Below are 56,199 nucleotides of genomic sequence, written 5' to 3'. Positions count from 1 at the left end.
GTGAGTGCAACTGCGAGAAGAAAAGCGGATGAGATGATTCGAGACGCTGCAGAACAATATACTGAGGCACTCGAAGAATTAGAGAAAGTGGAAGAAAAGAGAGTCAATATTGCAGAGCATTTTATCGGAAATCTACCCGGTGGACGAGTCGAGGGAACACAGGTTGAGATAGTAACGGGAGTCACGGAAAGAGAAGGAAGGCTAGGACCAGCGGAACCGCGTCCTCTACATGGGAGTTTTGACTTATGGCTTGACGAAGCATGGCCCGCTTTTGAGGAGGCTAATAGTAAATCTGAACTGAGGAGGCATTTAGAATCTGAGGCAGAAAAAGCAGAAACATACCTTGATGTATCCGTATTTCAGTGCTGGGAGGATCAACTGTCGGAGGACAATTGGCATAATGATTTCTGGGAAGCCTATAATGAAGAGTATTTAGAAAGATACCGCCAGAACATTAACAGAATGCGAACAGCGAAGTCGGATGTCCAATCACATTCTTCAGAAGTTGACAAACTCATAGAAACAAAGATATAAACAAATGAAATACAGAACTGGATATCAAATCCGACAATTCTTTATCAGTCGATGCACTAGCACAGCCAGAACAAAGTAGCTAGATATATTGATACGACATTAACATGGATTCATGAAATACTCTGAGTCGGGGTGGGAAAACACTCGCCCCTCTAAACAAAATTTAGATAAAATAACTATTACCACCAGCCATTCATTTAGAAAAAGAGATAGATATGGTGTGTGGGGTTTTCTAGAGAATTCGCCTATCTATCAGATTGATCGTCGAAATGATCGACGCGGAGTAGCGCATGTAGATTCTAATGGGTCTTCCCTGACGGTTGAATTTCATATTGAGATGACTGCCGACGAGCATACGGATCGATTTAGGGAAAGGTCCCAGGAAGTTAACACGCTCCGGCTAAAGGTTACACATCGCAATTGTAGAGGGAATAGCTCAAAGGAATGTGCTAAAACTTGTCTCAATGCTCTTCACAAGGTTGAGCAGACGATAACAGGTATCTCCTCTGAAGAATCTCTAAGTATCACTTACCACTATGACGATAAAGTAAGAGAAGAATATCATCAGGAGAGAATAGATGGATTCCAAATCTCTTTATTTGACCATAAGCTGCAAGTGCAACATGTTCCTCGAGACGATCTCAAACAAGCGTTAGAAGCAGTCGCTGCATATCAGTCTAGAAGCCTAAAATAACCCTCTCTCTGTTCACACAAGGGGCTCAACTATATTATAGAAATAATTCACTTGTTCATCCCTACTCCGGTCTCCCCAGAATGCTATACTGGATTTGTTCGCTGAAACACCCACTTCTGAACCGTCGAAATGCTCAGACTCAAACTTTGCATATGTAGGTTGGCCATTCTGATTGAATCTTGCGGCTAGTGATGAATCATCAATATCACCATAGAGTGAAGCAGTGGTTGTGTGGTCTGTAGGATTATTCCAATAACCCTCTTCAATTGTATCTGAGTCCTCTTCTGTTACATCTATCACAAGTCCCGATGAGAATCGGACTTGGTTAAACTCGTCCGTGTCTAAGTCCAGTATTTTTCGGACCTCTCGCTCAACAAATGACCGTCTATTGTAATCCAAGAAGAAGACATAGTCTGATGTGAATCGAACTTGAGCCGTACTCAAGTTGCGAACAGGTTCGGTTCCTCCACGAACACGTACAGAGTCAGCAGTATCGTATCGGACCCGACATTCTACTCCTCTTGAAACATGAGCCAGACTGCTAATATCCGTTTTCAATGTGTCTAATTCCTGATGTGGTCGTTCGTGTTCATAGCTGCTATTTAATTTATTGTAAAGATCGGATGTATCGATACTGTCATCGGGCTCGTAAATCACTATAGATGATACCATGTTCGATTAGGTTAGAGTTTGAATACAAAAGGATTATCATATCTGTGTTAGTAACACTCAGTGCCTCCTGCTGTAAGAAGAGATCATTTCATTTGAGAGTATGGTAGAAGCACCTCTGCGATAAATTCAGAAAATTCCTCTGAGTCAATAGAATCTGGTTGATATACTTCAATATATCCGCTTTTAGTCAGGAATAGTTTGAGCAGTTCACCACCATATTCAAAATTGGCCCCAATTTGATTTTTATTGGAATCAGTTACTACTGCTCCAAACTCACTGTCGTTAAATACAGCGTCACCATGCAAGACACCATTCTCTGTACCGTCAGCACGGCCTTCGAAACCGACCTTCCAGTATTCAGCATCATCGTATTCCGCTGTGAAAGAGTCAACATTTATTTCTGCTGGGAAGGCGGTATGAGCGGTTTCTTCACTCAATAATGGGAACAAGAATTTACCGGCGGAATTGTCAACTATGACAAATTCGTCAGGAACAAGCAAGAAAGTCGTAGTGTAAACCCTCCTTTCTGCCGACTCAGTGTTTATGATCTCTCCTTTCTCAGTAATCTCTGGTGATTCAATGTATTCAACATCTTCCTTAGCAGCTTTACCGATGTAACAGTTCTTACCTTCATTAAGAGAGAGTTTTTCTTCGATCTCCAATGCTGTAGAAACTGCATCAAAGGGAGCATCGCCCGGTAATTCATGTTGGGAATGGGCCTCATTAATCGTGTCACTATCCGAACTTAACAGAGCCAGTTTGCCAGATTTCATGTTCTGAGGAACACATTCTAGATACTTTATTCCTCCTAGTTAGGGTATATGCTACCTATTGTTTCGGTATTCTGGGTAGTATAACATCTATTCCTACGTTTCTCCGTATCCTTGTGCGCTTGAGCAAGTAATAGAGGCCGTTTTGAGGAGTCACATGGAATATTTCTACCCCCTCATTTCGTGTGCTTCAACTGGAGATTTTCGCACGCAAGGGGGGCGGGGCGCTGTAGTTTTTTGTCCCTGTCCCCTTGGGGACACCCGCCAAGGGGGCTTTCGCGCTTCGCGCGAAACGACCCCGCAGGCGTCGTGGTGCGGTCGCGGCGATCGCCGGGGCTACCCCCGCCGGAATACAACCTCAGTTGTGAAAATCAGTTATCGATGAAAGTGTGATTGCGCAAACGAAACAGAGGGGTAGTGTTGCCACTACCCAAGCCGGTTCAGCGGTCGGCGACCGCGCCGACGAATCCGGTTTCAGTCCTGCCTCCCGGCGTCTTCCACGTCAGCTCGGCGCCGCGGAGGACCGTCGGATCGTTCCCCGACTTCGACCACTTCTCGAGGGCCTCTGCGGCGATCGTCTGGACGTTCTCGAAGCTATCGGCCTTCAACCGGGAGAGAATCGTGTCGATCCGCATTCGGCGGGGCTCACCCTGATCGTCGAACGAGAGTTCGGCTCCGTTCTGCGCGAGCCACTTCTGGAACGGCGACGACTCTGCAACATGATCGGCCAATCCCATCAAATGCTGCATCCGATCGCCGTAGCTCTCGATCGCGTACTCGGCCGACTCGACGAGTGACCGCAATTCCTCGCGGTACTTCCGGGCCCGGAACGATACGTCGCCCTGGTCGAGCTCGAGGACTTCGCCGAGATCGTTGATCGCCCGGTAGATCGTCGCGGGATGCTTCCCCAGCTGGTCGGCGAGTCCGTCGACCGTCGCACCGCCATCGGTCGCGACCGTCTCGGTCACGTCCCTCGCGGTCTCGCCCATGTCCCGCAGCGTCGTCATCAACAGGTGGTCTGTCTTCGCCTCGAGGCGCGGCGTCGGGTCTTCGTACAGTTCGACCCGCTCGTCTCGAGCGACGGCGTCGAAGTGATCGTCAGCGATGTAGACGCCGTTTCCGTCGGGTCCGAGCGGAATATCTTCCCAGTGGAGCGCGTTCAACACCGTCTCCTCGATCTGCTCAGTCACTTCGTGGCGATCGGCCCACGCCCACGCCTCGCCGTCGTTCATCGACTTGTTGACCAGCACCTCCACCTTCGGATGGTACGACGGGTGATCTTTCGACACCGCGTCCGGGTCCTTCAGCTGGTAGATCTCGAACTTCCGCCCGTAGGTGTGGCCAGGTAGCAACTCGCCGGCCGACGACGGATCGAGAAACAGCCGGTTCTGGTGATTGATGACCTCCCGGTTATCGATGTGTAGCTCGGCCTTGACGCCCTTGAGGTCGGAGAGGTAGTGTGCGACCTTCTGCAGTACTCCGGCCGACGAGAGCTTTTCTGCCCACTCCCGTCGAATCCGGACGTACCGCTCGTACGCCCACATCCGGCTCGCTTCGTGGGGCTCGGTCCGGAAGTATTCGGGATGCACGCGCTCGCCGGCGTGATCGAACACGGCCGCGAAGAACTCCGGCAACAACTCGAGGCCGCGCTCGGGTTCGATGTTACTCGTGTGGAACTCGACGTCGACGCCGTCGACCTCCCCGACCTGATTTTCCCACGGGAGCTGTAACCGCTCACCGCTCTCCCAGTGGCGCATGTTCGGGAACCGCGGGCCGATGTTGTACGACGCCTTCCGCTCGCCGCGCCCACGGCCCACGATATCCCACTCGTAGAGACGCTCGGCGTTGATCCCGTCCGACAGCCGCGGCGCGAAGCCCGACTTACTGTAGCTGACCTCCAGGTGCCAGGGCTCGCCGTCGATCTCGGTCGTGATCTCGAGGTAGCCCTCGAATGGTGGCCCGAGCATCACCGACGACAAGGCATCGTACGGACCGCGGCCCCAGTCAGGCCACTTCCAGCGGCCCTCAATCTCGTGCGGTGTCGTCTCGACTTGGGACACCGCTACTCACCTCGATCACGATCGCTCTCGAGCAAGCCAGTGAGCACGGCGACGGGATTCCACCACGTCGCGGTCTGACAGCCGTAGCAGACGTGCTTGAACGACGTACAGTCCGTCGCCTCGAGGGCGGTCGGATTGGCCTGCGGGTGTTGGTCCATCTCCTCGAGGCTCGCGCGTTTAACGCGCGTCCGCCCACAGCCCACGCAGACCGCGTCGACAGGGACACCGAACTGCCCGGCCGCCGGGCTCGCTAGTTCGGCCTCGAGGTCGCGGTCGTCCTGGTCGGCGTCGACGCTCACCGCGAATCACCCACGGTTACGGCTGGATCGACGCCCGCCGGGTCGATCACGTGCGACCACGTCAGCTTCGCGACTTCCTGTTCAGAACGCGAGCCACCGACCTCGTACCACCGCCCGGATAGCAACTCGTCAACGAGCGTCGCCGGCACGATCGCCCGCGCGACCTGGGGCAACCCCGGTCGCGGGAGATACACTACGAACAGGTACATACCGTCCGCCTCGAGCAGTTGCTCGTGAGCAGCGCGCTTGACGTAGAACCGGCCGCGAGTCGAACGATCGCCGTTGCTCGTCTCTATCTGGCAGCCCTTGATCTCAACGGGAACGCCGGACTCGACGAGGACGATCCCGTAGAACGGTAGTGACTGATCCGGCTCGAGGACGGCGGTGGTCCGAGCGTCGTGCCAGGTTGCAGTCCGATCACCGACGTACTCGAGCGTATCGACGGCCTGGACGATCTCGCCTTCAAGGGCGTCGCCGCTGGCCTTCGGACTCTCGAGTTCCGACGCTCGAGAACTCATAACGGACCCTCCCGCGCGTCACGAACCGCGCGCGTACAGTCTGGGCAGAGCCGGCGAAGCGCGTCGACGCGGTCACCGCATCGTTCGCACTCGGCGGACTTGACGAGTCGGCTCACGCCGATCCACCTCGCTTCTCAAGAGCACGCCGAACGTCCTCGTCGGTCGCTTGATGGGCCGGATGGGCGATGGGCGTCTGACTCTCGACATCGTACAACCGGTTAGCCAGAACGAACCCGCTACACATCGCCCTCACCCCCGTGGCGGCCAAGCGACGTTTCTGGATCGGGGACCGCCACGTCGACGCCAGCTGCAGAGCCGCGGCTCAGTCGCGCGTAGGTATCGCAGTCACCACAGCGATGGGCGCGATCCTCGTCATCACCAAAGACGCGCCGGAACCGGTCGGTGACATGAGTGCCACAATGCAGACAGGTAGACTGTGCTACTTGTCTCGAAAATGTAGTACTCATGCCGACCACCCCGGATTTCCTTCGTGAAAATCACCAGACTGCGCTGACCCGAATTCGACATCGTTAGTCCTTCGACTCTCGGAGGGGGTTTGTACGAATCCGTGATCAATGCATAATTCTGCATCAGCCGCGAGAGCGGCGACTAATCGGACAATTCGAAACGTGACAAGAGTCGAATGGACTCGTCGGGATTTGAACCCGAGGCCTCTTCCTTGCGAAGGAAGCGATCTACCACTGATCTACGAGCCCTCGCACGTTCTTATCCGTGGTTTCTATTTGAGGCTTGCGTTTCGGGACCGGATAGAGACACCACACCACGGACGACGCTCGAGCGGCTTGCCCAGATACGCTCCCAGATTTGCGGTCACGTCAGTCAGCAGGTCGATCGCCGGCCGATGACGGGGTGACGGCAAGGACACGGAGATGTCCTGCGAACAGTCCGGTGAGGAGGCCGGTGAAGTGGCCGACCAGTGCCACGCCCGGGGAGGCGGTCGCGAGGGTGAGCGCGACCGCGAGCCCAACGAACACGAGGATCGACAGCCAGCGCGGGACGGCGACGAACGAAGCGAGACCGACCGAGAGTCGGTTCGACGCGATGAGATATCCCAGGAGGGCGAAGACGGCACCGCTGGCACCAAGGACGCCCGGCGTCGGCGCAATGGACAGCAGTGGTATCGCCGCGAGAACTGCGGTGAGAACGATCTGGGAGACGCCGGCGAGCGCACCAGACACAGCGAAAAAGGCGTGAAACCGTCCGCGAGTCGTCGCCCGCGCAACTGGCCAACCGAAGACGACCAGCGCGAGAGCGTTCGAGAGAAGATGACCCAGTCCGCCGTGGGCGTAGACGCTCGTAATGATCGTCCAGGGATTCGTCACCAGCGGCGGCGCGAGGACGAAGAGTCCGCCCATCACGCCCACCAGCACGGTGAGCCACTGGACGAGCGCGACGAGAACGAAGACGACGAGCAACTCGAGAATTGGGCCGATCGAACCGGTCGCAGACTCCGCGTCCGTCTCGGAATCGGACCGCAAATACAGCTCCGACTGAGTTCGTGACCGCGAACGTCTCGCCATACGTACCGTTTGGTGCGGCAAGAGACAAAAACCTCGGTGCGGATCGACAAGCCGTAGAAGCGGACTAGTGTGTCCGTGTTGCCAGCGCGACCGCTATCGGATCAAATACCGGCCCGCAAAAACGGCAAAACTCGCACTCGAGTCGCGATCGACCGGTCCTCAGTCTTCGAGGACGATCTCGATCGAGACGTCGTTCGGCACCTGAATGCGCATGAGCTGTCGGAGTGCGCGTTCGTCGGCGTCCAGATCGATCAGGCGCTTGTGGACGCGCATCTCCCAGTGCTCCCACGTGGCGGTGCCTTCGCCATCAGGCGATTTCCGGGTCGGCACCTCGAGGGTCTTCGTCGGCAGCGGGATCGGACCGCTCAGGTTGACGCCGGTGTTGTTCGCGATCTCGCGGACGTCGTCGCAGATGTCGTCCAGGTCGTCTGGACTCGTGCCCGCGAGTCGAACGCGTGCCTGCTGCATTTATTTCTCGTTGACGTCGAGGACCTTGCCGGCGGCGATGGTCTGACCCATGTCGCGGATGGCGAAGCTCCCGAGTTCGGGAATCTCGCTGGACGGCTCGATGCTGAGGGGCTTTTGCGGTCGGATGGTGACCACAGCAGCGTCACCCGACTGGATGAAGTCGGGGTTCTCCTCGGCGACCTCGCCGCTCGAGGGGTCCATCTTCTTGTCGATGGACTCGATCGTACAGGCGACCTGGGCCGTGTGTGCGTGGAAGACCGGGGTGTAGCCGGCCGTGATCACGGACGGGTGCTGCATGACGACGACCTGTGCCTGGAACGTCTCGGCGACGCTCGGCGGGTCGTCGGCGGGGCCACAGACGTCACCGCGGCGGATGTCGTCCTTGCCGATGCCGCGGACGTTGAATCCGACGTTGTCACCGGGTTCGGCCTTGGGAACCTCTTCGTGGTGCATCTCGATGGTCTTGACCTCGCCACCCACGTCGCTGGGCTGGAAGGAGACATCGTCGCCGGTGTTCATGATACCGGTCTCGATCCGTCCGACGGGGACGGTACCGATACCCGAGATGGTGTAGACGTCCTGGATGGGGAGTCGGAGCGGCGCGTCCGTCGGCGGCTCCGGCTCGGGCAGGTCGTTCAGGGCCTCGAGCAGAATCTCGCCGTCGTACCACGACGTGTTGTCGGACTCCTCGGCGATGTTGTCGCCCTCGAAGGCCGAAATCGGGATGAACGAGGCATCGTCGGTGTCGAACTGGACCTGCTTGAGCAGCTGGGTCACTTCCTCGACGACCTCGTTGTACGTCGACTCCTCGTAGTCGACGATGTCCATCTTGTTGATGCCGACGATGAGCTCGTCGATACCGAGGGTACGGGCCAGGAAGACGTGCTCCTGGGTCTGAGGTGCGACGCCGTCGTCGGCGGCGACGACGAGGACGGCGTTGTCGGCCTGGGACGCGCCCGTGATCATGTTCTTCACGAAGTCGCGGTGGCCGGGACAGTCGACGATGGTAAAGTCGTAGACGTCCGTCGAGAACTCCTGGTGGGCGATGTCGATGGTGACACCGCGCTCTCGCTCCTCAGCGAGGTTGTCCATGACGTAGGCGAACTCGAAGCCGCCCTTGCCCTTCTCCTCGGCTTCCTCGCGGTGCTGTTCGATGACGTGCTCGGGTACGCTCCCCGTCTCGTAGAGGAGTCGTCCCACGAGCGTACTCTTCCCGTGGTCAACGTGACCGATGATGGCCAGGTTCTGGTGTTGGTCGCTCATTGTTGTAGCTCACGCGCAGAGGCGCTTATATCGGTCTCTTTGGCTCGTTGCGGTTAAAACCATTTCGAAAGCGTATTCAGCCGAACCCGCCGCCGTCGTGCGGTTTGGCTAGCAGTCACACGACGAAGAACGTTCGATCGGCGGTGAACGGGGAGCGAACGCAGTCGGTTGAAGTCGTTCGGTACCTCGAGTTCCGGCCCGATCCAACACGCCCGAAACTCACCGTCAGCGAACCGTCAGACGAGACGACGAACGGAACTAGCGATCCGAGAAAAACGGCTCGGCCTACAGTGGCGGGAGTCGACCCACGTCAGACAGCACCGCTGTGGCCGTCTCCGGGCCGCCGGCACCGCGGCCGCTCGAGTGCAGCGAGCCGGCGTTCCGGGTTTCGATCTGGACGATGTTTCGGGTGCCGGTCACCGCGAGCGCGCCGTTTTCGGGGACGAGCCGCGGGCCGACGCGGACCCCGTCGCGGGTCGCCTCGCCGATGAGGCGGATCGTCCGGCCGTCCTCGGCGGCGAGGTCGAGTGCGCTGCCGGGAACGTCTTGGATACCCTCGACCGTCGCGTCCTCGAGCGCGAAGCCGCCGTCGGCGAGGACGTTCGACAGGATGACGAACTTCAGGGCGGCGTCGGTGCCGTCGACGTCGAAGGTGGGGTCGGCCTCGGCGACGCCCAGATCCTGGGCCTCCGCGAGGACGTGTTCGTAGTCGAGCCCCTCGGCGGCCATCCGCGAGAGGATGAAATTCGCGGTGCCGTTTAGGACGCCCCGGACCGCGGTGACGGCCTGTGGCGTGCAGTCCTCGATCGTCGAGAGGATCGGAATCGCGCCGCCGACGGTCGCCTCGAACCGGATCGAGCCGGCGCTGTCGGCCTCGAGCGCGCGGAGTTCTCCGTAGCGTTCGGCGACCGGTCCCTTGTTCGCCAACACGGCGTGGCGGTCGGCCGCGAGTGCGCGCCGGACGTGTGAAAAGCCGGGCTCGGCGTCGCCGAGCGTCGTCGGCGTCGCTTCCACGAGCACGTCGTAGTCAGTCTCGAAGACGTCCTCGGGATCGCTCGTTCCGACGGCCTCGTCGCCGACCTTGCGCTCGAGGGCGGCGTCGACTGTGATGCCGTCCGAATCGACCGCGGCGCTGCTCGAGTCGGCGAGCGCGACGACCTCGTGGCCGTACTCGTCGGCGAGGTCAGCGACCGAGCGACCGACATCGCCCGCGCCGAGGATGGCGAGCTCCATCAGGCCTCACCTCCGAGCAGGGGTTCGACGACGGTCAGTTCCTTGTCGGTGCCAATCGAGCGGATGGCCGCGAGCGCCTCCTCGGAGCGCCCAGAGTCGATCGCGAGTCGGGCACGGGCGCTTGCGACGCCTTCTGTGCCGTCGGGCGCGGCGAGCGAGAGGTCCTGAACGACGGCCTCGGCCTCGTCCTCGATCCGCGAGAGTGTATTCGAGAGATCGGTCTCGACGAGGTGGCCGACCAAAACGACGTTTACCTCCTCGCCGTAGTGCTCCTCGCCGGCCTGGATGACGTTGACGCCGGCGTCGCGCAGCGCCTGAACGATATCGTCGAATCGGTCGGGAGGACACTCGAGGTCGACCTCGACGGGGATGTGCCCGCGAGGTGTGATGTTACCGCGTTCGTGGTGGATGCTCAACAGATTGCCGCCGCTGTCGGCGATGGGAGCGAGTGCACGGAGCAACTCGCCGGGTTCGTCGACGAGCTCGAGCCGGACGGTGTAGGCCCGGACGCCGCCGTCGGTCTCGGCGTCGGGCTCGTCCTCGTCGTCGGGCTCGGGTGCGTCACCCATCGCCGACACCTCCTGCCTGCGGGCAGCTACACGTCATGATGTACGATTCCGTAATGGGCGCGTAAAAGGATATAGGACTTGCCAAAGCGCTCTGCCCTTGGTAACGGTACGCACAGTCCTCGTCGCCGCCGAAGAGACGGTATCGATCGGCGCTCAGAGGTGGTCTTTACCCGGATTCGACGAGCCCCAGTCGCCGCGGCCGCCTTCGGTTCGATCGACGCCCATGATCGACTCGGGCTGGTCCGGCCCGCCGAGACTGTCGCGCGCGTCCGGGACGCGCACGGTGACCTCGTCGATTTCGGGCCAGGTAATGAGTTCGGCCTCGATGTTGCCCGTCGTCACGTCGCTGACCGAACAGCCCTTGCAGCCGCCGCCGAGTTCGATGACGACCTCGCCGGTCTCGGGGTCGGCCGACCGCACCGCGCTGGTCCCACCGTGCATCTGAATGATTGGCATCTCGCGGGCCAGCCACGTCTCGACGCGCTCTCGCAGCGACGGCTCCTCTTCGGATGCTGTCATTGCCTCACGTACACGCTCGAGCGGTGTATACCTTGGGTCGCACGGCCGATATCCGTCGAATTAATCCTGAACATTTCCGCCGCGTCGGCGCAGCCACTCGAGAGTGAGCGCGCCGCTTGCGAGCCCCGCAACGCCGGTGAAGCCGGGGATCGAATCGCCGCCCGTGTCGCCGCCGCCCGCGTCGCCGCCGCCCGTGTCGCCGCCCGTGTCGCCGCCGCCCGCGTCGCCGCCGCCCGTGTCGCCGCCGCCCGTGTCGCCGCCGCCCGTGGCGCTCCCATTCCCGGTCTCGCCGCTCTCGTTCGTCGTGTTCGTCTCGTTGTCGGCCGCGAGCCAGTCAGGATCTTGAAGCGACGGGGGATCGGCCTGTTCGCCGGCTTCGGCCGGGAAGGTGTAGAGCGCCCCCTCGAGCGTCGTGTTCGGAATCGCTTCCGTGCTCGAGGCAATGAAACTCTCGCCGGGCGCGACGACGCGGGCCGTCCAGAACCCCGTCTTCGCTGGGTCGCGCCACCACGCGAGCCGTGTTGGATCGGTCGGCTCCGACACGTCGTGGATCTGGACGCCCGCGCGGTACCACGACGAGTAGAGTCGGCCGTCGCGGAGTTCGAAGTTGTGCGAGGTCGTCCACAGCCCGCCGCGGTAGGTCTCGTCGACCGTCCGCGGGGCGTCGATCGATCCTCGATGGACGGGCGCGGCGGGGTCGCTCACGTCGTAGAGGTCGATCCCGCCCGGTCGGTCGGGTGTGGCCCCGCCGGTCGCCCAGGCCTCCCGGCCGACCGCCATGAGGTCGCCGGATTCGTCGACCGCCGCGTAGTGATCGTTGCCCGGGAGACCGTAGACAGCGTCCTGTCGGTCGGTGAGCGATCGCTGTTCCTCGAGCGAGGTCGCTCGGACGTGCGAGACGTACGTCGGGGCGGCCGGATCGCTGACGTCGATCAGATAGGTGCCGGCGTTCCAGTGAGGCAGGTAGGCGATGTCGTCCTGTACGTAGACGTCGTGGAGGTAGCGGGCGAGCATTCGTATCTCGCCCCAGCCCGGCTCGCGGTCGAGCAGCGACCAGTATCCCAGTTGCGTGATGTCGCCGCCACCGATGTCGAAGATCACGAGCGGGTTCGCTTGCTGTTCGTTCGCGACGACGAACAGCAGGTCGCCCTCGAGATAGCAGTTGTGAATGTGGTAGCTCGTTTCGAACTCGCCGGTCGGAACGGGAGTCGCGGGATCGCTCACGTCGTACACTCGAAATCCCTTGACGCTGAAACTCGGGTTGGCCGGTCCCGCGACGACCAGCCGGTCACCGTCGACGGTCACGTCGAGGAGCTGTGTCAAGGCGTCGCCGGCGTGCTCGAGGTCGCGTTCCTCGGCGAGGAGCGTCGGTTCGGCGGGGTCGCTCACGTCGACGGTCGCGAAGCCGGTCGTGGCGGCGACGTAGGCGGTCTCGCCGTCGTCGCCGGGGACGGCCTCCGCGGCACCGGTGACGGGGAGCCGACCGAGCGGTTCGTATCCGCCCTGCCGTCGGACGAACGCGGCGCGCGACCGGGACGTGACGACCGAGCCCGAAACGGACGCGCCGCCGGCAACGCCGGCGGCCCTGAGAAACGCTCTCCGCTTCATGGTTGAACCAACGGACACAGACACATAGGCGTAATTACTCGTCGCCGGACGCCGCGGAGTCGAGGCGGCCGAATCGTGGAGCAACGTGGACGGTCCATGGAAGTCAGTTCCGGCATCCCCGAGACCCGCTTCGGGGGACGCGGTATCCAGTGACAGTAGCCTGTATCAGCCGCGCAGTCGCCGCCGGTCGCCGGTCCCCTCGGTCATGGCGCTTGCAAGCGCTCCCTCGAGGACGACGTCGTCGCCGAGATCGGTGACCGTGATCTCCGGGACGTTTGTCATCACCATCTCGGAAACGCGTTCGCGTACGGGATCGACGACCAGTTCCTCGTTGTGCAACGCGACCGCGCCGCCAAAGGAGACCACGATTGGCGCGAACGCGTGGACGACGTTCGTCACGCCGATCGCGTTCCAGTGGGCGAGTTGCTCGATGACGTAATCCGCCAGTTCGTCCTCGCCCGCGAGGTCGAACACGTCCTTCGCGGTGAAGTTTACCCCCTCGAGCGGGAGGTCGGTCGTGATCGTCGGGTCGTCCTCGGCGAGCAGTCGGGCGAAATCGGGGATGGCGTTGCCAGAGCAGTAGGCCTCCCAGTGGCCGTCGTGGCCGCAACCGCAGGTCAGTCGCCCCTGCGGATCGACGACGTAGTGGCCGACCTCGCCAGCGTTACCGTCCCAGCCGCCCATGATCTCGCCGTCACAGCAGACGCCGGCACCGATCCCCGAGGAGATCGTGATGTAGACCATGTCGTCGGGGTTGCTGGCGGCGTGGAAGCGCTCGCCGATGACGCCCGCCGTGGTATCGTTGTGGAGGTGGACCTCATCGCTGTCGATCAACTTCGCGACCGGCCCCGTGAGGGGAATACGATCGATCGAATTCGGCAGGTTCGCCGGATCGATCACGGCCCCCTCAGCGAGATCGAACGGACCGATCGAGCCGATTCCGGCGGCCGCGATCCGCTTGGGGTCGATTCCGGCCTCGCCACATGCGTTGCGCAGCGTTCGAAGCACCCCTTCCGTCACGTCGATACCCGTCGGCCCGCGCGGCGTGGATCGGCGGCTCGAGCCGATCGTCGTCCCGTCGGCCTCGGCGACGACGGCCCGGACGTTGGTCGCACCGAGGTCGACGCCCGCATAGTAAACCATGCTATCCTAGGGACGACCGCGGCCGTACTTAACTACCCAGATTGTACTCGACGACGAGTAGCGATTTCGATACGTTTCGCGAGATCGGCGGGCAGCGGGCGCTCGGTCGACGATCCGACGACATATGTATGCCATAGCACGGCATAGTTCGGATATGGCCACTGATGACACACCGACCGACCTCGACGCGAGGACGGAGTCGACGGCGCTGTCCGAGACGGAGTGCGAGGCCCTCCACGAGGTCGAACTGGGCCTCGAGTGGACCCAGCGCGCCCAGGGGAGTTTACTCGAGTTCCACCACGCGACGGGGCACGGCATGGACCACCTGTACCGGGCCGAGGAACTACTTCGAGACGCCGGCCACGACGACCTCGCCGACGCGATCCGGGCCGACCTGCTCCCCCACGGCGTCGTCGACGAGGACCGCTGGTCGTACGACGTCCTCGAGAACTTCCAGGAGACGCTGCTTTCCGAGGTCCGGTCGCTCGAGCGGCACGTCCGACGGGAGGTAGCCGACGGGGAGCGCCACGTCCGCGAGCGCCGGCAGGAACGCGAGTGGAAACGGCGGGCAGAGAAGCGGTGACGCGACCGCGTCGTTACTCCATCACGTCGAGGTCGCGGAAGTAGGTGACCGGGCAGGGGGCCTGGAGGATGATCTCCTGGGAGACGGAGCCAAGGACGGCCTTTTCGGCCGGTGAACGGCGGCGGCCACCGACGACCATGCGGTCCGCGTCGACGTCGATCGCCATATCGACGACCTCGGTGCTGACCTCGCCGAGCGCACCCTTGATCTCGTACTCGACGCCGGCCTCTTCGAAGCGGTCGGCGAGTTCGGGAACCGGTGGTCGGGTCGCCGCGAATTCGTCCGGATCAACGTCCTCCGCACGGGCCTGAAAGCCGAGATCGTCATGAACGTCCTCGTACTCGTCTTCGGTAAAGGCGTGGCCGATCACGACCGTCGCGCCGAGCGGATCGGCGATCTCGAGAACCGTATCAGCGAGGTCCGGTGCGCGAACCGTGTCCATCGGCCCGACCGCGAGTAAGACCGTATCGATTGCCATACCGGCACAGTGGTCGGGCCACCTGCTTAAGCATTCTCGTCGTTGCAGTATTCCAGAACCACCGCAGGTCGGCACGGTGCGGTCGCTATCGCGCCGGTGCGGTGTCGTCGGTGGCACCCGGTAGGGGACGCTCAGTCGGTGTGCTCGTCGTTGCTACGGACGAACGTGACGGGACAGGGGGCCGACAGCAGCACCTCTTGGGCCGTCGAGCCGAAGACAGCCTTGCCGGTCGGCGACCGGCGACGGCCGCCGACGACGACCTGATCGGCATCGACGCTGGCCGCCAGATCGACAATCGACGACCCGTGGTCCCCGACGGCACCCCGAATCTCGAGGTCGACGCCGTGTTCCTCGAAGGCGTCTTTCAGATCGTGGATCGTCGAGTGACGCCTCGCGACGGAGTCGGGGTCGATCTCGTCGACGGTCCGATCGAACTCGAGGCGGTCGAGGACCTGTTCGTACTCGCTGTTGGTGAAGACGTGTGCGAGGACGACGGTGGCACCGGCGGGCTCTGCGACGTCGAGGACGGCTTCGGCGAGCTGGCCGCTTCGTTCGGCGTCGCTTGGGCCGACTGCAAGCAATACTGTCTCTAGCATGGGTGACGGATTGATCGTACACCACCGTAAATCCGCGGGTCACGGAACCCCGATCGCAGCGGACGAGTGGGGTTCCGGGCGATTTTTCCACCCCGTCGTCGACAGCCGAGGCATGGACGGACCCGATCTCTCGGAGCAGACGGTGCTCGTCACGGGCAGCGCGAAAGGCGTCGGCCGCGAACTGCTGTTGGCGACGGCCGACTGCGGCGCGCGAACGGCGGTTCACTACCATACGAGCGCCGACGCCGCCCGCGAGGTCGCCGACGCCGCCCGCGACCGCGGTGCGTCCGACGCGATGACGGTGCAAGGCGACGTGACCGACCCCGAGAGCGTCAACGGGCTCTTCGCGGCCGTCGAGGCCGAACTCGGGTCCGTCGACGTGCTGGTCAACAACGTCGGCGACTTCGCCCCGGCCCACTGGGCCGACCTCGAGTTCGAGACCTGGAACCGGGTCCTCGAGACGAACATAAACGGCACCTACCTCTGCTCGAGGCGCGCCCTGCCCGAGATGCGCGAGAACGGGTACGGCCGGATCGTCAACATCGGCTACGCCTCGAGCGAGCAGGGGCTGGTCAGCCCGACAAACTTCCCGTACTTCGTCGCGAAGGCGGGCGTGTTGATGTTTACGCGCATGCTCGCGGCCGACACCCAGACCGACGGGATCACGGTCAACGCGATCTCGCCGTACGTCGTGGAGAACTCCGACGAGTTCCCCGACGAGCTGCCCCGCGGCCGGCCCGCGAGCTTCGAGGACCTGGTCCAGCCGCTGTACTTCTTCCTCGATCCGGAGAGCGAGTACATCAGCGGGGAGAACCTCGAGGTCGACGGCGGCTGGTTGCCCGAGACCGTGTAAGTGCGAGTAGCAGTTGACTCGCGGCGCGAAGCGCCGTGGGGAGTTTTTGGTCCAGATTTTTACGAGGGGGGTCTCGAACGGAGTGAGAGATCCCGGCGAAGTAAAAAGGTGGGTGCAGACCCTCGAGGTCGACGGCGGCTGGTTGCCCGAGACGGTGTAGCCGGATTGTAAGCGGTCGTCTCGCTTTACAACAACCCTCGTTTTGCACCACAGTTATGGGACCTCTCGTGTTCGAGTACGCGTATGCGAGTCGCAGTCGCCGGCACGTTCGGGCCGCTCCACGACGGCCACCGGACCCTGTTCGAACACGCGCTCCGGTTCGGCGAGGACGCCGTCGTCGTCGCGCTGACCAGCGACGAACTGGCGGTCGAGACGCGCCACGAACCGCGCCCAATTCCGTCGCTCGAGGAGCGGACCCGACTCGTGACGGACGCGCTTGGCGACCTCGACCGGTGGGACCGCGAGATCGAAATCCGGACGCTCGAGACCGAAGACGGGATTGCGACCGACGAGCCGTCGATCGACGCGCTGGTGGTCTCCCCGGAGACGGCCCCCGAACTCGAGGGGATCAACGAGCAGCGCCGCGAGCGGGGGTTCGAACCGCTGTCGGGGATCGTCGCGCCGTACGTCTTCGCGGATGACGGCGAGCGGATCTCCTCGACCCGGATCGTCAACGGCGAGATCGACGAGCACGGACGGGTGCTCGGGGAGGACTAAGCGGAGCCACGGCCGCGATTACAGGAACGCGAGCGGGACCATAACGAGGACCCCGACGAGGATGCCGCCTACGAGTTCGGGCTTGCCGCCGCGAGGGAGCCGCTCGCCGATGGCGAGTGCCTCGGGGACGAACTCGGTGAGCACGAGGTAGATCATCGCGCCGGCGGCGAAGCCGAAGCCGTAAGGGAGGATTTCGCGGGCGTAGCGGACAAACCCGAACGCGATGACGGCCCCGATCGGCTGGGGGAGACTCGAGAAGACGGCCCACCAGATCAGTTTCCACTTCGGAACGCCCATCGACGTCAGCGGGATCGAAATCGCGGTCCCCTCCGGCACGTTGTGGATCGAGATCGCGATCGTCATGAAGACCGCCAACAGCGGAATCGTGACCCCGAGAAACTCGGTGCCTCCCTCGAGTCCGAGATCGGCGAAGGAGACGCCGATGGCGACGCCCTCGGGGAAGCTGTGGACGGTCAGGATTCCGAGGATGAGGACGAGTTTCTTGAAGTCGGCTTCTTCGTACTGGTGGGGTTCGATGTCGACGTCTAACAGCACGTCGTGGGCGACGACGACGAGGCCGATGCCGGCCAGCAGCCCGACCCCGATCTCGAGGGGGGTGCCCTCGGCCAGTCCCTCCTCGACGAGGCCGAACGTCGACGCCGAGAGCATGATCCCCGAGGCGAGCCCCCAGAGGATTACGTTTCGCCGGTCGCTAATCCCCTCGAAGAAGAAAAACGGGAGCGCCCCTAATCCGGTTGCCAGCGCCGTGAGCAGCCCGGCGGCGAACACCAGCACGAAATGCTCGACCGGTGCCATCGACCGACCTATCGCACCGAACGCATAAATTGGCGGCGGGGATGCTACGGCCAGTATCGCGCGACGAGAGCCGCCGTATGACGGGTCAGTGGATGCGAGAGCGATCGGGTTCGCTGAGAGTCCGCCGAATCGACCGATACCATCAACAGTCGGCCGTCTGCTAGGGAGCGTATGTCACTGTGGAGGTCCCGCCGCACTCGCCACTATGTCGTCCTCGTGGTCGTGGCGACCGTTGGCTCGACGCTGCTGTACAATTACGGGATGGCGGCATGGGAGAACGACCCGCAACCGCTGTTTCGGTCGCTCGGGATCGTCTTTCAGTCGTTTACGACGACCGGCTACGGCGAGGACGCGGGGTGGTCGACGCCGCAGATGTACGTGCTGACGATCGGACTGCAGCTCATGGGGATCGGGCTGATCCTCACTGCGGCGGACGTCTTCGCGGTTCCCTGGCTGCGGGACACGCTGGCGGTCACGCCGCCGACCGCGACGACGGACGTCACAGACCACGTCGTCATCTGTGAGTACACGCCCCGCGGGGAGGCGTTCATCGAGGAACTCGAGTCGCGCGGCCAGGAGTACGTCGTCGTCTCGTCCGACGAGGAGACGGCGACGGCGTTACACGAGGACGACTACCGGGTCGTCCACGGCGATCCGGAGTCGACGGCGGTGCTCGAGAGCGCCGGCATCGAGCGGGCGACGGCGGTCGTGGCCGATTCGGCCGACGATACGAACGCGAGCATCGTCCTTTCGGCCCGGGAGGCGAACCCGGACGTGCGGGTGGTGACGCTGGTCGAGGATCAGCGACTCGGGGAGTACCACCGGATCGCGGGGGCCGACGAGGTGCTGTCGCCGCGCCAGTTGCTCGGGGAAAGCCTCGCGCGTCGGGTGCCGACGGCCGTGACGACCGCGGTCGATGAGGGCGTCGAGATCGGGAGCGATCTGGAACTGGTCGAGGTCTCGATCGCCGCGGGAAGCGACCTCTGTGACCGGACCGCCGACGAGATCGGGCTCCGGGATCGATTCGGCGTCGACGGCATCGGTGCGTGGTTTGACGGGACGTTCGAGAGCCCGATTCCGCGAGACCGGGACCTCCACGCCGGGACGCGGCTGCTTGTCGCGGGCGAACCCGAGCGGATCGAAACGCTTCGAGCGGAAGCGGCGTCGACGGTCCGGTCGTTCGCCGCTCGAGACGTGGTGATCGCCGGCTACGGCGAGTCAGGCGCGGCGGCCGCCGACGCGCTCGTCGGGACGAACGCTCGCGTGACGGTCCTCGATGTCGCCGAGAAGGAGGGCGTCGACGTCGTCGGGGACGCTCGCGATCCGGCGGCGGTCCGCGAGGCCGGCGTCGACGACGCGGCCGCAGTGATCGTTACCCTCGACGACGATACGACGGCCGTCTTCGCGGCGCTCGTCGCGCGCGATCTGAACCCGTCGGTCGACGTCATCGTTCGCGCAAACGACGCGGCGGACGTCCGGAAACTCTACCGAGCCGGGGCGGACTACGTCCAGTCGCTGGCGACGGTCAGCGGCCGGATGCTGGCCTCGACCGTCTTCGAGGACGAGGAGGTGCTGGCGGTCGATCGGGGAATCAACGTCGTCAGGCTCCCCGCGGGCCGGTTAGTGGGACAGACCGTCGTCGACGCCGCGGTCCGCTCGCGGACGGGCTGTACCGTCATTGCGGTCGTCAGGGACGGCGAGACGATCACGGCGATCGAGCCGTCGGAATTCGTCCTCGAGGCGGACGACGAGGTCGTCATCGCCGGGACCGACGAGAGCGTGCAATCCTTCGAGGCGCGGTTTCTCGCCTGAGAGGCTGATAAGCAGAATATCGAACCGGGTGGGACCCCTCTTTAGGACAGGAGCGAGCGAAGACCGGGCGACAGCTGCTGTTTCGCGAGATCGACGAGCAGCGGCGCGTCCTCGAGCCCAAGCAGCCGCGCGATGGCAAGCGGGTCGCCGCTGTTTGCATTCGCCAGCGTATCGTCGTCGAGTCGCTGGAGGTCCCGCATGAGCTCGTCGTAGCGGTCGTTCGGCGCGAGATAGAGGAGCTGGGTCATTAGCAGCCGGCTCTTGGCGTTGGGCGCGACGTCGCGGTGCCAGAGCGTGTCGTAGACCTCGAGGTTCTCGGCGGTCGGCTCGACGCCGTCGTGTTTGAGACAGCTGTCGGCGGTGGCGGCGGCCGCGCGGCCGGACTGCATGCACTTGTTGATCCCTTCGCCCCAGAGCGGGTCGAGGCTCGGCACGGTGTCGCCGATCGCCATGAACCGGTCGGTATGGAGCGTGCCGGGCAGTTGAATGTGGGCCGAGCCGCGGTGTTGTTTGCCCTCGATCTGTTCGGCGTCACGGAATCGGGGGTCCGTCTCGAGCCAGTGAGAGAGGTAGTCGTCGATGGTGAAATCGTTGCGGCTGTACCGGTCGTGGCTATCGTTTTGAATGTAACAGAGACCCACTTTGGCGGTGTCTTCGCCGGTATGGAAGATCCACGAGTAGCCGCCGGGTGCGATCTCGTGGTCTAGACGCAACATCATGGCGTCGCGCAGGTCGGCGAAGCCGGGGCGGTCGATGTCGATCCCTTCGAACTCGTACTCGATGCCGATGGCGTGATTCTCGCGTTTGAGATCGACGACACCGAGTTCCTTCGCGAGTGGGGCGGCCGGCCCCGTCGCGTCGATGACGATGTCGCCATAGACCTCCTCGTCGCCATTGTAGGTGACGCCGACGATCTCGCCGCCGTCCATGATCGGCGCGGTGACGCGGGCGTCGAACCGGTATTCAGCGCCATCGTCGCGGCTGTCGCTTACGAGATAGCGTTTGAAATCCGCAAACTCCAGAACCGCACCGGTTTGCTCGCGGACGTAGTGTTCCGTCGGCGACTCGAGGACGACGCTGTCGGTGTACTGCATCACGACGTCGTCGGGAATGCCGAAAGCCGCCATCATAGAGTGGAACGTTCCCGCGGTGGATTTGTTGCTCTGGCGCGGGAACTCTGCTTCGACCTCGGTCTCGAGGACGACGACGTCGTACCCTCTCGCGGCGAGATCCCGGGCACACTGTGCGCCGGCGGGGCCGGCACCGGCGATGACTACGTCGTAGCGGTCGTTCATGTAATCTGGACTGTCGTGACCGTAATTAGTTTGCCCGGTTCCGATCGAAGAGACGCGGTCGAGTCCCTTGAATCCTGTTCGGCACGAGCAGGCCGACGAATCGACCGGGAACAGACCGATCGGCGGCCACGGTGACGATGACGGCGGGTAGACCGACGTTACACGTCACTTGGCGGGGTAACATGGGTACCGCGGCTCTGGTACCACAGCCCTCGGCGCGTTCGCTGCCTCCTTGAGCAAAACACCCGTGACGTCAGCCCCTTTTCCGGAGGCCCATGTATGAGAACCGGCGGTGCTCGCACGAGACTGCGCTGAGCGCAGCGAGTTATTTCTCTGTGAAAAGCCGGAGGATACCGCCGACGAGGATTAAGAGCCCGCCAAGCCCGATCCCCAGTGGTGGCGGAAGCGGCGTAAAGCGTACGACCCCGACGAGGATGATGATCGTAGAGAGCCGAGCCATGTCCACCCGTCGCCCGAGAACGCAGAAAAGATTGCTGCGTGATTTACGAATCAGCGCTCGTGGGCCGTGAGCGCTACGATCGGGACAATGGTCCGACCGGCCGGCCTCGAACCGCCGAGGAAGCGAAAAGATGTTTACTCAGTGTAATCTTCTCGTACGTATATGGCATCGAGACGAGTGCGGGCGTGGATCGGCGTCGCAATGGTGGTCGTTGGGTTCGTTCAGATCGGCCTCTATGCCACACAGCACGATTGGATACCGACCGTCTTGGGCATGTTCTACGCCGCGGTCGGCGTCGGATATCTCTGGGCGGAGGTATACAGGACGGAGCGGGACGGAGAGGCGGCTCCCCTCGAGACGTGACTCGATCGGACAGGTCGGGCGATGACGCAGACCACCGGTACCGCGCGCCACTACGGCGTCGCTTCGAAGCAGAAGATCGATAAGGCGTTCACGGAACACGACCGCCCATGCAAGGAGAATCGGCCGGACGACTCACCCGCTCGAGTGGCCTCCGCGACCATCCGGAACTGGCCGCCGTGAGCGTGCTCGTCTCCGTCCTCGCCGTGGCCGCGGTCCAGTACATCGTCGCCGAACTGTTCGCGATCGACGCGTCGAACGCGTACCTGATTGGGGCGTTCGTCGGTCTCGTCGTCGCCCAGTTCGTGCGATCGCTCTGTCGGTGGTACGGCGTCGAGTGAACCACCGTGAACGCGGCCGAGAACCGAGACGGACGGTTAGCGAACGATTGTCACCGGAACGGGTGCCTGCCGCGCGACTCGTTCGGCGACGCTGCCGAGCAAGACCCTCGAGAAGCCGGTGCGGCCGTGGCTCCCGACGACAATCAGGTCCAGTTCGCCGTCCGCGGCGTAGTCGACGATCTCGTCGGCGGGCTGGCCGACGGTGACCGCCGTTTCGACCGACCGGCCGTAGTCGGCCGCGCGGGCTTCAGCCTCTGCGAGCAGCTCGCGGGCCTCCTCACGCCGGCGCTCGAGCAGTTCCTCCGCGCCGAGGTGCGCGACCTCGCCGTAACCGCTGTTGGTCGGATCGAGGGCGTGAAGCACCGTGATCTCGTCGTCGGGGTGTTCTCGGCACGCGAACTCGAAGGCCGCCCACCCCGGGTCCGAGTCCTCGAGGGCGACTAGCAGATGCATACTGACCTATACGCGGACGGACCACTTGAGTGTCATCCATTACCACAGAAGGTGAACGGCCGCCGCCGGTCGTCCGAGGCGTCCGGTCGGCGGACGACCGACTCGTCTCATTCGGAGTAGCCTTCCTGCAGGAACGCCCCCTCGGTCTCGTACATCGAGACCAGTTCCGCGATGAGTTCCTCGTGGGATTGGCCTTCCTCGCAGTGATTGTCGAGTCGCTGCTTCAGTTCATCGCTGATCTCGAGTGTGTATGTCATGGGAGTGTGAGAACGCGGTCGGCGCGCGTCGACCGTACTATCGGCATCCACGGTGAAATAGTCGAGGGCGCAGACGACATCGACGCGCCGGCACTCGCAAGCGATCGAGTTTGAGACGACACGTCGACTGATGGTTCGGCGCGCGAACCAGCACGAGACGGCCGTTCGCTTACCTAGTCGGTCGCCGTAGCCGTCGACATGACAGCTTCGCTGACCGACGACGATGTCGGAAAGACCGTCGTTGACGTCGAAGGCAAGGAACTCGGGATCGTCGCGAAGGTCGAAGACAACAGCGCAGCCGTCGATCCCAACCCGAGTCTGGCAGAGCAGGCACTCGCCTCGTTCGGCTGGGAAGGCGAAGACGGCGAAGACTATATTGTCACCGAAGACATGCTCAAGCGGGTCGATGACGAGGTCATCCTGCGCGGCGAACTCTGACTCGCGGACCGCACCGTCGACGGACCGGCCGACAGGGCGGACTCGAGCGGGGTCGCGCTTCTCGGCAGCTATCCGACAGCCGACGGACCGTCAGACCAAACACAGTAGCGGCCCAACAACCAGGAAATGGAGCCGAGCGATCTCCGCGCAACGATGCCCGCCCTCGAGTCGAGCGTGTACTGTAACTGGGGTGCCGGCGGGCCGAGCCCGCGCCGCGTCGTCGAAGCGGCCGAATCGGCGCTCGAGCACCACGAGTACGAGGCTCCCGCCGCCGAAGGGATGTATCCCGCGACGTTCGACGTCTACGACGAGGCGCGCGCGGCGGTCGCGGACCTGCTCGGCGCGACGCCCGACGAGGTCGCGTTGACCCAGAGCACGACCGACGGGATCAACCGCGTCGCGGGCGCGTTCGACTGGGACGCAAACGATGTCGTCGTCCGAACCGACCTCGAGCACTCCGCCGGCGTCCTGCCGTGGCAACGCCTCGAGCGCGACTACGGTGTCGACGTGCGGGTGCTCGAGACCGACGACGGGCGGCTCGATCTCGAGGCCGCGAAACCGGCGCTCGAGGATGCGACGCTGTGTTGCGTGAGTTCGCTGACGTGGACCCACGGCACGCAACTGCCGATCGCGGATCTCGTCGAGATCGCCCACGACGCCGGCGCGCTGGTGCTGGTCGACGCCGTCCAGTCGCCCGGACAGGTTCCCGTCGACGTCCGCGAGTGGGGTGCGGATTTCGTCGTCGCGGCGGGCCACAAGTGGCTGCTCGGCCCGTTCGGAGCCGGCTTCCTCTACGTCCGTGACGGCGTCGAGCAAGATCGCTCGCCCGCCGCGATCGGCTACCGGAGCGTCACAGACGAGACCGCTGATGACTACCGCTACGCGGCCGGCGCACGGCGGTTCGAGGTCGGCACCGCCAGCCCCGTCCCCTACGCCGGACTGACCGAGGCGCTCGCGACGCTCGAGGAGATCGGTATCGAGACGATCCAACGGCGGATCGAGGCCCTGACCGATCGGCTCAAAGACGGCCTCCCGGACGAGCGCCTCTTGAGTCCGCGATCGTACGAGTCCGGGCTCGTGACGATCGACGTCGACGACCCCGAGAGCACCGTCGATCGACTCGCCGACCGGGGAATCGTCGTCAGACCGCTTCCCAAGCCCGATGCAATCCGCGCGTCGATCCACGCATACAATAGCCGCGCGGACGTGGATGCGCTGCTCGAGGCGCTATAGGACTGCAACAACGCGACGGCGACCGCTGGACGCGCTTCAGTCGGCGGCCTGGTGCTCCTCCATGGCGGCCTGAACGTCGCTGTAGCGCTCGAACCGGTCAGTACCGATGTAATCGACGGTGTCTTGCAGGTACTGGACGACCTGTTCGCCGATCTCGCGCTGATCGTAGCCCTCGAAGGGCTGCTCGTCGTAGAGCGGGTCGGCCAGCAGCCGATTCTCGACGTACTCCTCGATGCGCGGCTCGTAGACGTCCGCGACGACGTCCGGTTCGGCCTCGGCCAGTTGCTGTAAGATCCAGCGCCCGTTCTCGATGTGGCGCGTCTCGTCCTGTCGCACCTTGCCGATGGCTTCTTGGAACGACTCGAGGACGATGTCACGCCCCATCTGCTCGGCTTTCAGCTCGATCATCTGGTCGAAGCTGAGATAGCCGCCGCGGGCGAGCTGGGCCTCGACGATGCCCATGTAGTTCAGGTAGGCCTCGCCGAGCGCGTAGACGAGGTCGGTCCGATCGCCGCTCTCGGCCGCCGCCAGCAGGTCGTCCGCGGTGTCGTAGAGATCGTCCGTGCTGTACCCCTGTTCCTGGTAGCCGCCCTCGCGATAGGGAGCCGTCTCCTGGGTCTCGAAGACCTCCTCGAAGTAGCGACTGAACAGGTCGGTGTGTTTGGCCTCCTCGTAGACCTGCTGGGCCAGATACATCTCCTCTTGAACGGTGTCGAACGGCATCTCCTCGTTTGGCAAGGCGTCAAGCGCCATCATGTACGGCGCGAGCGTTCGCGTGACGTCCTCCTCACCGTCGTAGAACCCGGAACACGTCGCGAGAAACCGCCGCTGTTCGTCCTCGGAAAACTGCTGCCAGTCTCGGCGGTCTTGCTCGAGGTCGTAGTCGTCCGGGTCCCACGTTCCCTCCTGTTTCCCCTTGCGATACAACTCGTAGGGCTGTTCTCGTTGACTGTAGTCGATTGCCATGCCAATAACTGACGTGTTGGTTGTAAATCAATATTCGGCCGAGAATCGCGTCTTGATAGCGAAGAGAACAGACGCTGCGGGCAGTCGTGAGACGGCAGACTTCGTCGGGCCCGCTCGAGTCACTCGCTGTCGGCGTTCCGCGACGCAGCCGCGGCCTCGACCATCGTCTCGCGCTCGTCGAAGTACGCCGGCGCATCGGCGTCGGCCTCGAACTCGATGACGCGAGTCAGCGCGTCCTGTCCGTCTGTCGCCTCAGACGCCAGTTCGTCGGCGAGGTCGGTGTAGTCCGCGGCCAGATCCTGAAAGGCCTGCATCCGTGCCTGCTTGGCCTCGACGAGCAGTTGCTTCTCCTCGAGTTCCGCCTGTAGTTCCTCGATCGCCGCGACGTCGACCTCGCTTGCGTCGGGGACGTCGGCGGTCGACGGCGATTCGGTCCCCTCGACCTCGTTCGGAAGCGCCTCGAGGCGGGATCTGATCTCGGCCATCTCCCGGTCGATTTCGTCCAAGAGGTCGTCGGCCTCCTCGCCCATCGTCTCGACGTGCCCGGAGAGCAGGCCGGCCTGGGTGCGGCAGTACTCGACGAACTCGTCGACAGCGAGCGCGTCCGCGGCGTCGTCGCTCATAGGGAACCCTTGGGGCTTCCGGCCGAAGGTACTTGGGGTCGGCCGGACCTGTGGCCGGGCGAGGTGTGCGGTACCGAAACCGCCGCGTCGCGTTCCGTCCGCGGCTACGGGCACCTCGCTGACCGCGGCGTGGTCAGCAGATCGTCACAGCGTCAGTAGGTGACTCGAGGCCGAGAAGTCAGGTGCTAACACATCGCTCATCCATACCCTTTCAGACTCGTTAAGTCCCTCCGGCTACTGATACGGATACGATGAATCTGGCACCGCGTCGACAATCGAGACAGTCCGTCTTCGCGACCGAACGATGAGCAAGGACACCATAGAAGTCCGGGGTGCCGAGGAACACAACCTCAAGGACCTCGACGTCTCGATCCCTCGCGAGGAGTTTACCGTCGTCACCGGCCTCTCGGGATCGGGCAAGTCCTCACTCGCGTTCGAGACGGTCTACGCCGAGGGCCAGCGCCGATATATCGAGAGCCTCTCGGCGTACGCTCGGAACTTCCTGGGCCAGATGGACAAGCCCCAGGTCGAGACCGTCGAAGGGCTCTCGCCGGCAATCTCGATCGACCAGAAGAACGCCGCGAACAACCCCCGATCGACCGTCGGGACCGTCACTGAACTCCACGACTACCTGCGATTGCTCTACGCCCGCGTCGGCACGCCACACTGTCCCGACTGTGGCCGCGAGGTCGGCGAGCAGAGCGCTCAAAATATGGTCGAGCGCATCCTCGAGCTCCCCGAAGGGACCAAGGCCAAACTCGCGGCACCGGTCGTCCGCGACCAGAAGGGCGCGTTCGAGGACCTCTTCGAGGAACTCGTCTCGGAGGGGTACGCCCGCGTCGAGATCGACGGCGAGGAGCACGACCTCACGCTGGACGACCCCGATCTGGACGAGAACTTCGACCACACGATCGACGTGATCGTCGACCGCGTGAAGGTCAGCGTCGAGGACCGTCCGCGGATCGTCGACAGCGTCGAGACGGCACTCGAGGAGGCCGACGGCGTCCTCAAGGTCATTCTCCCCGACCCGCCCGAGGAGGCGGCGGCAGACCTCGGCGACGAGGCCCGTCGAACGGGTGCGCTCGGCGACGAAGTCGAGGACGACGACCGCTTCGTCGTCGAATTCTCGAAGGACCTCGCCTGCACCCACTGCGGGATCGACGTGCCGGAGATCGAGACCCGCTCCTTTTCCTTTAACTCGCCCCACGGTGCCTGTCCCGAGTGTGAAGGCCTAGGCGAGACCAAGGAAGTCGACGAGGATCTCGTCGTTCAAGACGAGTCCAAGCCACTCAAACACGTCTTCGAGGCCTGGAGCTACAACCGCTCGTACTACCAGACGCGACTGGACGCCGTCGCCGAGCACTTCGGCGTTTCGCTCGAGACGCCGTTCGAAGACGTAGACGAGGAGATCCAACGGGCGTTTCTCTACGGCACGGACGGAGAGGTGGTGTTCAAGCGGAGCACCAAGAACGGCACTCGGCGGAAAAAGAAGCGCTTCGAGGGGATCATTCCCAACCTTGAGCGCCGATACATCGAGACCGATTCGGACTCGACTCGCGAACATATCGAGGACTACATGTCGGTCACGGAGTGTCCGGCCTGCGACGGCACCCGTCTCAAGCCCGCGAGCCGGGCCGTGCTGGTCGACGAGACCGCGATCACCGAGATCAACGCGATGAGCATCGGCGACGCCCTCGAACACTTCGAGTCGATGGAGGCAGACTTGACCGAGCGCGAGAAGGTCATCGCCGAGGAGATCTTAAAAGAGATCCGCGCGCGACTCGGCTTCATGACCGAGGTCGGCCTCGAGTATCTCACCCTCGACCGCGAGGCCTCGACGCTGTCAGGCGGCGAGAGCCAGCGCATCCGGCTCGCGACCCAGATCGGCTCCGGCCTCGTCGGCGTGCTGTACGTGCTCGACGAGCCCTCGATCGGGCTCCACCAGCGGGACAACGATCGGCTGCTAGACACGCTCTGTGAACTGCGCGATCTGGGTAACACCTTGCTCGTCGTCGAACACGACGAGGAGACGATGCGCCGGGCGGACAACGTCATCGACATGGGGCCCGGTCCGGGCAAGCGCGGCGGCGAGGTCGTCGTCAACGGCTCCGTCGAGGAGCTCAAGGCGACGGAGGCGTCCGTGACTGGCGACTACCTCTCCGGCCGCAGACAGATCCCGGTTCCCGACGAGCGCCGCGACCCCGAGGGCGCACTGACGATCCGCGGGGCGCGCCAGCACAACCTCGACGACCTCGACGTCGACATCCCGCTTGGCTGCTTTACCGCGATTACCGGCGTCTCCGGCTCCGGAAAATCCACGCTGATGCACGAGGTGCTCTACAAGGGCCTCGCGCGCGAAATGAACGATAACACGAGCGTGATCCCGGGCGACCACGACGCCCTCGAGGGGCTCGAGGAGATCGAGACCGTCCGGCTAATCGACCAGTCGCCGATCGGTCGCACGCCGCGGTCGAACCCCGCGACGTACACCAACGTCTTCGACTACGTCCGCGAGCTGTTCGCCCAGACGAAGCTCTCGAAACAGCGGGGCTACGAGAAGGGGCGATTCTCCTTTAACGTCAAAGGTGGCCGCTGCGAGGAGTGTGGCGGGCAGGGCACCGTCAAAATCGAGATGAACTTCCTCTCGGACGTCTACGTCCCCTGCGAGGAGTGTGGCGGCGCACGCTACAACGACGCCACGCTCGACGTGACCTACAAAGGAAAAACGATCGCCGACGTCCTCGAGATGAGCGTCGAGGAAGCCTACGAATTCTTCGAGTCCTCGAGCCAGATTCGCCGCCGGCTCAAGCTGCTGAAAGACGTCGGGCTCGACTATATGAAGCTCGGCCAGCCCTCGACGACGCTCTCGGGCGGGGAGGCCCAGCGGATCAAGCTCGCCGAGGAGTTGGGGAAGAAGGACTCCGGCGAGACGCTTTACCTGCTCGACGAGCCCACAACCGGGCTCCACAGCGAGGACGAGCGAAAGCTCATCGACGTGCTCCACCGGCTGACCGACAACGGCAACACCGTGGTCGTCATCGAACACGAACTCGACCTCGTGAAAAACGCCGACCGCGTCATCGACCTCGGCCCCGAAGGTGGCGAGAACGGCGGCGAAATCGTCGCTACCGGCACACCGGAGGACGTGGCCCGCCTCGAGGACTCTCACACCGGTCGCTACCTGCGGGATCTGCTGCCGAAGATCGATCTCGAGGGACCGCGTGGCGAGCGCGTCGAGCCCGTGAGCGCGCCGATGGACGACGACTGAACGGCGATCGAGCGCTCATTGTGACTCGACCGAGACGGGTCACGTGACGGCGATCGGAAACGTCGTTCGACCGGGAACACACCCAAGGAAGTGTGTGACTAAGTAGCATGTATGTCCGACGAACTGAACGCGTCCGAAGAGCCGGTCAAGGAGGAGCCGACGGATTCGTTCGACCTCGAGCGTCCCGAACGGGTCGAGATCGGGGTCACGCGCGGCGAGACGGGTCTCGAGATGGGGCCGCCGCGGGACTACCCAGATAGAGCCGAGCTATCGGTCCGCCCGGAGTCGGACGAGGGCCACTGCGTGATCGTGAGCGTCGACGCGATGGCGGGCGATCACGCGACGGGCCACGCCGACGCGGCGTTGACGCCCGCGGAAGCGCGGGCGTTGCGGGACCAACTCGACGAGACGGTCCGCTGGATGACCGAAGACGACATCGGCGGTCGCGGGGATGGCGATCGCGCTACCGAGGACCCCTGACAGCCCGATCGCGGATCGCAACGCGACCGCCGGCGAGTCGGCGGTCGACGCGACTAGTCGTCGGGACTTGGCGACTGTACGCGTGAGAGATAGCCCGCCAGATCCGAGGTCGTCACCATCCCGATGACGCCCTCGTCCTCGTCGACGACGGGGATGTGATGGAAATCGTGTTCGACCATCACGTCAGCGGCGTCGCGAACGCTGTCCTGTGCCGAGGCCGTGACGACGTCCGTACTCATATACGTCGACACCGGCGTCTGATCTTTCGGCCGGCGCTCTGCAACGATTTGGACGAAGTCCGTCGTCGTCAAAATCCCCTCGAGCCGGTTGTCGTCGTCGACGACGACCGCTGAACCGACCCCGTTGTCGAGCATTAGCTGAGCGGTCTCCTCGACGAGCGTGTCCGGCGTTACCGTGTGCAACGACGTGGACATGACTCGAGCGACAAAGATATCTTCCATACACTGTGATATTCGGTAACCACCATAAGGGTTAGTGGGCTCAGACCGACGACGGCGAACCTCGATCTACGGGCGACTCGCCTGGGTCGGACACCGTCGCGACCGCTCTGAATCGGCGACGCTGCCGGAGACAGAGCGATACGGGACGACGTTGGAACCGATCCGCTAGGTGTGAACGCAAATATTGCGTGTCTGTATTCTATATTGAGTATCAGTGCTCTGCTACTAACTAGTACAGATACGATAACTGAAAGAACTGGTCGAGTGAGTGGGAGCTGTAGTTCGAAATCGATCGTGTCGACATATCTGTCGTTTTAGGGCATAGTATCGGTGATCTCCGACCAGACTATAATGGTGGCTACACATAGGCAGTAACGCGTTTGCTTCCCAGCCTCCTGAACGAAATATAAGCAGTACGTCCTCTTGAGGTGCTCTATCCCTGTTTTCCTCGGCTATCGTTCTGTTTAGACAGCGTGTATCGACTTATAGAGGTGTCCGAAAACATAGTATGTCGAAGCTTTATCAGTCATCCACTCTCTCGCTGGACGGACATGCGACGAACGCGCAACGGTCGTCGCGAATAAAGAACGGCCTACGAGTGGGTGAGGTTCAACTCGAGTTCGTTGACGACGCTTTGGACCGTGTCCGGAATCTCCGTTTTGAACCGGTCGCCGCGCATCCGGTGGCTCGGACCGGCAACGGCGAACGCGCCGAAAACATCGTCGTCGGGACCCATGAGCGGGACGGCGACGGCGTGGAGTCCTTGCGTGCTCTCGTCGATATTGAACGCGTATCCCCGCTCGCGGATCGTCTCGAGTTCCTCGAAGAGGTCCGCTTCGGAGGTGATCGTCTCGTCGGTTGCGGCCGGCAGCCCGTGTCGAGCGATGATCTCGCGGACTCGTTCGTCGGGCGTGTTCGCCAGGATCGCCTTCCCACCGGCGACCTGGTGCATATGGAAGCGTTTCCCGATCCGCGCTCGGCTGAAGACGCCTTTCTGGCCCGCCTTTCGCTCGAGGATGACGGATCGGCCCCGCTGTTCGACGGAGAACTGGACGGTCTCACCGGTGAGATCCGCCAATTCGCGGATCTTCGGCTCGATGTACTGTAGGCCGTCGATCTGGCGGAGCGCGTAGCCGCCGACGTCGAGAAACCGGAGTCCGATCCGATACTCGTCGCCCGCCTTGACGACGTAATCGTGTTTGAGAAGCGTGATGAGGTGTTTGTGAATCGTCCCCTTCGACTTCCCGATCGCCTCGGCCAGTTCCGACACTCTGGCCCCGTCCCGGGCCTGCAGTTCGTCGACGATCTCGAGTGAGGTTTCGACGCTCTTGATCGTCGGAGATCGCGGCTCCAAATCGCCGTTTCCGGCGTCGTTTCGGGACATCCATCCCGTCTAAGAGCCACCTCGTAAAAAAGTTCACGCACGGAAACGCGACGACGGCTGCGTTTCGCTATTCGATAGGGCCGTCGATCGCTCCGAATGCTCGGTCGGCGGGGCTGAGAAAGTGGCGGTAAAGAGATGGGCTTATACGAGTGCTCGCTGTGGACGCTGGTATATCCGATGTCACACGTGACGACGATGGCGTCCGCGATTAGCGACGCCGTTAACGACGGTGATAGCCTGTATCTCGCAGGGTTTACACACCTGATACCGTTCGCCGCGGGACACGAAATCATCCGCGCCGGATACGGCGATCTCGAACTCATCCGCGCGACCCCCGATCTGGTGTACGATCAGCTGATCGCCGCGGGCTGCGTCTCGAAAGTGACGTTCTCGTGGGCCGGTAACCCCGGCGTCGGCAGCCTCCGGGCGTTCCGGCGGGCGGTCGAGGAGGGCGTCCCGAACCCGATCGAGACGGAAGAGTACACCCACTACGGAATGGTCGCGGCGCTACACGCCGGGGCGGCAAACCTGCCGTTCATGCCGGTGCGGACGTTCGCCGGCTCGGACCTCGTCGATCACAACGACGCGATCCGGACCGTCTCGAGTCCGTACGGCGACGACGAGATCCCGGTCGTGCCGCCGATCGAGCCCGACGTGGCGATCGTCTCGGCACAGCGCAGCGACGAGGACGGGAACGCCCACCTCTGGGGCATCCCGGGTGAGCAAAAAGAGGCCGCGTTAGCGGCCGACACCGTTATCTGTTGCGTCGAGGAGCTCTGTTCGGCCGAGACGATCCGCAGCGACCCGAACCGGACGCTGTTCACCGCCGACGCGGTCGATTACGTCGTCGAGGTGCCCTACGGCGCGCACCCGTCGTACGCCCAGGGCTACTACGACCGGGACAACGAGGCCTACCTCGAGTGGGAGGAGGTGTCGAAGAACCACGAGGACGTGCAGGCGTGGCTCGACGAGTGGGTCTACGGCGTCGAGAATCGACGCGAGTACAGCGAGAAGCTCGGTGCGAAGCGGCTGCTCGATCTCGAGGTCGACTCGCGGTACGCGACGGCGATCGATATGGGTGATTACTGATGGCGTACACGGACACGGAGCTCATGGTAACGGCGGCGGCAGAACAGCTCGAGAACGACGATTCGGTGCTGGTCGGCATCGGCGTCCCGAATCTGGCCTGTAACCTCGCAAAGCGAAACCACGCGCCGGACCTCGAGATGATCTACGAGTCGGGGACGATCGGCTCGAACCCGAGTTCGCTCCCGCTGTCGGTCGGCGACCCGGTGCTCGCCTCGGGCGCGGTCGGCGTCGAATCGATGCTCAACGGCTTCTCGTACTACCTGCAAGGCGGGCGGGTCGACGTCGGCTTCCTCGGCGGCGCGCAAGTCGACAGGTACGGCAACATCAACTCCACCGTGATCGGCGATTACGACGATCCTGCGGTGCGGCTGCCCGGCAGCGGCGGGGCCTGCGAGATCGCCAGCAACGCCCACCGGACGATCATCATGTCGCCGCTCGAGCGGCGGCGGTTCCCCGAAGCAGTCGACTTCGTCACGAGCCCGGGCTACATCGACGCCGAGACCGACCGGGCCGACCTCGGGCTGCGCGGCGGGCCGGACGCGGTCATCACCGACAAGGCGATCATGGGGTTTGACGATGACGGCGAAATGGTCGTCGAGCGCCTTCACCCGGGCGTCACCGAAGACGACGTGCAGGCGGCGACCGGCTGGGACATCCAGTTCGCCGACGAACTCGAGCGCACGCGGGAGCCGACCGACGACGAACTGCGGTTGATCCGCGAAGAGCTCGATCCCGACGGCGTCTACCTCGACTGAGCGGTTCGATCAGAACTGCGACGCGACCGACTATCCTCTCGCTGACGGCTCGACGGACGGTCCGCGCTGCCGGTGTTAGGCGTCGACCGCTGTAGCGGTCGAATCGGTGAGAACGCGTCCGGCCAGCGAGAGCCACGCCCCGAACGTCAGTACTGTACGTTCGTCGGCAGAAGAACCGAAGACCGGGCGAACGGCCGGTCGATCGCAAACAGTGTCGCGAACCGGTCAGGTCAGTCGCTGGCGGCGACACTGACGCCGGTATCGCGCATCACCTGCGTCTGGAGTGCGACGAACAGCATCGCGGCCGCCACGGCTCCGACGCGGGGCAGCAGCGACGGCCAGACCATCGCGGCGACGCCGAGTGCGACGTACATCGTGCGGACGCCGTAGCTCAGCGGCGACGGAATCCCAAACGGCCGCGGCGCGCAGTTGAGGCCGTGAGTGATCGCGACCGCACCGAGCAGGACGATCAGGCCCGAGCCGGCCGTCATCAGATCGAAGCCACCCGTCACGATTTCAGGGTTGTAGATGAACGTAAACGGGAGGACGAACAGCGGCAGGCCGAGTTTCAGCGCCTCGAGGGCGGTTTTCCAGAAGTTCGACTCGGCGATACCGGTCGTGACGACGACCGCGATGGCGATCGGCGGCGTGATCCCCGAGAGAATCGCCGCGTAGAACACGAAGAAGTGCGCGGCGAGGGGATCGAGGGCGAATTCGCCGGTCAGCGTCGGCGCGATCAACAGGGCGACGATCGTATACGCCGCCACGGTCGGCATCCCCAGGCCCAGCACGAGACAGACGACCATCGAGAGAAGGGCCGTGAACAGCAAGACGCCGCCGGCGACGCCGACGATCGCGAGCGAAAGCTTGCCGGGGAGACCGGTGGCGTTCAGCAGGTCGACGATCCCGTTGACCGCCGCGATGATGATCGCGATCGGCGCGATAGCGACGGCTCCGAACGTGAACCCGGAGACGGTGTTGTTTGCGGCGTCGCGAACCGTTCCGAGCGGATCCGCGTCACCGTCGACGACGCTCAGGATGATTGGGGTTCCCGCGCCGGTCAGGACCATCGCCGCACAGGTGTACAGCGCGGAGGTGACGACTGTCCACTGGGCGATTCCCAGCGTGTACAGTAACACGGCGAAGGGCACGCCGAAGCGGATCGCCTCGATAATCGGGTGATACCCTTCCTCGAGATCGTCGATGCGCTGCTCGAGGTCGATACCGCCCTCGGGGAGTTGTTTGATCGACATGTAGTGGACGCCGATGGCCACGGAGATGTAGAACACCAGTGCGGGGATGATCCCGGCGATGAGGACGTCGACGTACCCGATCCCCGGAATGAGCGAAGCCATGACGAACGCGGCCGCGCCCATCACCGGCGGCATGATCTGCCCACCGGAGGAAGCGACTGCTTCGATCCCGCCGGCGGAATCCGCTTTCATCCCGCTTTCTTTCATCAACGGAATCGTAAACGAGCCCGTCATCGCCGCGTTTGCCGTCTGGGCCCCGTTTATCGATCCCACGATTAGACTCGAGATCACCGCCGACTGGGCGACCCCCGACCGGAGGTACTTCGCCGTCCGGAACGACAGCCGCATGATCAGGTCGAACGCGCCGTAGCCCTGCATCAGCCCCGCGTAGAGCAAGAACAACGCGACCTTGACGGCGACGACCTGCGTAATCGAGCCGAAGAAGCCGTCGAACTCCATCGTCAGAACGTTGATGATCTGTTCGATGGCGATCCCTCCATGCCCTAACAGCCCGGAGATGAGATTTCCGAAGTAGGCATAGAGGACGGCGGCGACCACGACGCCGGCGAAGGCGGCTCCGAACGCCCGGTAGGTCAGATAGAGGACGACGAGCGCGAACAGACCGCCGATGGCGTACTCGTAGCCTAACGCGTACCCGATCCGCGTCGTCTCGAGCACCTCGTAGTGCAACCAGACGTAGCTCGGGACGGCGACACCGATGATCGCACACGCCCATAACCCGAGGCGCTCGAGGCGGTCGGATCCGTCGAGGTCGCGGAGTTCGTCGAGAACGTAGATGAGAACGCCGCCGGCGAGGAAGACGGCACCGTATTTCGCCCGCGGTACCTCTTGATTGAGCCCATACAGCAGGACTCGCGCCCAGAAAAGCAGGGCCACAACCGTGACGAGATTGTTCAGCAGGTGCTCCCGTCGGAGATCCAACGGTGACCAGACGGGCGGTTCGCTCTGGGTCTCGCTCATGGCGGTTTATTCGCTGGTCTCGCCGCGGGTGTACGCGCTCATGTCGACGCCTTGCTCCTTGAGGAAGTCGTACGGCCCCGGATGGACCGGGATATCCTCGAGATAGAGGCTAGCCATGGTTTCGGGCTTGCTGTGATCGAGGTACGCCGGCTGACCCTCCTGAATCGACGCGGTGTGTTCGTTGCTGATCTTCGCGAGTTCGTAGCCGACGTCGCGGGAGACGCCACTGTCGAGCCAGAACTGGAAGTCCGCGCCGTAGACGTCCATCTTATCGGCGTCGAAGCTCTGCTGTTGCCACCCGTAGACGTCGAGTTCACTGTGGCTCGTCCCGCGGGTGTTGTTCGACGCCTCCGTGAAGCCGTCGGTGAATTCAACGAGTTGGAGGTCGGCGCGAGCATCGACTTCGGTCGCCCAGCCGGCGAGATTCTTGAAGCCGGCACCGTAGGCGATGAGGGCGTCGATGTTGCCTTGCTCGATGAGTCCGGCCACGTCGCCCGTGTCTGCGTCGACGATCGAGTCGGAGTCCTCGAGTTCGCTCCAGAGGCCGGCGTTCGAGAAGACGGTCTCGGCCTGCTGGCGCAGTCCCCACGACGGCGGTAGCGGCCAGAAGTTGCTCCCGACGAGGTCGTCGGTCGTCTGGATACCGGACCCCGTGACGGAAAGTACGTGCATGTGCAGCGAACTGATGGAGAACAGCTGGTTCGGGAGCGTGTCCAGCGGTCGTTGTGCGAACGGCGGCTTGTCCTCCTGGGCCGAAGCGACGATGAAGTTCCCCGCGCTCAGCGCCTGAAGGTTGCCCTGTGCGAGTTGGCGCAGACTCGGCGGATCGCCGCCGGTCTCCTGGTTCTGCCACCGAATCTCGCCGGCTGGCTCGGTGTCGCCCGACTGATTCCTGACGACTCGCTGGAAGGAGTTACTCGCCGCACCAGTCGTCGTGCTCGCACTCGGAATGCCGACGCTCAGCGACGACGCACCACCGCTTCCGCCGCCGAGACAGCCGGCCAGCGCTAGCGCACCTGCACCACTCGCTACTTTCAGAATATCTCGCCGTCTGGTGGAAGTCATACACCCTATCGGGGGTATCTATCCTAATTAAACCTTTGGGAATGGGACAGAGACGCATAGCTACTGGAACATGTACACTGTATGTCCATTTTTGGCGAGGGAAAGGAGGATGCTGTTCAACAACGTCAGTCGGCGGACATCAATCTCGGTGAGCGGAACGTATAAATCGGGGTGCACCTAGCACCGAGATATGCGGCCTCTAGAGGACGTAACCGTTATCGATGCGACACAGGCGCTCGTCGGTCCGATGGCAACGCAGACGTTCGGTGACCTCGGAGCGGACGTGATCAAGATCGAACGGCCAGGACACGGCGATCTCACTCGCGCGTACAGCCCCGAATACGAGGGATTGTCGGCGTACTTCGTGAGTCTCAATCGCAACAAGCGAAGTCTCACACTCGACCTGACGACCGAAGCGGGCCAAGCCGTCCTTCACGACCTGATCGAGGACGCCGACGTCTTCATGCAGAACTTCAGTCCCGGCAACGCCGAGGCGTTCAATGCGGATTACGAGACCCTCGCAGCGCTGAACGACGAACTGATCTACTGTGACGTCTCCGGCTACGGGTCTAACAGTCCGTACAGCGGGAAGAAGTCGTTCGACATTATCCTGCAGGGCGAAGCCGGAATGATGAGCATCACCGGCACCGAGGACCAGCCGGCTCGCGTCGGCATCTCCATCTGTGACGTCTCCGGTGCCATGACGGCGACCTACGCCATTCTGACCTCGCTCTACCACCGCCAGCAGACGGGCGAGGGACAGCACATCGAGCTCTCGCTGTTCGACACGAGCTTCCAGTGGCTGCTCTACCACGTGACCAACTACTTCGCATCCGGCGAGGTCCCACAGCGGATGGGAACGAAACACCCCAACCTCACACCGTATCAGGCGATCGAGACGGCCGACTCCCACATCGTCGTCGGCGTGATCAGCGAGGGGATCTGGCCCGACCTCTGTCACGCCCTCGACCGCGAAGAGTGGATCGATGACGAGCGATTCGCGACATTCACCGACCGCATCGAGAACCGGGCGGCACTCGACAGCCGTCTCGAGGCGATCTTCGCCGAACAGACGACCGAAGAGTGGGTCGAGCACCTCCGCGAGCACGACGTGCCCTGTACGCCCGTCAACGACGTCGAGGACGTGGTGAACGACCCGCACATCGACGCCCACGACATGATCGCCGAGATGGACCACCCCGAACACGGGACGGTCAAAGCCCCCGCGAACCCGGTTACGTTCTCCTCGCTCGAGACGACCCACGAACGCGCACCGCCGGATCTCGGCGAGCACTCGGCGGAGATCCTCGGCGATCTCGGCTACTCGCCGGAGGAGATCGCGACCCTCGAGTCCGAGGACGTGATCTGACGCTAGTGACGGAGTCGAGGCGCTCGAGCGCGGTCGCATGCGGTCGGCGATGCGTTATTCCGAGGTAACGTTTGGTCCTCGGCCGGGACCGTCTGTCCCGAAATGTGCGCCCAGACACTTGTGAACCCGATGTCGGTCTCAGCCAGTTGCTCGTCTTCTACGGGCCGTTTGTAGCACAACCGCCACGCGAGTGCGTTTCTCAATGCGAAACTCGAGGGTGACAACGGAGACCGAACGCCGAGAGCGAGGGGGAGACAACAACTATCACACATTCTTCTCGACCGCCGGACGTGCATCTAATGACCGAATCGGCTCGATTGATGTACCCTGATGGGTCGAACGAACAACGGAAAACAACGATACGTACGTTGTCAACGAGGACGGGAGAAGACAACTGACGTCTTCGGGAATCGGTCTCAAGCGGGGATATCGACGCGAGCGAGGCCGAAAGGTGATTACAAACATAAGATTGTAATCCTAGACCGAGCGGGGCTCCGCGGACAGGTCGGCATGCTCACGGAACGACGCCGAAAGCAGGACGTTTCGAGCAGAGAAATATCTGTTCTCCATCGATCACGCGGCTGATATCGGTCGCGTCCGTCACTGCTCGATCGGCGAAAACACGAGCGGCCGGGAAACGACGGTGGAAGCCGACAGTGCAAAAGTTGCTACCGTGAGTGACGGTAACAATCCAACGGTAGAATCGGACGGCGTCCGAACGAACGACCGAAGTCGTTTCGCGTGTCGAAACATGCCGTCACTCGGCGATCGGACGGGACGCTTCCGGTGGCGTCGAGTCTCGGCTCGAGGCCGATCGGAGGGGAGATCATAAATATCTGGTTTACGAGATGAGCGTATGGACGTGAGTCGAGCGGTCATCGAACGGCTGACAGCGAACGGGATCGATACGGTGTTCGGAATCCCCGGTAAGCAGACGCTGCCGCTGAACGAAACGATCGGAACGCGTGACGATATTCGATTCGTCGTAGCCCGACACGAGACCGCCGTTACCCACCAAGCGTGGGGATACGCGGAAACCAGCGGTCGCATCGCGGCCACGGCCGTTATTCCCGGACCGGGCGATATGAACGCCATGAACGGCCTGAAGAACGCGCTCAACGACTGTACGCCGATGGTCCACATCGCCGTCGAGACCGAACCCGAGATCCGCGGCGGCGACGGCATCCACGAGACGCCGCCGGACACCTACGACAACGTCGTCAAGGAAAACCTGTTAGTCGAACATCCAGAAAGCACGATCACCGTCCTCGAGGAGGCGATCGCGATCGCGGAGACGCCGCCGAAGGGGCCCGTCCGGGTCGGCATCCCGAAGAACTTCCTGGCGATGGACGTCCCGCTCGCGTCGCCGGCCGAGTACAGTCGGGAATCGGTATCAGGCGTCGCTGACCGGGATGTCGAGGCGGCCGCCGAATCACTGGCCGCGGCCGACGAGCCGGTGATCGTCGCCGGCGGCGGCGTCCGCTGGGCCGAGGCAAGCGACGACCTCCGACGGGTGGCCGACCGACTCGGCGCGCCCGTCATCACCACGTACAAGGGAAAGGGCGTCCTTCCCGACGGCCCCGACGGATACGTCGCCGGAACGCTGTCCGGCAGCGCCGCACCCAAGTTACTCGAGCTACTCACGACCGCCGACGCGGCGCTGGCCGTCGGGACGGACTTCGACGCCGTCGCGACCCGCGCGTGGGACGTCGACGTGCCCGAGACGCTCGTCCACGTGACGCTCGAGCCGAACGACCTCGGAACGGGCTACGAGCCGACCGTCGGGATCGTCGCCGACGCAGGCGCGGCGCTGTCGGCGCTCGAGGACGCGCTCGACGACCGTGGGGTCGCAGCCGACGACGCCGTCGAGCGCGCAGCGGCGGTTAGACGGGCTACCAGCGACCGGCTCGAGGACCTGCGCGGCTCGTCGCCGCCGCTCACGTCGGTCAGCGCGCTCGAGACCGCTCGCGACGCGATCCCCGACGACGCGATCGTCACGGCCGACGCCGGCGGCTCCCGCGTTTGGGGGCTGAACGTCTTCGAGGCCGCGGGGCCGCGGTCGTACGTCAATCCGGGTTCGTGGGCGACGATGGGAACCGGTCTGCCGTCGGGGATCGGCGCGCAACTCGCGAATCCCGATGACGACGTGGTCGTCCTGATCGGCGACGGCGGACTCATGATGTGCGTCCACGAGCTCCACACGGCCGTCTCCGAGGACCTGCCGCTGACCGTCGTCGTCTTCGTCAACGAAGACTACGCGATCATTAGCGACGACGCTGGCCGGAACTACGAGCTCTCGGACGGCGAGTACGAGTGGACAAACGCACCTATCGACTTTGCGAGCCTCGCGATGAGTCTCGGCATGCGGGCCGAACACGCCGAGACGCCGGCCGAACTCGAGTCGGCGCTTGCCTCCGCCATCGACGCGGACGAACCGGTGTTGCTCGAGGTACCGACGGATCCACGCGAGCCACAGGCGAGCGACTGGATGAGCGAATAGCGGCCGACGTCGGTGCGGTCGGCAGAGCGGGTTCGAAAGCGATGCACGCTCCGGTCGAGTGCAGACGAGCGCCCGTTTCTGACAGGTTACAAATACAACTTCAAACACATAATACATAGCATGGTTATTCGACCTCTCGAAAAGAAATCGCAGTGATGCCGATAGAGAGGAATTAGGTCGCGTTTCGTGCCGGTTTTCGTTTCTCCCACCGTTTTCCGACTGAGAACGATAGAATCAGTAGTTGTGACGTAAGTGGGCATATTACGGCCATTTTGAGGGGATTCAGCGATAGATGCAGCCGGGCCACCGTCATAAGATCATATCAAATATGATCTAATGTATACTATTAAATGTATAGCTCTCCGTCGATACCGGTGTAGACGGTCGGAAACAGCACGGAACATCCGCCACGAGCGAATCGAACGCGGAGGCCGGCGGCCGGACTCCGCGTTGCTCGAGCGGCCGCCGAGGGGCGGGCCGTCTCGGTTCGGGGCGGAAACGGAACCGACCGCGTCGTGCGCATGTTTAAATACCAACCTTGCAATACTCGGTGACGTATCAACCGATGGCGTCACGGCCACCCGAACTCGACGGTACCTGTCTGCTCCTTCCGGAGCCCGTTCCGAGTAGCGATCTGTTCGCGACCGTCTCTGACGCCTACGCCGATCTCGCCGACGAATACGGGCCGCGGAACGTCCTCATCTTAAAGCGCCATCCGGCCGGTCTCGAGTGGCTGACCGCGGCGCTTTCGAACGCGACCCTCGAGCGCGGAGGCGGCGGCTCCCGCTCGCCGCGCGTCGAGTCGCTGCCGGAACACGCCTCCAAGACCGTCGAGGAGTTCGATCCGACGCTCGATCGCCTCGAATACGAAGAGCGGATCGAACTCATCTCACTGGTGATCGACGGGGCCAGCCGGGCGGTGCCGGACTATCTCGAGCGCGCCGCGACCCACGAGAGCTTCACCCGCGACGTGGGGCAACTGCTACTCGAGGTGACCCGTCAGCGACGCCGCCTCGACGAGTTCGACGACCCTCACGACTGTCTGGCCTTCCTCTATGCGATGAACGAACGGTTCCACGCAGAACTCGAGGAGCGAGGCTACGTCGAGCGGGCCGACGTGATCCCGCGAGCCGTCGAGCTGCTCGAGGCGGACGCGGACGAACTGTTGACCCGCGTCACGGCTTCCTTCGACGCCGTCCTCGCCGTCGAGTTCGAGGAGTACCGGCGGCTCGACCGGCGCTACCTCGCGGCGCTTTCCGGCGACGCCGATCTCGTCTGTCTCGGCGAGCGCCATGCCAGCGTCGAGCGGACGCGGGTCGAACCGGGCCGCGTCGCGGACAGAGCGCGTGAGGCTGGGCTGACGGTCGAATCGCTCGAGACGAAGGGGCGCGAAACGCCGCCGCATCGGGCGATCACGCGCTTTCTCGCGACGGGCGAGACGCCGACAAGGGCCGCGGACTCGAAAGACGAGACCGCGGGACGCGCCCGCCACATCCGCACCGACACCGCCCGCGAACAGGTCCGGGCAGTCGCCACGGAGATCCAATCGCTTCGCGACCGCCACGGCTGGTCCTACGACGAGTTCGCCGTCGCCGTCCCGCGGATCGAACGCGTCCCCGAGACCAGACGACGGCTCCGCGACGCCGGCGTCCCGACCGCGACGATCGGCACGCCCTCGCTGGCGGAAGACCCCGCGGTGAACGAACTCTACGCCGTTGTCGCGCTTCACTGCGAGCGAGCGCACGATGGTGACGGGCTCGAGGAAGTCGGCCGTATCGATTCCGCACGCGACTCGAGCGATCCGCGAGACGCTCCAGTAGACCGCCTCCGGGCGCGCGTCCCCGACTTCTCGACGGCCCTACTCGCGGAGACCGCCGAGACAAGCGTCCGGCGCTCGCTCGAGCGCTGGATCCGACGTACGGACTTGAAAGGGCGGATCGCCCGCGAGGAGGAGTGGATTGACGCGCGCGAGCAGTACGACGGGATCCGCCGAGTGCTCGAGATCGCGGCGTTCGTCGAGGAGACCGATCTGGTTGGGCCCGATTGGCAGGGGCTTCGCCGGATGCTTCGGCGAACGATCCGGTACGACGCGCCCTACGTCCACGCCGTCGAAACGCAGCCGCCGACCGGCGGCGTCACCGTCTGCGCGGTCGACGACCTGAAGTACGACTCACGGACGGCGGTGTTCCTGCTCGATCTGATCGACGAGACCTATCCGGGCGAGCAGTTTCTCACTCAGTTGTTCCCGTCGGCGTGGCTTCGGGAAATGCCGGCCTATCCCGCGGTGACGGATCCCTCGTTCGAGGCGGTCACCGACACGTTCACGACGGCCGACGACGGCGGCGATCCGTTCGAGACATACCACGCCCAGCGCTCTCGCCGGCGACTCGCACTCGCTTCTCGTGCGGCCGAGCGCGTCCTCTACTGCTGTTCGTACGAACGCGGTGCGGGCGGCCTGCGACGGACCCACGACGAGTCGCGCTACCTGACCCTTCTCGAGTCGACGCCGGGGCTCGCACTCGAGGAGGTCGACGCCCACGCTGATGCGGCGATCCACGGCGAGACCAACGCCGTCGAGGCGCTGCTCGACCAGCCCCGCGGCGAACTCGAGCGGCTGCTCCGAGAGGCCAGCACCGGCGGCGACGCCGACCTCGGCGAGACGGAGGCACTGTTCGAAGAAATCGCGGTCGTCCTCGCGGACGGCGATATCGACGACGACCTCGCCGATGCAGTCCGCTCGCAGTTCGAGTTCGCCGCGGGAGAGGTGATCCGCGATGAGTGACGGTCGTGATGCCGGCTCGAACGCCGTGTCGCTCTCCGTCGACGGGCTCCGAACCGCGCTGCACTGCCCCCGCCGGTACGAGTTCGCTCACGTCGACGGCCTCGAGGGGACCGATGACGACGGCGCGATCGAGGACCGCGTCGACCTGTTGCGGACCGCGATCTGTGACGCGCTCCGGAGCGGCGAGACGGACCCAGAAGAACTCGAAGCCGTCGCCGAGGATCGGCTCTCGAGCCTGTGGCGCGACTACGACGAGGGATTCCATTCCGTCGCTCAGCGCCGCCACGAACGGCGGGTGCTCGAGGCGACGCTTGCTGCCTACGTCGAGCGCGTCGGGGCCGACCACGCCGCGGGGATCGCGCGACTGGACGACGAGGCGACCCGCGGCGAACTCATCGGACCGGGGCTGCCGCTCTCGAGTACGGTCGACGTTCCCAAAACGGAAGCGGCTACCGACGGGACCCTCGAGGCGGGCGCAGCGACGATCGACGCGACGGTCGACTACGTCTACGGCGACGGCTCGTCGATCGTCGGCGTCCGATTCGTCCCGACGCTCGCCCCACTGGGTCGGCTGCGGTACCGTTCCGACTGGGAGGGCGACGTGGCCGACCGCTTTACGGATCATTTCGACGGCGATTCCGACGCGTTCGAGCCGGATCTGGTCGGTGCGCTCTTCGAGACCGCCGTCGTCCTCAACGGGTTGCGCGACCTCCGCGATCGGCTCGCACTCGGCGACCGGACCTGCCGGTACGTCCAGCTCCCGCTGGCCGATCGGTCGACGCTGTCGGTCAACTGGGTCCGAGACGCGGTCGAAACGAGCCTCGAGATCGTCGACCTGACCGACGTCTACGTCGACCATCACACCTTCGGGATGACACACGAACACCGGAACGAGACCGTCGACGGGCGGCTTGCGGCGGTCGCCGCCAACCTCGTTTCGGGGTCGTTCGATCCCACCGACCGGTGGGACCAGATCGAGGCGTATGCGTGCCCGGACTGTGGCTACACCGTCTGCTGTCAGGAGCACATCGCCCGAGAGGTGCGGTTCGATGGCTGAAGAGCCCCGCCGAAACGGCGACGCCGATCTCGCAGCCGCGGCAAACGTCGACCCCAAAGGAAACCAGCACGCCGTCATCGATAGCATGGCTGCCTGTACCTCCGTCGACGCGGGTGCCGGGACCGGCAAGACAACGACGATGCTCGTTCGACTCGAGCGTGCCATCGAGCAGGGCGCGGTCGACCCGGACGACGTCCTCGTGTTGACCTTCGCGAACGAGGCCGCCGCAAGCATTCGGACGGCGGTCGCCGAGCGGCTCGACCCCGACGACGCGGCCGCAATCGACGTCTACACGTACCACTCCGTTTGCTACCGGCTCGTCCGCGAGTACGCCTACTATCTGGGCTACTCACCGGAGTTCGACGTCGTCACCGATCGCACCCGGCGGCGGATCGTCGGCCGCCTGCTCGCCGAAAACGACTACGGCTTCGCGGCCGCGTCGGCCCGCGACGACGGTTCGTCGGCCGATCTCACCGAGTCGGTCGATCGATTCATCCAATCGATGAGCCGGGAGAACGTCACGCCCGACGACCTGCAGTCGAGCCTGCCGCCGGTCCGCACGCTCGAGCTTTGCAGCGAGTTCGTCCTCTGGCTCGAGCGGACCGCTGGCGACGAACTCTCATTCGACAACGAGGCGCTGCGGTACTTCAACCGAGCCGAGCACCTCGAGGCAGCCCGTGAGTCGCTGGTCGATTACGGCAAGCTCCTCGAGTACTGCCGGGAGAAGATCGCGGAGGCACCGGCGGCCTTCCGCGAGGACGACGTGGTTCGAGACGTCGACCGCTATCTGCGGGTGCTCCAGGGCTGCGTGACGAACGCGATCGAGACGCTCTCGCTGGACGACGCGACCACGAAGCACCTCCCGCGGGCGCTGTTCGGCAACGAGATTCGAGGACGAGCGACGGACCGCATCGAACAGACCCCGTTCGGCAGGCTAAAGCACTACGTCGAGTTCCTCCGGCTGTCCCGCCACTATGCGGACGTGTACGCGGACTACCACGCACACCTCGAGGCCGAGCGGGCGCTCGACTTCGACGAACTGGTGCGGACGGCGACCGGCCTGCTCGAGGACGAGGGCGCTGATCCACGGGCCGCGGACGAGTCGAGCGGGCCATCGGCCCGCGAGACGATCGCAGACGAGATCACGGACCAGTGGACGCAGGTCTACTGCGACGAGTTCCAGGACACCGACGAGACCCAGTTCGAGCTCCTGACCGAACTCACGGACGGTCCCGATCGGCCGGACCTGCTCGCGATCGGCGATAAAGACCAGGCGATCTACGGCTGGCGCGGCACCGACCGCGAGGGATTAGACCGGCTGGCCGACGCCTACGACGACCACGAGGGGATCGAACTCGACCTCAATTTCCGCTCGCGACAGGAGATTCTGGACCTGACCAATGCCTGTGACTACGGACCACAATCCTCGAAGACGCTGCGGGAAAACGGGCGGACGCCGGGTACCTACGACGAAGACGATCCCCCGGACCGCGTCGTCAAAGTCGAGAGCGACGAGATCGATCAGTCGACGCCCGAACAGGTCGCAACGACGGTCTCGCGGCTGTTAAACGGCGCGGCCGAGAACGTTCCCCAGCGCTCACTGGGCGATATTGCCGTCATCGTTCGAACCAACCGCCACGCGCAGGCGGTCGCAGACGAGCTCCAGGAGCTACAAATTCCCCACGAGATTTCAGGTTCACCGCGCGGCGAGATCTCGCCCGGGATACAGACCGTACTGTCGTATCTACGCGTTCTCGTCGACCCAGACGCGGACGCCCACCTCCGGCGCGTGCTGCTCTATCGCTATCGGCTCACCGAGGGCGATCTGGCGACGCTCCAGCGGCGCGACGGATCGCTGCGCGATGCGATCGAGACGGTCGATCCGGCGACGGTCGAGCGCTCCGACCGGCTCGAGCAGGCGCGGACTCACCTCGCGAAACTCGAGCGGTTCCGCGACGTCTATCCGCTGTCTGGCTTTATCCGCCGATTCCGGGAACTGACCCGGATCGAGTGGTTCTGTACAGACGAGGAACAGGCCGCGTTCGACCGCCTCGAGCGGTTCGTCGAGGCCTACAACTCCGACGGCGTCGTCCAGTCGCTGTCGACCGGGTTCGTCGACGCGCTCGCGCGAACGCTGCAAAGCGGCGGGAGTGATCGGACTCGCGGCACGCGGTCGGACGACAGCGTCGACGTGATGACGGTCCATCAGGCGAAGGGCCTCGAGTTCGATACCGTCCTCGTCCCCTACCTCTCGGACGAGGAGTGGTGCGTCGACGGCGACTACGCCGAGCGAGCGCGCTACCGGCTGCTCGCCGCGGCGCTCGACGGTGACGTCGACTCTCCGTTACTCGCCGATTTGGCGACCGAGAGGGTCGCCGAGGAGTGGCGGGTGCTCCACGTCGCGCTCACGCGAGCCGAGAACCATCTGTTCCTCTTTGGCTCTGACTACGTGTACGACGCCGACGACGAACTCGCGGCGTCGACCGCCGACGCCTGCCTGGCAAGCGAGATCGAGTGGTCGGTCGCGGGCCGGCGGATGGACCTCTGGTCGTCGCTGACCGAGAGCGTCGAACGGGTGCGCGAGACCTACCCCGAAACCGTCGTCGACCGCACCGACGCGATCGCCGCCTCGGCCGGCCAGCGCCCGGGGACGATCACCTACGACGCCGGCGACGAAGGCCGGACGATCGACTCGCTCGAGACCCACGAGGCCATCGAGACCGTGCATCGGTTAGGGCGGCTGCTCCGCGACGACACGCTGCTGCCAGCGGCCGACGCGGCGAGTCACGGCGGTGAAACCGGCGGGCGCGGTGCGGGCGAGGGATCGACCGTTCGGGTTCCCGGCGGCCGCCGGCCGTCCGCGCTGACGACCGACACCGTCCGCTTCCCGGTCGACGCGCTCGCGAGCGCGACCGATCTCCCGGTCGCGATGCGCCACAGCTACTCCGCGATAGATACTCACGAGACCTGCCCGCGGAAACACTACCTCGATCACGTCGTCCGGGCGATCGACGATCCGCTCGAGGCGACGGGTGCGAACCCGGACAGCGCTGTGATATCGGCGACGGAGTCGAGCGACGGTGAGGCTGCGTCGACCGAAGCGAACGGCGGAATGCCGGCAGCAACCGACGGACCGACGGCGGCCGACGGCGAGCCGACCGACGCGGCGTCGCGACTCGTCGGCACAGTCTTCCACGACGTCGCCGAAGAAGCCTTCCACCGCGAGTATCGCACTCGAGAAGCGTGGCGCGAGGCCGCCCTCCGACAGCTCACCGCGCGCGATCTACTCGCACACCGCGACGCCGTCCTCGCCTGTATCGACCGCTACTTCGAGGCGACCGCGGCCGGGTTCGATCGGCCGGTTGCCGGCTGGGAGTCCCTGGCCGCGGAACTCCCGTTCTCGCTCGAGAACGTCACCGGCGTGACGGGGGACGTGGTCGGCTACGTCGACTCGGTCCGGCGGCTTCCCGACGGCGGCCTCGCCGTCCTCGATTACAAGGCCACCGACGAGCGGATCGACCCCGCGGACGCCGTCCAACTGTCGCTGTATCTTCGGGCCTGCAAAGACCAGTTCGACGAGCCGATCGCGGCCGCCGGCTACGTCTACGTCGGCGAGAGCGGCGGGGACGACGACCATCGCGTCGACCTGTTCGATCCCGCGGACCTGCCGTCATGGGAGGGCGTCCTCGAGTCGCTCGCGGCGATCGATGAGCCGTCGTTTGCTGAGACGACGCCGGGCGAGCACTGCCGGCACTGTCCCCACCGGTCGCTTGGCTGTGGACCGGACGAGTACGCGCCGGCGACGGACGGAGGAAGCGACGACTAGGAGCAGACGGGGTCAGACCGAAGTCGGAGCAAACTCGGGGTACACGACGAGAACGATCCCCGGCGCGAGCAGTACGACGGTGTCGACCGGAGCCGCGATCGGACCGTCGACCATCGTCGAGAGGCCGACGAGCGTGAGTGGGATCCCGACGGCCGTGGTCGCCCGACGTTCCCACGCTGGCACGAGTTCGCGATGGGGTTTATCGGGGTTTTGGAGGAGTTTCGCGACGGCGCGGCCGACGACGAAGAGGACGGTCAGCGTCGCGAAGGAGTGCAGAAGTCCGGAATAGAATCCCATACCGACATCGAGGCTGGTCTCGGCAAGAAGGTTATGGCGGTCGCCGGGACGGGCGATTATCGGCTCCAGTCGAACCGTTCCGGGTCGCGCGCCGCCAGCGCCGTTCGGACCGCGGCGACGTTCTCGGCCACGTCGTGGACGCGCACGATGTCGGCCCCGCGGTCGGCCGCCAGCGCAGTGGCCGCGACGGTCGCCTCGAGACGCTCGCCGGCCTCGCGGCCGACCGTGGCGAACATGGACTTATGGGAGTGACCGAACAGCACCGGACAGCCAAGCGCGTGAAACTCGTCGATCCGATCGAGAATCTCGAAGTTCTCGCTTGCAGACTTGCCGAAGCCGATACCGGGATCGACGATGATCTGCTCGCGATCGAGGCCGGCCTTCTCGGCCAGTAGGACCCGCTCGGAGAGCTGATCGATCACGTCCTCGACGACGTCGTCGTACTCGATGTCGCGGTCGGGCACGACCGGCGCGTCGATGCTGTGCATCACCACCAGTCCCGCGTCGTGGTCGGCGGCGACGAAGCGCATCTCAGGATCCTCGAGCCCCGATACGTCGTTGATGATGTCCGCGCCGGCCTCGAGCGTCGCGTCGGCGACGGCAGCCCGGCGGGTGTCGACCGAAATCCGTGCGTCGAGATCGGCGATCCGTTCGATTACGGGGACGACCCGCTCGAGTTCCTCGTCGACCGAGACGGGGTCCGAACCGGGACGCGTCGATTCCCCGCCAACGTCGATCACGTCCGCGCCGGCGTCGACCATCGCTTCGGCGCGGGCCACCGCATCCTCGAGGGCGGTGTACCGGCCGCCGTCGTGGAAACTGTCGGGCGTGACGTTCAGGATCCCCATCACCGCGGGTCGATCGGTCCGGAAGGAGCCCGAGTCACTTGAGTAAGCGGTCGGACCCGAACGACTCGAGGCGTGGCCGCTCGTCGCTTCGGAGCCGGCGTCGGGTGCCGCCGTCTCGTCGGTTTCGGCTCCGGCCTCGAGTTCGAGCGTGTCGCGAAGTTCCCGGGCGACCGCCGTCAGTCCGTGTGGCCGGGAGCGATCCTCGAGCGTCTCGACGAGGGATTCGAACTGCGCGAGCGTGCCCATCAGCACGGCGTCGACGGCCTCGTCGTTGCGCTCGAGGCCGGAGAGGGCACACTCGCCGCCGAGTCGCAGCAGTTCCTCCTTCAGGACGGTCGCGTGTCCGTCTCGGAGGGCCGTCCTGACGACGCGGTGGACGGCGTCGCCGTCGAGTCGCTCGACAGCGCCCGGAGCGACGTCTGCGCCCTCGAGGGCGTCGCGGGCGTCGGCGAGGTCGCGGACGCGTTTGGGAACGTCTGTGCGGGTCCACCGCGAGCGGGCCTCCGCGACCGCGAACAGCGAACCGGTGACGAGCACGCAGTCATCGCTCCCGGCGGCCTCGAGTGCCGTCGCTAGCGCGTCCTGGACCGCGGCCTCGGTTTGGACCGTCGCGGCACCGGCGTCGGCAAAGGCCTCGGCGAGGACGGCGGGGTCCTCGGCGCGGTCGAGCGTCGGTTCGGTGGTCACGACGGTGTCGGGCGTCGGCAACGCGGCGGCCATCGCGCGGTGATCCTTGTCGTGCATCGCACCGAAGACGAGGGTGAGGTCGTCGTAGTCGTACGTTTCCAGCGTCTCGGCGAGCCCCTCGCAGGCGCCCGGATTGTGCGCGCCGTCTAAGACGACCAGCGGCTCGGTGTCCATCACCTCGAACCGACCCGGCCAGTGAGCGCTTCGCAACCCGCGCTCGAGGTCGGTTTCGGAGACGTCGCCGACCTGCCGGGCGAGAGTGGCGGCAATACCGGCGTTTTCGGCCTGGTGTTCGCCCAGCAAGGGAATCCGCGTCTCGACGGACCAGTCGTCGGCCTCGATCGAGACCGCGGCTTCGGTGTGGTTCGTCCGCCCGCCGTAGGCGACGCGGACGGTCGGTCGGGGCTGGGAGTCATCGGTCCCGTCCGCTTCGTCCGGTCCGGTCGCATCCGTCCCCGCACCGACCGTCACGACGTCGCCGGCCACGTCGCGGACCGCTGTGAGTGCGTCGCCGGCCGTGCCGGTCACCAGCGGTGTGCCGTCCGGGGCGACGTGGGCCTTATCGCGGGCGATCTCCTCGATGGTGTCGCCGAGGATACCCGTGTGCTCTAACGTGACGCTCGTCACCGCGCTGGCGACCGGGTCGACGACGCTCGTCGCGTCGTACTTGCCGCCGATGCCGACCTCGAGGACGGCAATATCGACGTCCTCGCGGCCGAACTGCCACAGTGCCATCGCGGTCATCGTCTCGAAAAAGGTCGGGGACTCGCCGTCGGCGGCCCGTTCGGTGATGTAGTCGAGAACGGCGTCGACGTAGTCGCAGACGGCCGCCCTGGGCATCTTTCGGCCGTCGACCCGAACCCGCTCGCGGAGGTCCTCGAGGTGTGGCGAGGTATAGAGGCCGACGGAGTAGCCGGCCTCCCGCAGGGTCCGCTCGAGCATGCGCGCCGTGCTCCCCTTCCCGTTAGAGCCGGCGACCTGCACGAAATTGATGTCTTCGTGTGGGTTCCCGAGGTGGGCCAGCAGCCGCGCGGTCGACTCCGTCCCCGGTTTCGGGCGGAACCGTCGCAACCCGAAGAGCGCGTCCGCCGCCTCGTGATACTCCATATCGGAACCACAGAGTCCGCCCGCTTTAGGGTGTCGGACTCGGGTTTCGAGCCGCGTCTCGATCGAGGGGTGGCGTTGATAGCGATCGACAGATTGCGCGTTGCACTCGTCGTCAGCCGTCGATCCGCGGTCGCTCGGAGACCGAGTCGCGGCTCACGCGCTCGTCGCCGTCAGCGACAGCTCCAGGCCGACGTGGTCGGTGAGGTAGTTCGGCACTTCCCCGGCGTCGTCGGCGTAGAACTGGTCGGGCGGCGCACGCTCTCGCCAGAAGACGCGGCGATCGATCGCGTCGACGTTCACCTCCATCGCGTGGTCGGCTGTCGGTGCCTCGAGGAAGACGTAGTCGATTCGCTCGCCCGCATCGTCGCGCGGGCAGTACGCCGGCGGTGCATCGTCTGCGTCGAACGCACAGCCGTCGATAATCGCCCCGTCGTTCGTGCCGCCCGGGCCGTTCCCGTGTGCGAGCCACGCGTCGTCCAGTCCGGCGTCCGCCGCGAACGACTCGAGGGCGGCGGCCGCCTCGCCGTCCGGCGCGATGTTGAAATCGCCCGCGACGACGGTCACGTTCTCTGGAGTGGCGTGCTCGGCGACGAACTCGCCCAGTTCGTCGAGTTGCTGGCCGCGCAGTGCCGGGATATCCGCGTCGCCGCCGCTGGCCCACGGAAGGAGCGATCCGGTCACCAGATGCGTCGTGAACAGATCCACCGCTCCGGGTCCGAGGTCCAGTTCGACGTAGGTAGCGCCCTTGCCGACGTGCGCGTCGACGTAGGTCAGGTTATCGGCCGGCTCCGCGTCGTACTCGAGGGTCGCTCGATCGGTGACGTCGACGCTCGAGACGAGGTCCAGCAGGCCAGCGCCTTTCTCCCCGCCGTCGGGTCCCGGGCCCGGAATCGCCTCACCGGACCCCGCGGCGTCGACGTACTCGGTTTCGACCGTCTCTTGTTCGTCGTTAAACACCTCACAGAGCCCGACGATGTCGTATCCCTCCTCGCCGAGCCGCCGGCCGAGTTCGGTCGCCCGTTCTCGGTACTGCGGTTTCGCCGCAACGTTGAGCGAAGAGCCGAGGACGCCCTCGATACCGTCCGTAAGCCACGAGTTTACCCAGAGGAACCGATACGGTGCGGGGCCCGTTTGGCCGGAAACCGCGGTACTCGACGCGCCGAGCGTGACGCCGCCGAGCCCCGCGATACCGGCTTTCAGTACTGTTCGCCGTCGAACCGTCGATGACTGCATGTGATCGGTCATCTCTCCGGAATCGACGACCGGCCGAACGAGCATATACTTATATAATACCAACCACTTATTCAACGTTCGTCAAATAGGAATATATAACAGTAACTGCAACGAGCGCCGATCAGCCGGCGCAGTAACGACGGAAACGGAGCCGCTCGTCAGTACCGGGTTCCGACCGAACGCGGCTCGCGGTGATACCTCAAGCGTGAGCGGTCCGATACCAGAGTCGTCAACGGGAACAGCCAGCCGACGAGCGCCGATTTTGGGCGGGCGTTATGCGCCCTGTAATCCGGACGGCGGTCGGAAGAACAGGCCGTCGAGCATGGCGAGAGTCGCGATGGCGACACCACCGAGGACGGCCCCTTCGAAGGGAAGACCGAGCAATCGGCCGACGAAGACCGCGAGGACGAACGCGGCCGGAATCAGTCCAAGTAGGAGATCGTACCGATCGATCGTCGAAAGCCATTCGGCGAGTCGAGAGCCGGTGTCGATACCAGTGAGGTCTCTCCACACCATCGATTCTCACCTCCAGCACGCTGGTACGGCAGCCACTCACTAAAAACATACGGTGTCTATCGCCATAGATCGGACCTCAGCGCATCTCGGGCCATCTAAGGGTGTGTCAGGAACGTAATCGACTCCAGCGCGCTTCACGCGGGCCGGTTGTGCCGGGGCCGCTGTACCGCGTCCGCGTCGAGTCGGCCGGGGCCGCCGCCGCGAAGACTCGGTTACTCCGCGGGTTGTTCCCGGCGCTTTTCCGCTTCGGGTTCGCGGGTGATATCGAGAAAGGCCTCCTCGAGACTGCGAGCCTCGCCGGTTTCGGCCAGGGACTTGAGCCGGTCAGGATCGTCCTCGGCGACGAGCGTCCCGTCGTGGAGGACGCCGATCTCGTCGGCCAGTTCGTCGACGACCGAGAGGATGTGCGTCGAGAGGAAAATCGTCATCTCCTGGTTGGCCAGTTCGGCGATCGTGTCCCGCATCGTCCGCGCAGCGCGGGGATCGAGCCCGCTCGTGGGTTCGTCGAGGAAAGCGACGGCGGGTTCGTGGAGGACTGCCTGGATAACGCCCACCTTCTGGCGCATCCCCTTCGAATAGTCCTCGATTCGTTTGTTGGCGTCCTCGAGGAGATCGAACCGCTCGAGCAGCGACTCGATGCGCTCGGTCGCCTCGGCCTCGGGGATATCCCGCAGGCCGGCGGCGTACTCGAGTTGTTCCCGGCCGGTGAGTTCGTCGTAGACCGGCGGATCTTCGGGGAGGTAGCCGATATGGGCCGTGACCGACTCGCGGTCGTCGATCGAGTGGCCGGCGATGCGGGCCGTTCCCGACGTGGGGTTCGTCAGCGTCGTCAGCATCCGCATCGTGGTCGTCTTCCCCGCGCCGTTGGGCCCGAGGAAGCCGTAGACCGTCCCGCGCTCGATGTCCATCGTCAGGTCCGACACGGCGATCGTCTCGCCGTATCGCTTCGTCAGGCCGTCGGTTTCGATGGCCGCGGCGTCTACAGGACTCATACGGTTCCTTTCGCCCCGATGTAGTTAAAGGTATGTCATATTCCGCCGCAGCAGCGCCGTCGTTCGTCGCGCGGTCTGGACGGGTTCGGTGCTATGAGAGCGCGCTGCTCGAGCCCCAACGCCGGTCGGACCAGGTGACAGAAATCCAAACAGTTTACTGGCCGCACGACGCGGGTCGAACTATGGACCCCGCACAGTCGCGAAGTGTACTATCGAAACGCGGTGATCGACGATGAGAACCGCGTCAGCGACCATCGCCAGCACGGAACTCCGACGAATAATCCGGAGAGTGGCAGGCAATAAGAAAAAACTACTTGCGATAATCGCGCTCGTCCTGTGCATGTTCGGGCCGCTCACGGCCATTGGACTGCTTATTCTCCCGAAACTCGGTGAGCAAGTGGCGAGCGGGACCGTCACCGCGGCCACCGCCGAGACGGTGACCGACGTCGTGACCGGTGGCGCTGCCCTCTTCTGGCTCCTTCTGATCCTCATAACGGTCATGCGAACGGTCACGTCGGCCGCCGATATCGACGAACCGGCCTTTCTCCTGCTGTCGACGCCGGTTCGGAACACCGTCGTCGGCGCTATCGCGACGGAGATCGGCGTCTTTGCGCTCTGGCTGTTGCCGACCTCGATCCTCTATGCGGCTATGTTCGCGTACGGCGCAGGAACGGTGCTTCCGGTGATCGTCGCGCCAGTGCTTATCGGGCTCATCTTGCTGTCTGCCGTCCCCGTCGGCTTCGTCATCGGCATCTGGATCCATCACCTGCTCACCGTCTACGAACCGGTCGCCCAGTATCGAACCCTGCTGATCGTTGCGTTCTGGATCGCCTACATCGGCGTGTTCATGACCGACAGGATCGAGACGGTCTTCGGACCCCTGTTCACCGCGTTACAATCGAGCCCACTCGGCTGGCCCGGCCACGTGTTGCTACTCGGGATCCCCGGTCTCGAGCCATCGATGACCGGCCTCGCCGGTGCGATCGTCGGTTCTGCGCTCGTGACCGGCTTCGCGATTGCCGTTGCAATTCCCTCCGCACGACAGCATTGGTTCTCGGATCCGGCACGCACCGAAGACGAGGTGATCGAAGAAGAGACGTCGTCCGACCGCCTCTCCGGTCTGCTCTCCGGTGGGGTCTCGCGGCCGGTTCGGACCGTGACAGTGACCGCGATCCGTCGGACGAAGCGCGCACCGATTCGGCTCGCCTACGCTGCCTATCCGCTGTTCGGCGTCGTCGGGTTCGCCCGACAGATCATCGAGAGCGGGACGGTCCCGTCGTTTGTGGCCGTGTTGTTCTGTCTATACGTCGTCTGGGCCGCCGGCGTGCTGTTTACGCTCAACCCGCTTGGCGATCTTGGGCCGGCCCTGCCGGCCGTGCTGACCTCGACGCTCACCGGCCGGCAGGCGATCCGCGGCCGCATTCTCGCCAGTACGCTCGTCGGCGTCCCGTTCGCGCTCGTCGCCTCACTAGCGTTCGGCCTCGCAAGCCCGCTCTCGCTCGAGCGAACCGCCGTGCTGGTCGCCGGCACCACCGTCGGGGCCGTCGTCACGCCGGCACTGGCGGCCGGTGTCGGCACGGCGTTTCCCCGCTTTGACAGCGTCAACGTCACGAACAACCGCGAGGCAGTGATGCCGAGCAAGACGTCCTTCGTCGTCTACACGCTCGCAATCGCGTTGCCCGCCGTCGCAGCGATCGTCCTCTACCTTGAGGCCCCCGAACTGATCGCGAGCCTCTTGTCGTCGCTTTCCGGGTGGACGCCGCTGCCGTCGATAACGGTCCCCGAACGCGCGATCACGATCGGTGCCTGGACCGTCCTGATCGGCGGGCTACTCGCACCGGTCATCTCCTATCGCTACGCGGTCGAGCAATTCGACTGGTACGCCCTCGAGTGAGACGAGGTCGGGCCCGTCGCGGACGGACTGGCAACGGTCATCGGTCGTCGATCCACGTCCCCTGGACGTAGCGCTCGACCGAGAGCGGTTCGGCGGTGGGCGCGTCCATCGAGAGCGATGTCGTGTTCGCCGTCGAATTCGTGCTGTTCCCGTCGGTGGTCTCGGTCGTGTTCCCGTCGGTGG

At 64.2% G+C, this 56,199-nt stretch carries 53 protein-coding genes and 1 tRNA gene (2 of these 54 cut by a window edge); 20 read left to right on the top strand and 34 right to left on the bottom strand.

Annotated elements, in window-relative coordinates:
• Together ACJ70B_RS12185 and ACJ70B_RS12180 are read left to right on the top strand one after the other, a co-directional pair.
• On the top strand, positions 1-534 hold the 3' portion of the coding sequence (locus tag ACJ70B_RS12185; protein WP_408957261.1) for a hypothetical protein. The gene continues 177 nt to the left of window position 1, outside the view; the window shows 534 of its 711 coding nt (coding positions 178-711); the start codon falls outside the window, past its left edge; it ends in the stop codon at positions 532-534.
• A 112-nt stretch (positions 535-646) separates the two neighbouring features.
• The gene (locus ACJ70B_RS12180) at positions 647-1,228 is read left to right on the top strand and encodes a hypothetical protein (RefSeq protein ID WP_408957260.1); all 582 of its coding nucleotides are present in this window, start codon (positions 647-649) and stop codon (positions 1,226-1,228) included.
• A 12-nt stretch (positions 1,229-1,240) separates the two neighbouring features.
• Here ACJ70B_RS12180 and ACJ70B_RS12175 read toward each other — a convergent pair whose 3' ends face one another.
• From ACJ70B_RS12175 to ACJ70B_RS12105, 15 genes are all read right to left on the bottom strand, one after another.
• Positions 1,241-1,900, bottom strand: a complete 660-nt coding sequence (locus ACJ70B_RS12175; RefSeq protein WP_408957259.1) for a hypothetical protein — start codon at positions 1,898-1,900, stop codon at positions 1,241-1,243.
• 83 nt (positions 1,901-1,983) lie between these two features.
• Positions 1,984-2,673: a hypothetical protein gene (locus ACJ70B_RS12170; RefSeq protein WP_408957258.1), complete on the bottom strand. Its 690-nt coding sequence runs from the start codon at positions 2,671-2,673 to the stop codon at positions 1,984-1,986.
• A 437-nt stretch (positions 2,674-3,110) separates the two neighbouring features.
• Positions 3,111-4,730 carry a DNA-binding protein gene (locus ACJ70B_RS12165; protein ID WP_408957257.1) on the bottom strand — a complete coding sequence of 540 codons (1,620 nt, stop codon included), beginning with the start codon at positions 4,728-4,730 and terminating at the stop codon, positions 3,111-3,113.
• A gap of 2 nt (positions 4,731-4,732) precedes the next feature.
• Positions 4,733-5,029, bottom strand: coding sequence for a hypothetical protein (locus ACJ70B_RS12160; protein WP_408957256.1), 297 nt, complete (start codon positions 5,027-5,029; stop codon positions 4,733-4,735).
• A complete protein-coding gene (locus tag ACJ70B_RS12155; RefSeq protein ID WP_408957255.1) occupies positions 5,026-5,547 on the bottom strand; it encodes a hypothetical protein in 522 nt (173 codons plus the stop codon). Before ACJ70B_RS12155 ends, ACJ70B_RS12160 begins: the two co-directional genes overlap by 4 nt.
• A 236-nt stretch (positions 5,548-5,783) precedes the next feature.
• Complete coding sequence (locus tag ACJ70B_RS12150) at positions 5,784-6,014, bottom strand: hypothetical protein (RefSeq protein WP_408957254.1); 231 nt, start codon at positions 6,012-6,014, stop codon at positions 5,784-5,786.
• Between the two features lie 177 nt (positions 6,015-6,191).
• A tRNA-Ala gene (locus tag ACJ70B_RS12145) sits at positions 6,192-6,263 on the bottom strand.
• 120 nt (positions 6,264-6,383) lie between these two features.
• Positions 6,384-7,088: a rhomboid family intramembrane serine protease gene (locus ACJ70B_RS12140; protein WP_408957253.1), complete on the bottom strand. Its 705-nt coding sequence runs from the start codon at positions 7,086-7,088 to the stop codon at positions 6,384-6,386.
• 159 nt (positions 7,089-7,247) lie between these two features.
• Complete coding sequence (rpsJ, locus tag ACJ70B_RS12135; protein ID WP_004215311.1) at positions 7,248-7,556, bottom strand: 30S ribosomal protein S10; 309 nt, start codon at positions 7,554-7,556, stop codon at positions 7,248-7,250.
• Complete coding sequence (gene tuf, locus ACJ70B_RS12130) at positions 7,557-8,819, bottom strand: translation elongation factor EF-1 subunit alpha (RefSeq protein WP_408957252.1); 1,263 nt, start codon at positions 8,817-8,819, stop codon at positions 7,557-7,559. It lies immediately after the preceding gene.
• A 285-nt stretch (positions 8,820-9,104) separates the two neighbouring features.
• Positions 9,105-10,052, bottom strand: coding sequence for a homoserine dehydrogenase (locus ACJ70B_RS12125; protein ID WP_408957251.1), 948 nt, complete (start codon positions 10,050-10,052; stop codon positions 9,105-9,107).
• Positions 10,052-10,621, bottom strand: coding sequence for an amino acid-binding protein (locus ACJ70B_RS12120; RefSeq protein WP_408957250.1), 570 nt, complete (start codon positions 10,619-10,621; stop codon positions 10,052-10,054). The genes ACJ70B_RS12125 and ACJ70B_RS12120 overlap by 1 nt, the downstream gene beginning before the upstream one ends.
• Before the next feature lie 153 nt (positions 10,622-10,774).
• Positions 10,775-11,140 (bottom strand): NifU family protein, encoded by a 366-nt coding sequence (locus ACJ70B_RS12115; protein WP_408957249.1) that lies wholly within the window; start codon positions 11,138-11,140, stop codon positions 10,775-10,777.
• 60 nt (positions 11,141-11,200) lie between these two features.
• Entirely contained in the window at positions 11,201-12,748 is a 1,548-nt protein-coding gene (locus tag ACJ70B_RS12110; protein ID WP_408957248.1) for an LVIVD repeat-containing protein, read from the bottom strand.
• A 165-nt stretch (positions 12,749-12,913) separates the two neighbouring features.
• Positions 12,914-13,891, bottom strand: coding sequence for an ROK family protein (locus tag ACJ70B_RS12105; RefSeq protein WP_408957247.1), 978 nt, complete (start codon positions 13,889-13,891; stop codon positions 12,914-12,916).
• A 154-nt stretch (positions 13,892-14,045) separates the two neighbouring features.
• Here ACJ70B_RS12105 and ACJ70B_RS12100 point away from each other — a divergent pair, with 154 nt between their 5' ends.
• On the top strand, positions 14,046-14,474 hold the full coding sequence (locus ACJ70B_RS12100) for a hypothetical protein (protein ID WP_408957246.1): 429 nt from the start codon (positions 14,046-14,048) through the stop codon (positions 14,472-14,474).
• Positions 14,475-14,487: 13 nt separating this feature from the next.
• Here the strand turns inward: ACJ70B_RS12100 and ACJ70B_RS12095 are convergent, their stop codons facing one another.
• Positions 14,488-14,952: a universal stress protein gene (locus ACJ70B_RS12095; RefSeq protein ID WP_408957245.1), complete on the bottom strand. Its 465-nt coding sequence runs from the start codon at positions 14,950-14,952 to the stop codon at positions 14,488-14,490.
• A gap of 131 nt (positions 14,953-15,083) precedes the next feature.
• Positions 15,084-15,548, bottom strand: coding sequence for a universal stress protein (locus tag ACJ70B_RS12090; RefSeq protein ID WP_408957244.1), 465 nt, complete (start codon positions 15,546-15,548; stop codon positions 15,084-15,086).
• A 112-nt stretch (positions 15,549-15,660) separates the two neighbouring features.
• On the opposite strand from ACJ70B_RS12090, the gene ACJ70B_RS12085 reads away from it, so the two are divergent.
• Both ACJ70B_RS12085 and ACJ70B_RS12080 read left to right on the top strand, forming a co-directional pair.
• Positions 15,661-16,401, top strand: a complete 741-nt coding sequence (locus ACJ70B_RS12085; RefSeq protein ID WP_408957243.1) for an SDR family NAD(P)-dependent oxidoreductase — start codon at positions 15,661-15,663, stop codon at positions 16,399-16,401.
• Positions 16,402-16,644: 243 nt separating this feature from the next.
• A complete protein-coding gene (locus tag ACJ70B_RS12080) occupies positions 16,645-17,118 on the top strand; it encodes a phosphopantetheine adenylyltransferase (RefSeq protein ID WP_408957242.1) in 474 nt (157 codons plus the stop codon).
• 18 nt (positions 17,119-17,136) lie between these two features.
• Here ACJ70B_RS12080 and ACJ70B_RS12075 read toward each other — a convergent pair whose 3' ends face one another.
• Complete coding sequence (locus ACJ70B_RS12075) at positions 17,137-17,934, bottom strand: ZIP family metal transporter (RefSeq protein ID WP_408957241.1); 798 nt, start codon at positions 17,932-17,934, stop codon at positions 17,137-17,139.
• Between the two features lie 171 nt (positions 17,935-18,105).
• Here ACJ70B_RS12075 and ACJ70B_RS12070 point away from each other — a divergent pair, with 171 nt between their 5' ends.
• Positions 18,106-19,746: a potassium channel family protein gene (locus tag ACJ70B_RS12070; protein WP_408957240.1), complete on the top strand. Its 1,641-nt coding sequence runs from the start codon at positions 18,106-18,108 to the stop codon at positions 19,744-19,746.
• A 41-nt stretch (positions 19,747-19,787) separates the two neighbouring features.
• On the opposite strand, the gene ACJ70B_RS12065 is transcribed toward ACJ70B_RS12070, so the two are convergent.
• Positions 19,788-21,041 (bottom strand): digeranylgeranylglycerophospholipid reductase, encoded by a 1,254-nt coding sequence (locus ACJ70B_RS12065; protein ID WP_408957239.1) that lies wholly within the window; start codon positions 21,039-21,041, stop codon positions 19,788-19,790.
• A 325-nt stretch (positions 21,042-21,366) separates the two neighbouring features.
• On the bottom strand, positions 21,367-21,501 hold the full coding sequence (locus ACJ70B_RS12060; RefSeq protein ID WP_408957238.1) for a transporter: 135 nt from the start codon (positions 21,499-21,501) through the stop codon (positions 21,367-21,369).
• Between the two features lie 162 nt (positions 21,502-21,663).
• Here ACJ70B_RS12060 and ACJ70B_RS12055 point away from each other — a divergent pair, with 162 nt between their 5' ends.
• On the top strand, positions 21,664-21,864 hold the full coding sequence (locus tag ACJ70B_RS12055) for a hypothetical protein (RefSeq protein ID WP_408957237.1): 201 nt from the start codon (positions 21,664-21,666) through the stop codon (positions 21,862-21,864).
• A 107-nt stretch (positions 21,865-21,971) separates the two neighbouring features.
• Positions 21,972-22,202 (top strand): hypothetical protein, encoded by a 231-nt coding sequence (locus ACJ70B_RS12050; RefSeq protein WP_408957236.1) that lies wholly within the window; start codon positions 21,972-21,974, stop codon positions 22,200-22,202.
• A 36-nt stretch (positions 22,203-22,238) separates the two neighbouring features.
• On the opposite strand, the gene ACJ70B_RS12045 is transcribed toward ACJ70B_RS12050, so the two are convergent.
• Positions 22,239-22,655 (bottom strand): universal stress protein, encoded by a 417-nt coding sequence (locus tag ACJ70B_RS12045; protein WP_408957235.1) that lies wholly within the window; start codon positions 22,653-22,655, stop codon positions 22,239-22,241.
• 107 nt (positions 22,656-22,762) lie between these two features.
• Complete coding sequence (locus tag ACJ70B_RS12040; RefSeq protein WP_408957234.1) at positions 22,763-22,912, bottom strand: hypothetical protein; 150 nt, start codon at positions 22,910-22,912, stop codon at positions 22,763-22,765.
• A gap of 198 nt (positions 22,913-23,110) precedes the next feature.
• Between ACJ70B_RS12040 and ACJ70B_RS12035 the strand changes: the two genes are divergently transcribed.
• Together ACJ70B_RS12035 and ACJ70B_RS12030 are read left to right on the top strand one after the other, a co-directional pair.
• Entirely contained in the window at positions 23,111-23,350 is a 240-nt protein-coding gene (locus ACJ70B_RS12035; RefSeq protein ID WP_408957233.1) for a hypothetical protein, read from the top strand.
• Positions 23,351-23,476: 126 nt separating this feature from the next.
• The gene (locus ACJ70B_RS12030) at positions 23,477-24,583 is read left to right on the top strand and encodes an aminotransferase class V-fold PLP-dependent enzyme (RefSeq protein ID WP_408957232.1); all 1,107 of its coding nucleotides are present in this window, start codon (positions 23,477-23,479) and stop codon (positions 24,581-24,583) included.
• Between the two features lie 36 nt (positions 24,584-24,619).
• Here ACJ70B_RS12030 and ACJ70B_RS12025 read toward each other — a convergent pair whose 3' ends face one another.
• Complete coding sequence (locus ACJ70B_RS12025; RefSeq protein WP_408957231.1) at positions 24,620-25,549, bottom strand: ribonucleotide-diphosphate reductase subunit beta; 930 nt, start codon at positions 25,547-25,549, stop codon at positions 24,620-24,622.
• 119 nt (positions 25,550-25,668) lie between these two features.
• Entirely contained in the window at positions 25,669-26,172 is a 504-nt protein-coding gene (locus tag ACJ70B_RS12020; RefSeq protein WP_408957230.1) for a hypothetical protein, read from the bottom strand.
• 304 nt (positions 26,173-26,476) lie between these two features.
• Here ACJ70B_RS12020 and uvrA point away from each other — a divergent pair, with 304 nt between their 5' ends.
• Both uvrA and ACJ70B_RS12010 read left to right on the top strand, forming a co-directional pair.
• Entirely contained in the window at positions 26,477-29,440 is a 2,964-nt protein-coding gene (gene uvrA / locus ACJ70B_RS12015; protein ID WP_408957229.1) for an excinuclease ABC subunit UvrA, read from the top strand.
• Between the two features lie 111 nt (positions 29,441-29,551).
• Positions 29,552-29,920: a hypothetical protein gene (locus ACJ70B_RS12010; protein WP_408957228.1), complete on the top strand. Its 369-nt coding sequence runs from the start codon at positions 29,552-29,554 to the stop codon at positions 29,918-29,920.
• 53 nt (positions 29,921-29,973) lie between these two features.
• Here the strand turns inward: ACJ70B_RS12010 and ACJ70B_RS12005 are convergent, their stop codons facing one another.
• Positions 29,974-30,381, bottom strand: a complete 408-nt coding sequence (locus ACJ70B_RS12005) for a CBS domain-containing protein (protein WP_408957227.1) — start codon at positions 30,379-30,381, stop codon at positions 29,974-29,976.
• 592 nt (positions 30,382-30,973) lie between these two features.
• Positions 30,974-31,765 carry an IclR family transcriptional regulator gene (locus tag ACJ70B_RS12000; protein ID WP_408957226.1) on the bottom strand — a complete coding sequence of 264 codons (792 nt, stop codon included), beginning with the start codon at positions 31,763-31,765 and terminating at the stop codon, positions 30,974-30,976.
• Between the two features lie 177 nt (positions 31,766-31,942).
• Here ACJ70B_RS12000 and ACJ70B_RS11995 point away from each other — a divergent pair, with 177 nt between their 5' ends.
• Both ACJ70B_RS11995 and ACJ70B_RS11990 read left to right on the top strand, forming a co-directional pair.
• Positions 31,943-32,854 carry a CoA transferase subunit A gene (locus ACJ70B_RS11995; RefSeq protein WP_408957225.1) on the top strand — a complete coding sequence of 304 codons (912 nt, stop codon included), beginning with the start codon at positions 31,943-31,945 and terminating at the stop codon, positions 32,852-32,854.
• Complete coding sequence (locus ACJ70B_RS11990; protein WP_408957224.1) at positions 32,854-33,609, top strand: CoA-transferase subunit beta; 756 nt, start codon at positions 32,854-32,856, stop codon at positions 33,607-33,609. The genes ACJ70B_RS11995 and ACJ70B_RS11990 overlap by 1 nt, the downstream gene beginning before the upstream one ends.
• Positions 33,610-33,839: 230 nt before the next feature.
• Here the strand turns inward: ACJ70B_RS11990 and ACJ70B_RS11985 are convergent, their stop codons facing one another.
• Complete coding sequence (locus ACJ70B_RS11985) at positions 33,840-35,843, bottom strand: TRAP transporter permease (protein ID WP_408957223.1); 2,004 nt, start codon at positions 35,841-35,843, stop codon at positions 33,840-33,842.
• 6 nt (positions 35,844-35,849) lie between these two features.
• Positions 35,850-36,908 (bottom strand): TAXI family TRAP transporter solute-binding subunit, encoded by a 1,059-nt coding sequence (locus ACJ70B_RS11980; RefSeq protein ID WP_408957222.1) that lies wholly within the window; start codon positions 36,906-36,908, stop codon positions 35,850-35,852.
• Positions 36,909-37,098: 190 nt separating this feature from the next.
• On the opposite strand from ACJ70B_RS11980, the gene ACJ70B_RS11975 reads away from it, so the two are divergent.
• The 5 genes from ACJ70B_RS11975 to ACJ70B_RS11955 all read left to right on the top strand — a co-directional run bounded on the left by ACJ70B_RS11975 (position 37,099) and on the right by ACJ70B_RS11955 (position 48,442).
• Positions 37,099-38,277: a CaiB/BaiF CoA transferase family protein gene (locus ACJ70B_RS11975; RefSeq protein ID WP_408957221.1), complete on the top strand. Its 1,179-nt coding sequence runs from the start codon at positions 37,099-37,101 to the stop codon at positions 38,275-38,277.
• An 856-nt stretch (positions 38,278-39,133) separates the two neighbouring features.
• Positions 39,134-40,777 carry a thiamine pyrophosphate-binding protein gene (locus ACJ70B_RS11970; protein ID WP_408957220.1) on the top strand — a complete coding sequence of 548 codons (1,644 nt, stop codon included), beginning with the start codon at positions 39,134-39,136 and terminating at the stop codon, positions 40,775-40,777.
• Between the two features lie 565 nt (positions 40,778-41,342).
• Positions 41,343-43,559, top strand: a complete 2,217-nt coding sequence (locus tag ACJ70B_RS11965; protein WP_408957219.1) for a hypothetical protein — start codon at positions 41,343-41,345, stop codon at positions 43,557-43,559.
• On the top strand, positions 43,552-44,616 hold the full coding sequence (locus ACJ70B_RS11960; RefSeq protein ID WP_408957218.1) for a hypothetical protein: 1,065 nt from the start codon (positions 43,552-43,554) through the stop codon (positions 44,614-44,616). Before ACJ70B_RS11965 ends, ACJ70B_RS11960 begins: the two co-directional genes overlap by 8 nt.
• Positions 44,609-48,442, top strand: coding sequence for a UvrD-helicase domain-containing protein (locus ACJ70B_RS11955; protein WP_408957217.1), 3,834 nt, complete (start codon positions 44,609-44,611; stop codon positions 48,440-48,442). The genes ACJ70B_RS11960 and ACJ70B_RS11955 overlap by 8 nt, the downstream gene beginning before the upstream one ends.
• 12 nt (positions 48,443-48,454) lie before the next feature.
• On the opposite strand, the gene ACJ70B_RS11950 is transcribed toward ACJ70B_RS11955, so the two are convergent.
• From ACJ70B_RS11950 to ACJ70B_RS11930, 5 genes are all read right to left on the bottom strand, one after another.
• Positions 48,455-48,739 (bottom strand): hypothetical protein, encoded by a 285-nt coding sequence (locus ACJ70B_RS11950; protein ID WP_408957216.1) that lies wholly within the window; start codon positions 48,737-48,739, stop codon positions 48,455-48,457.
• A 56-nt stretch (positions 48,740-48,795) separates the two neighbouring features.
• Entirely contained in the window at positions 48,796-51,381 is a 2,586-nt protein-coding gene (folP, locus tag ACJ70B_RS11945; RefSeq protein ID WP_408957215.1) for a dihydropteroate synthase, read from the bottom strand.
• Between the two features lie 153 nt (positions 51,382-51,534).
• Entirely contained in the window at positions 51,535-52,659 is a 1,125-nt protein-coding gene (locus ACJ70B_RS11940; RefSeq protein ID WP_408957214.1) for an endonuclease/exonuclease/phosphatase family protein, read from the bottom strand.
• Positions 52,660-52,887: 228 nt separating this feature from the next.
• Entirely contained in the window at positions 52,888-53,130 is a 243-nt protein-coding gene (locus ACJ70B_RS11935) for a hypothetical protein (protein WP_408957213.1), read from the bottom strand.
• Between the two features lie 212 nt (positions 53,131-53,342).
• Complete coding sequence (locus ACJ70B_RS11930; RefSeq protein ID WP_408957212.1) at positions 53,343-54,122, bottom strand: ABC transporter ATP-binding protein; 780 nt, start codon at positions 54,120-54,122, stop codon at positions 53,343-53,345.
• A gap of 232 nt (positions 54,123-54,354) precedes the next feature.
• On the opposite strand from ACJ70B_RS11930, the gene ACJ70B_RS11925 reads away from it, so the two are divergent.
• A complete protein-coding gene (locus ACJ70B_RS11925) occupies positions 54,355-56,016 on the top strand; it encodes a hypothetical protein (protein ID WP_408957211.1) in 1,662 nt (553 codons plus the stop codon).
• 37 nt (positions 56,017-56,053) lie between these two features.
• Here the strand turns inward: ACJ70B_RS11925 and ACJ70B_RS11920 are convergent, their stop codons facing one another.
• Positions 56,054-56,199: the 3' portion of a WD40/YVTN/BNR-like repeat-containing protein gene (locus ACJ70B_RS11920; RefSeq protein WP_408957210.1), read on the bottom strand. It continues 1,075 nt past the right edge of the window; 146 of the gene's 1,221 nt are visible here — the last part of the coding sequence; the start codon falls outside the window, past its right edge; the stop codon is at positions 56,054-56,056.

The sequence above is a fragment of the Natrinema sp. 74 genome (assembly GCF_046097095.1).
Lineage (GTDB): Archaea > Halobacteriota > Halobacteria > Halobacteriales > Natrialbaceae > Natrinema.
The sequence above is the reverse complement of the archived record's forward strand: the minus strand, read 5'-3'. Positions and strand labels throughout refer to the sequence as shown.

Bases quoted from the DNA above. Each gene is read 5' to 3' on its own strand.
- ACJ70B_RS12180 (WP_408957260.1), top strand. From the start codon at position 647: ATGAAATACTCTGAGTCGGGGTGGGAAAACACTCGCCCCTCTAAACAA.
- ACJ70B_RS12175 (WP_408957259.1), bottom strand. From the start codon at position 1,900: ATGGTATCATCTATAGTGATTTACGAGCCCGATGACAGTATCGATACA.
- ACJ70B_RS12170 (WP_408957258.1), bottom strand. From the start codon at position 2,673: ATGAAATCTGGCAAACTGGCTCTGTTAAGTTCGGATAGTGACACGATT.
- ACJ70B_RS12155 (WP_408957255.1), bottom strand. From the start codon at position 5,547: ATGAGTTCTCGAGCGTCGGAACTCGAGAGTCCGAAGGCCAGCGGCGAC.
- ACJ70B_RS12150 (WP_408957254.1), bottom strand. From the start codon at position 6,014: ATGAGTACTACATTTTCGAGACAAGTAGCACAGTCTACCTGTCTGCAT.
- ACJ70B_RS12140 (WP_408957253.1), bottom strand. From the start codon at position 7,088: ATGGCGAGACGTTCGCGGTCACGAACTCAGTCGGAGCTGTATTTGCGG.
- rpsJ (WP_004215311.1), bottom strand. From the start codon at position 7,556: ATGCAGCAGGCACGCGTTCGACTCGCGGGCACGAGTCCAGACGACCTG.
- tuf (WP_408957252.1), bottom strand. From the start codon at position 8,819: ATGAGCGACCAACACCAGAACCTGGCCATCATCGGTCACGTTGACCAC.
- ACJ70B_RS12125 (WP_408957251.1), bottom strand. From the start codon at position 10,052: ATGGAGCTCGCCATCCTCGGCGCGGGCGATGTCGGTCGCTCGGTCGCT.
- ACJ70B_RS12120 (WP_408957250.1), bottom strand. From the start codon at position 10,621: ATGGGTGACGCACCCGAGCCCGACGACGAGGACGAGCCCGACGCCGAG.
- ACJ70B_RS12115 (WP_408957249.1), bottom strand. From the start codon at position 11,140: ATGACAGCATCCGAAGAGGAGCCGTCGCTGCGAGAGCGCGTCGAGACG.
- ACJ70B_RS12110 (WP_408957248.1), bottom strand. From the start codon at position 12,748: ATGAAGCGGAGAGCGTTTCTCAGGGCCGCCGGCGTTGCCGGCGGCGCG.
- ACJ70B_RS12105 (WP_408957247.1), bottom strand. From the start codon at position 13,891: ATGGTTTACTATGCGGGCGTCGACCTCGGTGCGACCAACGTCCGGGCC.
- ACJ70B_RS12100 (WP_408957246.1), top strand. From the start codon at position 14,046: ATGGCCACTGATGACACACCGACCGACCTCGACGCGAGGACGGAGTCG.
- ACJ70B_RS12095 (WP_408957245.1), bottom strand. From the start codon at position 14,952: ATGGCAATCGATACGGTCTTACTCGCGGTCGGGCCGATGGACACGGTT.
- ACJ70B_RS12090 (WP_408957244.1), bottom strand. From the start codon at position 15,548: ATGCTAGAGACAGTATTGCTTGCAGTCGGCCCAAGCGACGCCGAACGA.
- ACJ70B_RS12085 (WP_408957243.1), top strand. From the start codon at position 15,661: ATGGACGGACCCGATCTCTCGGAGCAGACGGTGCTCGTCACGGGCAGC.
- ACJ70B_RS12080 (WP_408957242.1), top strand. From the start codon at position 16,645: ATGCGAGTCGCAGTCGCCGGCACGTTCGGGCCGCTCCACGACGGCCAC.
- ACJ70B_RS12075 (WP_408957241.1), bottom strand. From the start codon at position 17,934: ATGGCACCGGTCGAGCATTTCGTGCTGGTGTTCGCCGCCGGGCTGCTC.
- ACJ70B_RS12070 (WP_408957240.1), top strand. From the start codon at position 18,106: ATGTCACTGTGGAGGTCCCGCCGCACTCGCCACTATGTCGTCCTCGTG.
- ACJ70B_RS12065 (WP_408957239.1), bottom strand. From the start codon at position 21,041: ATGAACGACCGCTACGACGTAGTCATCGCCGGTGCCGGCCCCGCCGGC.
- ACJ70B_RS12060 (WP_408957238.1), bottom strand. From the start codon at position 21,501: ATGGCTCGGCTCTCTACGATCATCATCCTCGTCGGGGTCGTACGCTTT.
- ACJ70B_RS12055 (WP_408957237.1), top strand. From the start codon at position 21,664: ATGGCATCGAGACGAGTGCGGGCGTGGATCGGCGTCGCAATGGTGGTC.
- ACJ70B_RS12050 (WP_408957236.1), top strand. From the start codon at position 21,972: ATGCAAGGAGAATCGGCCGGACGACTCACCCGCTCGAGTGGCCTCCGC.
- ACJ70B_RS12045 (WP_408957235.1), bottom strand. From the start codon at position 22,655: ATGCATCTGCTAGTCGCCCTCGAGGACTCGGACCCGGGGTGGGCGGCC.
- ACJ70B_RS12040 (WP_408957234.1), bottom strand. From the start codon at position 22,912: ATGACATACACACTCGAGATCAGCGATGAACTGAAGCAGCGACTCGAC.
- ACJ70B_RS12035 (WP_408957233.1), top strand. From the start codon at position 23,111: ATGACAGCTTCGCTGACCGACGACGATGTCGGAAAGACCGTCGTTGAC.
- ACJ70B_RS12030 (WP_408957232.1), top strand. From the start codon at position 23,477: ATGGAGCCGAGCGATCTCCGCGCAACGATGCCCGCCCTCGAGTCGAGC.
- ACJ70B_RS12025 (WP_408957231.1), bottom strand. From the start codon at position 25,549: ATGGCAATCGACTACAGTCAACGAGAACAGCCCTACGAGTTGTATCGC.
- ACJ70B_RS12020 (WP_408957230.1), bottom strand. From the start codon at position 26,172: ATGAGCGACGACGCCGCGGACGCGCTCGCTGTCGACGAGTTCGTCGAG.
- uvrA (WP_408957229.1), top strand. From the start codon at position 26,477: ATGAGCAAGGACACCATAGAAGTCCGGGGTGCCGAGGAACACAACCTC.
- ACJ70B_RS12010 (WP_408957228.1), top strand. From the start codon at position 29,552: ATGTCCGACGAACTGAACGCGTCCGAAGAGCCGGTCAAGGAGGAGCCG.
- ACJ70B_RS12005 (WP_408957227.1), bottom strand. From the start codon at position 30,381: ATGGAAGATATCTTTGTCGCTCGAGTCATGTCCACGTCGTTGCACACG.
- ACJ70B_RS12000 (WP_408957226.1), bottom strand. From the start codon at position 31,765: ATGTCCCGAAACGACGCCGGAAACGGCGATTTGGAGCCGCGATCTCCG.
- ACJ70B_RS11995 (WP_408957225.1), top strand. From the start codon at position 31,943: ATGTCACACGTGACGACGATGGCGTCCGCGATTAGCGACGCCGTTAAC.
- ACJ70B_RS11990 (WP_408957224.1), top strand. From the start codon at position 32,854: ATGGCGTACACGGACACGGAGCTCATGGTAACGGCGGCGGCAGAACAG.
- ACJ70B_RS11985 (WP_408957223.1), bottom strand. From the start codon at position 35,843: ATGAGCGAGACCCAGAGCGAACCGCCCGTCTGGTCACCGTTGGATCTC.
- ACJ70B_RS11980 (WP_408957222.1), bottom strand. From the start codon at position 36,908: ATGACTTCCACCAGACGGCGAGATATTCTGAAAGTAGCGAGTGGTGCA.
- ACJ70B_RS11975 (WP_408957221.1), top strand. From the start codon at position 37,099: ATGCGGCCTCTAGAGGACGTAACCGTTATCGATGCGACACAGGCGCTC.
- ACJ70B_RS11970 (WP_408957220.1), top strand. From the start codon at position 39,134: ATGGACGTGAGTCGAGCGGTCATCGAACGGCTGACAGCGAACGGGATC.
- ACJ70B_RS11965 (WP_408957219.1), top strand. From the start codon at position 41,343: ATGGCGTCACGGCCACCCGAACTCGACGGTACCTGTCTGCTCCTTCCG.
- ACJ70B_RS11960 (WP_408957218.1), top strand. From the start codon at position 43,552: ATGAGTGACGGTCGTGATGCCGGCTCGAACGCCGTGTCGCTCTCCGTC.
- ACJ70B_RS11955 (WP_408957217.1), top strand. From the start codon at position 44,609: ATGGCTGAAGAGCCCCGCCGAAACGGCGACGCCGATCTCGCAGCCGCG.
- ACJ70B_RS11950 (WP_408957216.1), bottom strand. From the start codon at position 48,739: ATGGGATTCTATTCCGGACTTCTGCACTCCTTCGCGACGCTGACCGTC.
- folP (WP_408957215.1), bottom strand. From the start codon at position 51,381: ATGGAGTATCACGAGGCGGCGGACGCGCTCTTCGGGTTGCGACGGTTC.
- ACJ70B_RS11940 (WP_408957214.1), bottom strand. From the start codon at position 52,659: ATGCTCGTTCGGCCGGTCGTCGATTCCGGAGAGATGACCGATCACATG.
- ACJ70B_RS11935 (WP_408957213.1), bottom strand. From the start codon at position 53,130: ATGGTGTGGAGAGACCTCACTGGTATCGACACCGGCTCTCGACTCGCC.
- ACJ70B_RS11930 (WP_408957212.1), bottom strand. From the start codon at position 54,122: ATGAGTCCTGTAGACGCCGCGGCCATCGAAACCGACGGCCTGACGAAG.
- ACJ70B_RS11925 (WP_408957211.1), top strand. From the start codon at position 54,355: ATGAGAACCGCGTCAGCGACCATCGCCAGCACGGAACTCCGACGAATA.